The organism is Paraburkholderia lebeckiae, assembly GCF_014201005.1.
GTDB lineage: Bacteria > Pseudomonadota > Gammaproteobacteria > Burkholderiales > Burkholderiaceae > Paraburkholderia > Paraburkholderia tuberum.
In genome coordinates, this window is the sequence record NZ_JACHDK010000019.1 from 1 (window position 1) to 57,277 (window position 57,277).

Annotated in this window: 54 protein-coding genes and 1 pseudogene (1 of these 55 cut by a window edge); 26 read left to right on the forward strand and 29 right to left on the reverse strand. The window is 63.5% G+C overall.

The genetic code is table 11. From position 1 onward, the window contains the following. From HDG39_RS26765 to HDG39_RS26775, 3 genes are all read left to right on the forward strand, one after another. A partial coding sequence (locus HDG39_RS26765; RefSeq protein WP_503125006.1) for a citrate synthase family protein occupies positions 1–1,014 on the forward strand: 1,014 nt, incomplete at its 5' end. Positions 1,015–1,153: 139 nt separating this feature from the next. After that, positions 1,154–2,452: an MFS transporter gene (locus HDG39_RS26770; RefSeq protein ID WP_184010095.1), complete on the forward strand. Its 1,299-nt coding sequence runs from the start codon at positions 1,154–1,156 to the stop codon at positions 2,450–2,452. Positions 2,453–2,497: 45 nt separating this feature from the next. Further along, positions 2,498–3,280, forward strand: a complete 783-nt coding sequence (locus HDG39_RS26775; protein WP_184010097.1) for a substrate-binding domain-containing protein — start codon at positions 2,498–2,500, stop codon at positions 3,278–3,280. Between the two features lie 15 nt (positions 3,281–3,295). Here the strand turns inward: HDG39_RS26775 and dctA are convergent, their stop codons facing one another. Together dctA and HDG39_RS26785 are read right to left on the reverse strand one after the other, a co-directional pair. Continuing rightward, positions 3,296–4,597 carry a C4-dicarboxylate transporter DctA gene (gene dctA, locus HDG39_RS26780; protein ID WP_184010099.1) on the reverse strand — a complete coding sequence of 434 codons (1,302 nt, stop codon included), beginning with the start codon at positions 4,595–4,597 and terminating at the stop codon, positions 3,296–3,298. Next, positions 4,594–5,523: a LysR family transcriptional regulator gene (locus HDG39_RS26785; protein WP_184010101.1), complete on the reverse strand. Its 930-nt coding sequence runs from the start codon at positions 5,521–5,523 to the stop codon at positions 4,594–4,596. Before HDG39_RS26785 ends, dctA begins: the two co-directional genes overlap by 4 nt. Positions 5,524–6,188: 665 nt before the next feature. On the opposite strand from HDG39_RS26785, the gene HDG39_RS26790 reads away from it, so the two are divergent. From HDG39_RS26790 to HDG39_RS26800, 3 genes are all read left to right on the forward strand, one after another. Beyond that, a complete protein-coding gene (locus HDG39_RS26790; protein WP_184010104.1) occupies positions 6,189–6,410 on the forward strand; it encodes a hypothetical protein in 222 nt (73 codons plus the stop codon). Between the two features lie 48 nt (positions 6,411–6,458). Further along, positions 6,459–7,616, forward strand: coding sequence for an iron-containing alcohol dehydrogenase (locus HDG39_RS26795; protein ID WP_184010106.1), 1,158 nt, complete (start codon positions 6,459–6,461; stop codon positions 7,614–7,616). A 154-nt stretch (positions 7,617–7,770) separates the two neighbouring features. Further along, complete coding sequence (locus HDG39_RS26800; protein WP_184010281.1) at positions 7,771–9,282, forward strand: CoA-acylating methylmalonate-semialdehyde dehydrogenase; 1,512 nt, start codon at positions 7,771–7,773, stop codon at positions 9,280–9,282. A gap of 113 nt (positions 9,283–9,395) precedes the next feature. Here HDG39_RS26800 and acuI read toward each other — a convergent pair whose 3' ends face one another. From acuI to HDG39_RS26840, 9 genes and pseudogenes are all read right to left on the reverse strand, one after another. Continuing rightward, positions 9,396–10,403, reverse strand: a complete 1,008-nt coding sequence (gene acuI / locus HDG39_RS26805; protein WP_184010284.1) for an acrylyl-CoA reductase (NADPH) — start codon at positions 10,401–10,403, stop codon at positions 9,396–9,398. A 144-nt stretch (positions 10,404–10,547) separates the two neighbouring features. Next, positions 10,548–11,387, reverse strand: a complete 840-nt coding sequence (locus tag HDG39_RS26810; protein WP_018419953.1) for an ABC transporter permease — start codon at positions 11,385–11,387, stop codon at positions 10,548–10,550. Between the two features lie 4 nt (positions 11,388–11,391). Then, on the reverse strand, positions 11,392–12,654 hold the full coding sequence (locus HDG39_RS26815; protein ID WP_184010108.1) for an ABC transporter permease: 1,263 nt from the start codon (positions 12,652–12,654) through the stop codon (positions 11,392–11,394). Between the two features lie 52 nt (positions 12,655–12,706). Then, positions 12,707–13,744 (reverse strand): polyamine ABC transporter substrate-binding protein, encoded by a 1,038-nt coding sequence (locus HDG39_RS26820; protein WP_184010110.1) that lies wholly within the window; start codon positions 13,742–13,744, stop codon positions 12,707–12,709. Positions 13,745–13,783: 39 nt separating this feature from the next. Beyond that, a complete protein-coding gene (locus HDG39_RS26825) occupies positions 13,784–14,875 on the reverse strand; it encodes an ABC transporter ATP-binding protein (RefSeq protein WP_184010112.1) in 1,092 nt (363 codons plus the stop codon). A 376-nt stretch (positions 14,876–15,251) separates the two neighbouring features. Then, positions 15,252–17,750: a CoA transferase gene (locus HDG39_RS26830; RefSeq protein ID WP_184010114.1), complete on the reverse strand. Its 2,499-nt coding sequence runs from the start codon at positions 17,748–17,750 to the stop codon at positions 15,252–15,254. A gap of 287 nt (positions 17,751–18,037) precedes the next feature. Next, a complete protein-coding gene (gene gcvA / locus HDG39_RS26835) occupies positions 18,038–18,946 on the reverse strand; it encodes a transcriptional regulator GcvA (protein ID WP_184010116.1) in 909 nt (302 codons plus the stop codon). 199 nt (positions 18,947–19,145) lie between these two features. Next, a pseudogene (locus HDG39_RS35255) lies at positions 19,146–19,559 on the reverse strand (site-specific integrase); the annotation flags it as partial. A 385-nt stretch (positions 19,560–19,944) separates the two neighbouring features. Next, the gene (locus HDG39_RS26840) at positions 19,945–20,124 is read right to left on the reverse strand and encodes a hypothetical protein (RefSeq protein ID WP_184010118.1); all 180 of its coding nucleotides are present in this window, start codon (positions 20,122–20,124) and stop codon (positions 19,945–19,947) included. 84 nt (positions 20,125–20,208) lie between these two features. Here HDG39_RS26840 and HDG39_RS26845 point away from each other — a divergent pair, with 84 nt between their 5' ends. The 5 genes from HDG39_RS26845 (at position 20,209) to HDG39_RS26865 (ending at position 23,081) form a co-directional block, all read left to right on the forward strand. Next, on the forward strand, positions 20,209–20,481 hold the full coding sequence (locus HDG39_RS26845) for a hypothetical protein (RefSeq protein WP_184010120.1): 273 nt from the start codon (positions 20,209–20,211) through the stop codon (positions 20,479–20,481). A 194-nt stretch (positions 20,482–20,675) separates the two neighbouring features. After that, entirely contained in the window at positions 20,676–21,614 is a 939-nt protein-coding gene (locus tag HDG39_RS26850; protein WP_260328275.1) for a hypothetical protein, read from the forward strand. 68 nt (positions 21,615–21,682) lie between these two features. Beyond that, the gene (locus tag HDG39_RS26855) at positions 21,683–22,114 is read left to right on the forward strand and encodes a DUF4279 domain-containing protein (protein WP_184010288.1); all 432 of its coding nucleotides are present in this window, start codon (positions 21,683–21,685) and stop codon (positions 22,112–22,114) included. A 19-nt stretch (positions 22,115–22,133) separates the two neighbouring features. Continuing rightward, complete coding sequence (locus tag HDG39_RS26860; protein ID WP_184010122.1) at positions 22,134–22,700, forward strand: PH domain-containing protein; 567 nt, start codon at positions 22,134–22,136, stop codon at positions 22,698–22,700. Positions 22,701–22,856: 156 nt separating this feature from the next. Continuing rightward, positions 22,857–23,081 carry a hypothetical protein gene (locus tag HDG39_RS26865; RefSeq protein WP_260328276.1) on the forward strand — a complete coding sequence of 75 codons (225 nt, stop codon included), beginning with the start codon at positions 22,857–22,859 and terminating at the stop codon, positions 23,079–23,081. A gap of 338 nt (positions 23,082–23,419) precedes the next feature. On the opposite strand, the gene rng is transcribed toward HDG39_RS26865, so the two are convergent. The 9 genes from rng to upp all read right to left on the reverse strand — a co-directional run bounded on the left by rng (position 23,420) and on the right by upp (position 32,060). Then, positions 23,420–24,889, reverse strand: a complete 1,470-nt coding sequence (gene rng, locus HDG39_RS26870) for a ribonuclease G (protein ID WP_018419966.1) — start codon at positions 24,887–24,889, stop codon at positions 23,420–23,422. A gap of 9 nt (positions 24,890–24,898) precedes the next feature. Then, positions 24,899–25,528 carry a Maf family protein gene (locus HDG39_RS26875; RefSeq protein ID WP_184010124.1) on the reverse strand — a complete coding sequence of 210 codons (630 nt, stop codon included), beginning with the start codon at positions 25,526–25,528 and terminating at the stop codon, positions 24,899–24,901. Positions 25,529–25,781: 253 nt separating this feature from the next. Next, entirely contained in the window at positions 25,782–26,252 is a 471-nt protein-coding gene (gene rlmH, locus HDG39_RS26880; protein WP_184010126.1) for a 23S rRNA (pseudouridine(1915)-N(3))-methyltransferase RlmH, read from the reverse strand. 36 nt (positions 26,253–26,288) lie between these two features. Then, the gene (gene rsfS, locus HDG39_RS26885) at positions 26,289–26,738 is read right to left on the reverse strand and encodes a ribosome silencing factor (RefSeq protein WP_018419969.1); all 450 of its coding nucleotides are present in this window, start codon (positions 26,736–26,738) and stop codon (positions 26,289–26,291) included. 4 nt (positions 26,739–26,742) lie between these two features. Next, positions 26,743–27,462: a nicotinate-nucleotide adenylyltransferase gene (locus tag HDG39_RS26890; protein ID WP_221305873.1), complete on the reverse strand. Its 720-nt coding sequence runs from the start codon at positions 27,460–27,462 to the stop codon at positions 26,743–26,745. A 43-nt stretch (positions 27,463–27,505) separates the two neighbouring features. Next, the gene (gene hemF, locus HDG39_RS26895) at positions 27,506–28,429 is read right to left on the reverse strand and encodes an oxygen-dependent coproporphyrinogen oxidase (protein ID WP_184010128.1); all 924 of its coding nucleotides are present in this window, start codon (positions 28,427–28,429) and stop codon (positions 27,506–27,508) included. 292 nt (positions 28,430–28,721) lie between these two features. Then, complete coding sequence (gene purD / locus HDG39_RS26900) at positions 28,722–30,005, reverse strand: phosphoribosylamine--glycine ligase (RefSeq protein ID WP_184010130.1); 1,284 nt, start codon at positions 30,003–30,005, stop codon at positions 28,722–28,724. Between the two features lie 104 nt (positions 30,006–30,109). Continuing rightward, a complete protein-coding gene (locus tag HDG39_RS26905) occupies positions 30,110–30,838 on the reverse strand; it encodes a YebC/PmpR family DNA-binding transcriptional regulator (RefSeq protein ID WP_184010132.1) in 729 nt (242 codons plus the stop codon). A gap of 571 nt (positions 30,839–31,409) precedes the next feature. After that, on the reverse strand, positions 31,410–32,060 hold the full coding sequence (gene upp / locus HDG39_RS26910; protein WP_184010134.1) for a uracil phosphoribosyltransferase: 651 nt from the start codon (positions 32,058–32,060) through the stop codon (positions 31,410–31,412). A 214-nt stretch (positions 32,061–32,274) separates the two neighbouring features. Between upp and HDG39_RS26915 the strand changes: the two genes are divergently transcribed. The 15 genes from HDG39_RS26915 (at position 32,275) to HDG39_RS26985 (ending at position 48,225) form a co-directional block, all read left to right on the forward strand. Next, complete coding sequence (locus HDG39_RS26915; RefSeq protein WP_184010136.1) at positions 32,275–33,054, forward strand: SDR family oxidoreductase; 780 nt, start codon at positions 32,275–32,277, stop codon at positions 33,052–33,054. 86 nt (positions 33,055–33,140) lie between these two features. Next, positions 33,141–33,530: a methylglyoxal synthase gene (locus HDG39_RS26920; RefSeq protein WP_013088898.1), complete on the forward strand. Its 390-nt coding sequence runs from the start codon at positions 33,141–33,143 to the stop codon at positions 33,528–33,530. Positions 33,531–33,576: 46 nt separating this feature from the next. Then, positions 33,577–34,551: a quinone oxidoreductase family protein gene (locus HDG39_RS26925; RefSeq protein ID WP_184010138.1), complete on the forward strand. Its 975-nt coding sequence runs from the start codon at positions 33,577–33,579 to the stop codon at positions 34,549–34,551. Between the two features lie 180 nt (positions 34,552–34,731). Further along, positions 34,732–34,842 (forward strand): hypothetical protein, encoded by a 111-nt coding sequence (locus HDG39_RS26930; protein ID WP_018431541.1) that lies wholly within the window; start codon positions 34,732–34,734, stop codon positions 34,840–34,842. Further along, positions 34,842–34,934 carry a K(+)-transporting ATPase subunit F gene (kdpF, locus tag HDG39_RS26935; protein WP_013088901.1) on the forward strand — a complete coding sequence of 31 codons (93 nt, stop codon included), beginning with the start codon at positions 34,842–34,844 and terminating at the stop codon, positions 34,932–34,934. Before HDG39_RS26930 ends, kdpF begins: the two co-directional genes overlap by 1 nt. Beyond that, positions 34,931–36,736 carry a potassium-transporting ATPase subunit KdpA gene (kdpA, locus tag HDG39_RS26940; protein ID WP_184010140.1) on the forward strand — a complete coding sequence of 602 codons (1,806 nt, stop codon included), beginning with the start codon at positions 34,931–34,933 and terminating at the stop codon, positions 36,734–36,736. Before kdpF ends, kdpA begins: the two co-directional genes overlap by 4 nt. Before the next feature lie 79 nt (positions 36,737–36,815). Further along, positions 36,816–38,927 (forward strand): potassium-transporting ATPase subunit KdpB, encoded by a 2,112-nt coding sequence (gene kdpB, locus HDG39_RS26945; RefSeq protein ID WP_184010142.1) that lies wholly within the window; start codon positions 36,816–36,818, stop codon positions 38,925–38,927. Positions 38,928–38,966: 39 nt separating this feature from the next. Continuing rightward, positions 38,967–39,545 (forward strand): potassium-transporting ATPase subunit KdpC, encoded by a 579-nt coding sequence (gene kdpC / locus HDG39_RS26950; protein WP_090803729.1) that lies wholly within the window; start codon positions 38,967–38,969, stop codon positions 39,543–39,545. A gap of 151 nt (positions 39,546–39,696) precedes the next feature. Continuing rightward, positions 39,697–42,588: a DUF4118 domain-containing protein gene (locus HDG39_RS26955; RefSeq protein WP_184010144.1), complete on the forward strand. Its 2,892-nt coding sequence runs from the start codon at positions 39,697–39,699 to the stop codon at positions 42,586–42,588. Beyond that, on the forward strand, positions 42,581–43,279 hold the full coding sequence (gene kdpE, locus HDG39_RS26960; protein ID WP_184010146.1) for a two-component system response regulator KdpE: 699 nt from the start codon (positions 42,581–42,583) through the stop codon (positions 43,277–43,279). The genes HDG39_RS26955 and kdpE overlap by 8 nt, the downstream gene beginning before the upstream one ends. 102 nt (positions 43,280–43,381) lie before the next feature. Continuing rightward, positions 43,382–43,702, forward strand: coding sequence for a quaternary ammonium compound efflux SMR transporter SugE (sugE, locus tag HDG39_RS26965; RefSeq protein WP_184010148.1), 321 nt, complete (start codon positions 43,382–43,384; stop codon positions 43,700–43,702). 232 nt (positions 43,703–43,934) lie between these two features. After that, positions 43,935–44,546: a DUF4126 domain-containing protein gene (locus tag HDG39_RS26970; protein WP_090805650.1), complete on the forward strand. Its 612-nt coding sequence runs from the start codon at positions 43,935–43,937 to the stop codon at positions 44,544–44,546. Between the two features lie 101 nt (positions 44,547–44,647). After that, a complete protein-coding gene (locus tag HDG39_RS26975; protein ID WP_184010297.1) occupies positions 44,648–47,137 on the forward strand; it encodes an ABC transporter permease in 2,490 nt (829 codons plus the stop codon). Between the two features lie 37 nt (positions 47,138–47,174). After that, positions 47,175–47,588, forward strand: a complete 414-nt coding sequence (locus tag HDG39_RS26980; RefSeq protein WP_018419986.1) for a group II truncated hemoglobin — start codon at positions 47,175–47,177, stop codon at positions 47,586–47,588. After that, on the forward strand, positions 47,581–48,225 hold the full coding sequence (locus HDG39_RS26985; RefSeq protein WP_184010150.1) for a DUF924 family protein: 645 nt from the start codon (positions 47,581–47,583) through the stop codon (positions 48,223–48,225). The genes HDG39_RS26980 and HDG39_RS26985 overlap by 8 nt, the downstream gene beginning before the upstream one ends. Positions 48,226–48,279: 54 nt before the next feature. Here the strand turns inward: HDG39_RS26985 and HDG39_RS26990 are convergent, their stop codons facing one another. The 9 genes from HDG39_RS26990 to HDG39_RS27030 all read right to left on the reverse strand — a co-directional run. Continuing rightward, the gene (locus HDG39_RS26990) at positions 48,280–50,331 is read right to left on the reverse strand and encodes an ArnT family glycosyltransferase (protein ID WP_184010152.1); all 2,052 of its coding nucleotides are present in this window, start codon (positions 50,329–50,331) and stop codon (positions 48,280–48,282) included. Between the two features lie 282 nt (positions 50,332–50,613). Continuing rightward, a complete protein-coding gene (locus tag HDG39_RS26995) occupies positions 50,614–51,360 on the reverse strand; it encodes an SDR family oxidoreductase (protein ID WP_184010154.1) in 747 nt (248 codons plus the stop codon). A 65-nt stretch (positions 51,361–51,425) separates the two neighbouring features. Then, positions 51,426–52,013 (reverse strand): LOG family protein, encoded by a 588-nt coding sequence (locus tag HDG39_RS27000; protein WP_184010156.1) that lies wholly within the window; start codon positions 52,011–52,013, stop codon positions 51,426–51,428. A 2-nt stretch (positions 52,014–52,015) separates the two neighbouring features. Next, positions 52,016–52,741, reverse strand: a complete 726-nt coding sequence (locus tag HDG39_RS27005; protein ID WP_018419991.1) for a TetR/AcrR family transcriptional regulator — start codon at positions 52,739–52,741, stop codon at positions 52,016–52,018. A gap of 280 nt (positions 52,742–53,021) precedes the next feature. Then, positions 53,022–53,705 (reverse strand): diacylglycerol kinase, encoded by a 684-nt coding sequence (locus HDG39_RS27010; RefSeq protein WP_184010158.1) that lies wholly within the window; start codon positions 53,703–53,705, stop codon positions 53,022–53,024. A gap of 20 nt (positions 53,706–53,725) precedes the next feature. Then, on the reverse strand, positions 53,726–54,757 hold the full coding sequence (locus tag HDG39_RS27015; RefSeq protein ID WP_184010300.1) for a glycosyltransferase family 4 protein: 1,032 nt from the start codon (positions 54,755–54,757) through the stop codon (positions 53,726–53,728). 48 nt (positions 54,758–54,805) lie between these two features. After that, positions 54,806–55,747 carry a UDP-2,3-diacylglucosamine diphosphatase gene (locus HDG39_RS27020; RefSeq protein WP_184010160.1) on the reverse strand — a complete coding sequence of 314 codons (942 nt, stop codon included), beginning with the start codon at positions 55,745–55,747 and terminating at the stop codon, positions 54,806–54,808. A 769-nt stretch (positions 55,748–56,516) separates the two neighbouring features. After that, positions 56,517–57,041: an RDD family protein gene (locus HDG39_RS27025; protein ID WP_184010162.1), complete on the reverse strand. Its 525-nt coding sequence runs from the start codon at positions 57,039–57,041 to the stop codon at positions 56,517–56,519. A gap of 21 nt (positions 57,042–57,062) precedes the next feature. Further along, positions 57,063–57,277: the final stretch of a DUF3106 domain-containing protein gene (locus HDG39_RS27030; RefSeq protein WP_184010164.1), read on the reverse strand. 553 nt of this gene lie beyond the right edge of the window; the window shows 215 of its 768 coding nt (coding positions 554–768); the start codon falls outside the window, past its right edge — the gene reads right to left on this strand; it ends in the stop codon at positions 57,063–57,065.

Here is a 57,277-nt window from a genome sequence, read left to right on the forward strand (position 1 = left end):
CCCGCTCACCCGACCGGCGACGCGGTGCTGGCCGCGATCACGACGACGCTGGCGTGGGGCCCGCTCATGCGCAAGCGCATCTCGCGCGTGACCGCGGAAAGCCTGCCCTGGTGGAGCATGCTGTTCGCGACGCTGATCGGTGCATCGGCTGATGCGTCGCGACATCGCCCGGACAGTTTCTGCGGCTTCTCCACCGACGAATTGCTGAACGAGCGCAGTCTCACAGAAATCGGCTTCGCCGCGCTGCTCAACCTGAAGCCGGGTCCGGACGACCTGTTCGCCTTCAAAACGCTCGTCGGCCTGCTGCTCACCAACGGTCCGGGTGCGATCTCGGCGCAGGGGGCGAAGGGCGCGGTATCGGCCGACGGTCCGGAAAGTCCCGAGCGCGTGCAGCTCAACAAGGCGCTGGTCGGCTTTCTCACCCATACCGGCTATACGCACGGCGGCAATGGCTATGAAGGCATCGCGTTCCTGATCGAAGCGTTCAGGGACAGCGGTCTTGCCGATCCGTCCGACCCCGCGCACGGCGTGGACCTGCGCTCGCTGGCCGAGCGCTCGGTCGAGCGCTATGCGCAGTACAAGGCGCGGCAGAAGCATGCCGGCAGCCTCGATATCGCGAAGCTGCCGGGCGTGAACCATCCCGTCTTCAAGGACAGGCCGGTCAACTACGATCCGCGCGAAGTGTTCATCGCGGAACTGTGCGGGAAGCGTGGGGAATACAACGTGTTCCATGCTTTCTATCGCGAACTGGTGCAGGCGTTGTTCGAGGCCGGCGTCTCCCGCAACGTCTATTGCGTAAACGTCGATGCCGTGATCGCGGCGCTGCTGCTGAAGATGCTGTGGCAGCCGCTGCGACGCGGTGAATTCAGCGAGTCCGATCTGGAGACTGCCGCGTTCACGATCTTCCTTTATCCGCGCATGCTCGGCTGCGCGGCGGAAATCGACGATCACCTGAACCGGGGGCGCAACATGGACACCCGCACGCCCGCGTCCCAGTGCCGCTTCGTAGCTTGAGCGCTTCGCCGACACTGATAACCAACGGACATCAATCGTTTCGAAAATAGCACTTATCGTTTCGTGTGGTCCGGGCGAACATTCGACAAACAACAAATCGCCCGAACACCGCAAGTTCAAAATTTCTGGAGACACCTCGATGCATCCCTCCTCACCCCCGCTGGCCCCCGTGCAATCGAAGGCATTCGCCGTGCTACGCGTGACGGCAGGCAACTTCCTGGAGCAGTTCGACTTCTTCCTGTTCGGCTTCTATGCCACGCAGATTGCCGCGGTCTTTTTCCCGGCGGGGAGCGAGTTCGCTTCACTGATGATGACGTTCGCAGTGTTCGGCGCGGGCTTCCTGATGCGGCCGCTCGGCGCGATCATCCTCGGCGCGTATATCGACGATGTCGGTCGCCGCAAGGGCCTGATTGTCACGCTGTCGATCATGGCGAGCGGCACCATCCTGATCGCGTTCGTGCCCGGCTATGCGACGATCGGGCTATTCGCCCCGGCCCTGGTTCTCATTGGCCGTCTGCTGCAGGGCTTCTCCGCGGGTGCGGAACTGGGCGGCGTATCGGTTTATCTCGCCGAGATGGCGACGCCGGGCCGCAAGGGTTTCTTCACGAGCTGGCAGTCGGCGAGCCAGCAAGTGGCGATCGTCATCGCTGCCGCGCTCGGCTTCGCGCTCAATCAGTGGCTCGACACGGCGGCGATCGCTGCGTGGGGATGGCGCGTGCCGTTCTTCGTCGGCTGCATGATCGTGCCGTTCATCTTCATCTTGCGGCGCAATCTCGAGGAAACGCAGGAATTCAAACAGCGTCAGCATCGCCCGAGCATGAAAGAAGTCTTTACGACGCTCGTGCAGAACTGGAATGTCGTGATCGCGGGCGTGCTGCTGGTCGCAATGACCACCACGAGCTTCTATCTGATCACGGTGTATGCGCCGACGTTTGGCAAGACGGTCCTGCATCTGAGCACCGCCGATAGCCTGCTCGTCACGCTGTGCGTGGGGATCTCCAACTTCATCTGGCTGCCGATCGGTGGCGCCCTATCGGACCGGATCGGACGCCGTCCGCTCCTTCTCGGAATGACGATCCTGGCAATTGCGACCGCCTACCCCGCGCTATCGCTGCTGGCTCACGCGCCGAGCTTCGTCAACATGCTGCTTGTGCTGCTCTGGCTCTCGTTCATGTACGGGATGTACAACGGCGCGATGATCGTCGCGCTCACCGAAGTGATGCCGGTCGAAGTGCGTGTCGCCGGATTCTCGCTAGCCTACAGCCTCGCGACGGCGGTCTTTGGCGGTTTCACACCCGTTATCTCGACCGCGCTCATTCACATGACGGGCGATAAGGCCGCGCCGGGCTACTGGATGAGCTTCGCCGCGGTGTGCGGGCTCGGCGCCACACTCGCACTGTATCGGCGCCATCGCATTCCGCTGCATGCGGCTTCCTGAAGCATCGCTTCGCTCCTCGAACTTCAGCCTGACGTTCTTTCAACCATGAAATCCATCCTTCTGAAACTCTGCACCGCGGCGCTCCTCGGCAGCGGCGCCGCTGCGGCGAATGTGCAGGCCGCCGATCTGCACGTGATGAGCTCTGGCGGCTTCACCGCCGCCTACAAGCTGCTCGGCCCCAAGTTCGCGGCGTCCACAGGCAACACGCTCGATACCGCGCTCGGACCGTCGATGGGCAAGTCGCCGGAGGCCATTCCGAACCGGCTTCAGCGCGGCGAGCCTGCCGACGTGGTGATCATGGTCGGCTATGCACTCGACGACCTCATCAAGCAGGGCAAGGTGATCCCCGATTCGCGCGTCGAGCTCGCGGATTCGCGCATCGGGATGGTCGTGCGCGATGGCGCGCCGAAGCCCGACATCGGGTCTGAGGCGGCGCTCAAGGAAACCTTGCTGCATGCACGGTCGATCGCTTACTCGGATAGCGCGAGCGGCGTCTATATCGAGCGCGAGTTGTTCAAGCGGCTCGGCATCGAGGAACAGGTGAAGGCCAAGGCGAAGATGATCCCGAAGATCCCGGTGGCGTCGGTGGTTGCAACCGGCGACTACGAAGTGGGATTTCAGCAGGTGAGCGAGTTGCTCCCGGTGAAGGGCGCGGCTTACGTCGGCAAGATTCCGGAGTCGATACAGTCCGTCACGCGCTTTGCGGCCGGCATCCCGGTCGGCGCGCAGCATCCGAAGGAGGCGAAAGCGCTGCTCGACTATCTCGCGTCGCCCGCCGTGCAGCCGGAGGTGACATCGACCGGGCTCGATTCCATCGCCACGCATTGAGACGACGGCAACGATTCAGCCCGGCAGGTCGGCGGGCTGATCGAAAGCTTCTTCGGGCTCATGCGCCAGGCTCAATGCATCCTTCAGACGCGTTCGGTCGCAGGCGCGCTCCCACATCGATACGAAGATCACCGCGCAGGCGTTGCTGATCACACTCGTCAGGGCACGCGCCTCGGACATGAAGCGATCGATGCCGACCAGTAGCGCGACGCCTGCAACCGGCAGATCGGGAATGACGGTGAGCGTCGCGACGAGCGCAACCAGTCCGCTGCCCGACACGCCCGCCGCGCCCTTCGACGTGATCAGCATGACCACGAGCATCGTCGCGATCCGGCCGCCCGAGAGGTGTACATCGCACGCTTGCGCGATGAACATCGAGGCGAGCGTCAGGTAGATCGCCGTGCCGTCGAGATTGAAGGAATAGCCGGCGGGCAGCACGAGACCCACGATGCCCTTGTCGCAGCCAAGCGCTTCGAGCTTGACGATGAGGCGCGGCAGCACCGGTTCGGTCGACGACGTCGCGAGCACGATGACGAGTTCCTCGCGAATGTAGCGCAGCAAACGCCAGAGGGAGAAGCGATGCAGGCGTGCGAGGGGACCGAGCACGCAGACGACGAACAGCAGGCACGCCGCATAGAACGACAACATCAGCATGCCGAGCGAGCCAATCGAACGGATGCCGAAACGGCCCACCGTGAACGCCATCGCGCCGAACGCCCCGACGGGGGCAAGCCGCATGATCAGCGCGAGGATGCGGAACAGCACGTGTGCGACGCTATCGATGAATTCCTGCACTCGCCGTCCGGCGCTTCCGCTGGCGTTCAATGCGAAGCCGAACAGAAGGGCAAGCAGCAGGACCGGCAGCACCTCGCCTTTCTCGAAGGCGCCGACGAGCGTCTCCGGAATCAGATGCAGTGCGAACTCGACGAGCCCGTGCGACTGCGTGCGCGTCGAATACTGCGCCAGGATGGCCGTGTCCAGATGATGCGCGTCGATGTGCAGTCCCGCACCCGGATGCAGCGCGAACGCGGTCGCGAGGCCCAGAACGAGCGCAACGATGGTGAGAGCGTAGAACAACGCGAGCGCTTTCACGATGGTCCGGCCGATCTTCGAGCCGCTCGCAAGCGACGTGATGCCGATGACGATCGTGCAGAAGACGATTGGCCCGATCATCATGCGAACCAGCGCAACGAACGCGTCGCTGAGCGGTTTCAGCGACGCGCCGACCTGTGGCCAGAAGTGGCCGACGGTCATGCCGAGCCCCATTCCAAGCAGGACCTGGACGTAAAGCAGCCGGAATGGCCTTGGCAGTGTCATTTCGGGGTCTTCTTCGCCGCGCGGGCCATGCCGCTGCGCTTCATGTCGAGAATCGTCTGATAGAACTGCTGCGCGGCCGGCGCGAGAGGACGCCCCCGGCGTCTGACAATACCCACTCGCCTCGTCACGACCGGATCGACGAGCGCCACGCTGGTCAAAATCGGATGGTCGCGCATGGGCATTGCCATCGAAGGCACCGCTGCCACACCGAGTCCCGCTTCGATCAGGCCGAGCATGGTGGTGACATGGCGAGTCTCGCAGACGCTCGGCACTGCCGGCGCCACGTTGGTCAACGCCTGATCGAGCAGCAGGCGGTTGCCAGAAGTCTTGTCCACGGATACATATTCGTGTTCATAGAGCTCGTTCCAGGTCACCTGCTTTTTCCGGGCAAGGGGATGATCGCGACGGCACGCGGCGACGAACCGTTCCTGCAGCAGGATCTTGAACTCGACCTCGGTTTCCTGGCTGCCCATGAAGCTGACGCCGAAATCGGCTTCACCGCTGATGACCGAGCCGAGCACTTCGTTGGCGCTCGAGTCCAGCAGCTTGACCCGGATACGCGGATAGCGGCTGTGATAGGCAGCAACGACGCTCGGCAGGAAATAGTAGGCGACCGACGGCACGCATGCGATGGTCACATGACCGAGGCGGCTGCTGGAGACGTCGCGGATGCCGAGCAATGCGACATCGAGATCGTCGAGAAGTTGTTCCGCGCTTGGGGCGAACACGCGACCTATGGTGGTGAGCGTCACGCTGCGAGTGGTCCGCTCGAAGAGCCGCACACCGAGCGCTGCCTCGAGCTTCTCGATGCGCCGGCTCAGCGCTGGCTGCGAAATATTGACCGCCTCCGCTGCTTTGCGGAAGCTACCCAATTCCACGACGGCTCGAAACGCCTGCAAATCGTTCAGGTCGAAGTTGACACCCACGGGCCATCCTCCGCATTTTCGATGCGGCTATTTTGCATGATGCGGGTGAAAGCGCCCATTGAGGACAACACCCGGCGATTAGCCCGCGAGGGGGTTACCGAAGGCGGGATCGGGAGGCCGACCCGATACGATAAGCGATAGTCAGGCACAGCGTTGCAGCGACACGAAGCCCGCACCGAAGGATGGCAAGAACAGCAGTCGTGACCTCGACTTGCAATACGCCTTGCGGGAGTTCGATTCCCGATGTGGAGAATAAACCGGTCGGCTATTTTTGCTGCAGTACACCCCTCAAAGCCAAGCCTGGCAGCGGTTTTCGGAGGATTTCAGATTTCGGGGGATGGGCAAAAATAGCCTTCCACCTCGCCCCGACGGCCAAAGCCATAAGTAAAGCGGACCCATTATCGTCTTTTTTATTGCTTTACCCGCTCCTCGTTCTACCCGACAGTAACCTCAGCGCGCCGCCACGGCAGCTTGCAGCCGAAACGCGATTGATCAGTGCTGACGGCTACCTATGACAATGATGACCTGCATTGCAGAAAATCTGCGGGTCCGGGAGACGAGTCGATGAGTCATATGGACAGAAGCTTAATCAACTACCGGCTTACGAAGTCAGGGGCCATTCACTTCGGCCAACACACGGCCGGCCCGGCCATGGGCATATCACCTTGCTGCTACCTCTATTAATGACGCAGGATTTATTGCGTCATCGCGATGCACGCCTGCAGGGACCTCTCGAACAGGTGATGCCTAACCGGGAATTAAGGAACACCGAAATCCATATCGCTCCGGCAAGTTTCACCATTCCCAATATCAAAGGTATCGATGTTTTATTATCTAAATTATCAAAAAGACAAGGCATCGAGACGAAGACTTCAATTAATGATTAGATCCCGGATAGCTTTTTATATTTAACCGACATTAATACTGGATTCGATATGTCTAACCAAGTGATTTTGCCGCGCATCCTTCAGGTCGGCGCCAACGCCAGCGAGACAGTTTCCACGGTTCTGGCGACTCTCGGCTGCAGTCGCCCCTTGATCATCACCGACAAGATGATGGTGCAGCTGGGCTATGCCGGGCGCATTCAGGAGGATCTCGCCGCCAATGGCAGGACAGCCGAAATTTTCGCTGATACGGTCCCCGAGCCCACGGTTGACTCGATTCGAGCTGGCGTGGAGAAGGCTCGCGCAGGAGACTACGACAGCATCATTGCACTGGGCGGCGGCAGTCCGATCGACAGCGCCAAGGCGATTGGCATTCTTGCCAAGCATGGTGGAGAAATGCGCGACTATAAATTTCCGCGCATTGTTACCGAGGTTGGGTTGCCCATTATCGCGGTGCCCACCACTGCGGGAACCGGCTCGGAAGTGACCCGTTTCACGATCATCACTGACGAGCAGAACGACGAAAAAATGCTCTGTGTGGGCATCGGCTTCATGCCCGTGGCAGCCTTGGTCGACTACGACCTGACCCTCAGCCTGCCGCCGCGCGTCACCGCCGATACGGGTATTGATGCGCTGACCCACGCGATCGAGGCCTACGTTAGCCAGAAAGCCAACCTGTACAGCGACAGTCAGGCCTTGGCGGCCATGCGCTTGATTGGTCCCAATCTGCGTAAAGCCTATCGATCCGGCCAGGATACAGCCGCCCGCGAAGCCCTGATGCTCGGTTCGACGCTCGCGGGTGTGGCGTTCTCCGCTGCATCCGTGGCGCTGGTACACGGCATGAGTCGACCGATCGGCGCTTTTTTCCACGTTCCCCATGGCCTGTCCAACGCCATGCTGCTGCCCAGTGTGACCGCGTTCTCGATCCCGGCGGCGGAAGAACGCTACGCTGATTGCGCTCGTGCCATGGGGGTGGCCGACAGGCAGGACAGTACGCAGACCGCCAATGCCAGGTTGCTCGCTGAATTGCGGTCGATCAACGCTGACCTTCAGGTGCCGATGCCCGAACAATTTGGTATCGACCGCGAGCGCTTCTTCAGCTTAATGCCGACCATGGCACAGCAGGCTCTGGCCTCTGGCTCGCCTGGCAATAACCCACGCGTGCCCTCGGTCGCGGAAATGGTCGAGCTCTACCGCGGTCTCTGGTAAGCGAATTCCCCCTCAAAAAAACCGCATCTGATCTGTCGAAGTGACGGTCATTCAGATGCAACAACAACTCTTGCCATCGGAAGGCAAGACCCTATTCCCATCGCCCGTTTTTGTGGCACTTAGAACCTGTTCCAATCCCAGCAAGGAGTATGAAATGCAGCCCTTCAACGACGACGCAGACGTGGTTCACTTCATCAACGGTCGCCACGTGCCTGGCTCAGGCACTCGAAAGCAGCCGATATTCAACCCCGCGACCGGTTCTCCTGCACGCATGGTGCACCTCGGCGACGCGTCCGACGTAAGTGCCGCAGTAGCGTCGGGGAAACAGGCATTCCAGGGATGGAGCAATACGCCACCCATCCGTCGCGCGCGCGTCATGCGCCGCTTTCTCGAACTGATGAACCAGCACAAGGACGAGCTGGCAGCGATCATGACGGCCGAGCATGGAAAAGTGTTCAGCGATGCGCAAGGCGAAGTAGCACGGGGCATTGACGTGATCGAGTTTGCCTGCGGCATCCCGCAATTGCTGAAGGGCGACCATACGGAACAGGTGTCGACCGACATCGACAACTGGACGACCCGGCAACCCCTCGGCGTTGTCGCGGGAATCACGCCTTTTAACTTTCCGTGCATGGTTCCTTGCTGGATGTTTCCGATCGCGATCGCCGCAGGCAATGCGTTCATTCTGAAGCCCAGCGAGCGTGATCCGTCAGCTTCGCTCTACATGGCCCGCCTGCTGCAGGAAGCCGGGTTGCCTGACGGCGTGTTCAACGTCGTGCAGGGGGACAAGGTAGTCGTGGATGCTCTGCTCGAGCATCCTGACGTAAAAGCGATCAGTTTCGTCGGTTCGACGCCGATCGCCAACTACATCTACGAGACGGGGGCAAAGCACGGAAAACGGATCCAGGCGCTTGGCGGAGCGAAGAATCACATGGTTGTGATGCCCGACGCTGACATTGATCAAGCCGTCGACGCTTTGGTCGGCGCAGGCTATGGCTCCGCGGGGGAACGGTGCATGGCGATCTCAGTCGCAGTCCTCGTAGGCGACGTTGCGGACAAGCTGATTCCGCGGCTCGCTGATCGAGCACGCTCCGTAATAGTAAAGAACGGCATGGAGGCCGACGCCGAGATGGGGCCGATCGTCACACGTCAGGCACTGGAACGCATTGAAAACTACATCGCGATTGGCGTCGAAGAAGGCGCGTCGCTGGTTGTCGATGGACGTGGCCTCAAGGTTCCGGGGCACGAGGAAGGCTTTTTTACCGGTGCCACGTTGTTCGACCACGTCACACCCGAGATGCGAATCTATCAAGAGGAAATCTTCGGACCGGTGCTGTCCTGCGTCCGTGCGAAGGACTTTACAGAGGCCGTCGACCTGGTCAACGCGCACGAATTCGGCAATGGCGTCGCCTGTTACACGCGCGACGGTCACATCGCGCGCGAGTTCGGCCGGAGAATTGAGGTTGGAATGGTTGGCATCAACGTACCGATCCCGGTACCGATGGCGTGGCACGGATTTGGCGGCTGGAAGCGTAGCTTGTTCGGTGACACGCACGCGTATGGCGAGGAAGGCGTCCGGTTCTATACGCGTCAGAAGTCAATCATGCAACGCTGGCCGGAGAGTATCGAGCAAGGTGCCGAATTCGCGATGCCGACGGCGAGGTAGTCTTTCCACTGCAAAACCCGCTACAGCTCCCGTGCTGCCACATCCCGGCACGGGAGAGCACACCACCGGTCCTGAAGTCGCAGGCCTTCAAATCCGAACGGAAGCGCCCGACCTCATGCGCTGCGGCAAATGTCGACAACCGTGCGACCGCTCAGCTTTCCATCCATCATTTGCACGGCTGCCTCCGGCACGTCGTGCAACGCTATTCGGTGCGTGAGTTCGGCGAGCTTTGCTCGATCCAGATTCGCAGCGAGCCGGTTCCACGCAATCTGACGATGAGCGATCGGACACATAACCGAGTCGATGCCCAGCAGTTTTATACCGCGCAGAATGAACGGTGCAACGTTCGCCGGGAACTCCATGCCTTGCGCGAGACCACATGCCGTCACGACGCCGCCATATTTCGTCTGTGCGCATGCGTTGGCAAGCGTATGCGAGCCGACAGAATCTACAACCGCCGCCCAGCGCTCTTTCTGCAACGGCTTGCCGGCTGCCGACAGCGAGTCCCGATCGACCACATCGGCGGCGCCGATACGCTTCAGAAAATGCGCCTGCTCGGGCTTGCCCGTCGACGCCACGACCGTAAATCCCCAACTGCTCAATAGCGAGATTGCCACGCTGCCCACACCGCCGCTCGCGCCGGTCACGAGGACTTCACCGTCGGCCGGCTTGACACCGGCCTGTTCCAGCGCAAGGCAGGATAGCATCGCCGTGTAACCGGCCGTCCCGATTGCCATGCTTTCGGCCGTTGATAGTCCCTGCGGTACCGCAATCAGCCAGTCGGCCTTCAGGCGGGCTTTCTCTGCGAGGCACCCCCAGTGTGTTTCGCCGAGGCCCCATCCGTTGACGAGGACGATATCGCCCGCTTTCCAGCGAGAATCTGTCGATGTCACCACCTCACCGGCGCCATCGATACCCGCGACCATTGGCCAGGCGCGTACGACCGGACCGCGGTTCGTGACCGCTAGCGCGTCCTTGTAGTTAAGCGTCGAGTGCGCGATACGAATGAGCACTTCGCCGGCTGCGAGGGGATGCTCGTCGAGCGTTCGGTCATCGAGGCTGGTAACCCCGGCCGAAAAACCGCTGTCATTCTGCTGCAGATAAAGGGCTGAAAAAGCCATGCTTGTCCTCTCTGACGGTAAACGCAGGCGGTCAGGCATGGCGAAGCGATACATCCAGACAACATAAACCATTCAGGATGTACCACTACGCCATGCCCGACGGCTTCCACGGGCATAAGGCGACAGGTGTCGCGGCAAGCAATGTCACGTCGCTATCTGTCGCGCCGCGCTTCTGGACCTCAGCCACTCCATCGTCACCAGAAGCAGGCTGGAAAATACAATCAGAATTGTCGCAAGGGCAGCAATCGTCGGAGTAATGTTTTCCCGGAGGCCAATGAACATCTGCAACGGCAATGTACCTTGTGTCGGACCCGCGATGAACATCGTGATGACGACATCATCGAGCGACGTGGCGAATGCAAACAGGGCTCCAGAAATAACGCCCGGCGCAATGATGGGCAGGGTGACGGAGAAGAACGTCTTGACGGGCGACGCACCGAGGCTCAGGCTCGCGCGCACGTAATTCTGGTTGAACCCGGCAAGGGTGGCGTTGACAGTGACCACCACGAATGGAGCAGCGATAGCGGTATGACCCAAAATCAGACCAAGGTACGACCCGGCTAACCCCCACTTCGCAAAGAACAGATACATCCCGACGGCAGTGACGATCACCGGCACGATCATCGGCGAGATCAAAATGCCGATCAGCGCGCCCTTGCCTTTGAACGTCGCCTTGTTGAGGCCTAACGCGGCCAACGTCCCGAGGACAGTAGCCAGGATCGTGGCAAGCGGGGTTACGATGAAGCTGTTTTTTCCGGCACGAAGCCAGTCAATGGACGTGAACAGATTGTGGTACCACTTGAACGAGAACTTGTGTATCGGATAGACAAGGAATGTATTGTCCGTGAAAGAAAGCGGGATGATCACCAGTATCGGCAAGACCAGAAAAAGCAGGATCATGACATTGGTCGATCGCAAAAAGTAGTGCCACGCGATCTCGGGAGCCGACGTATAAGGTGCAAAACGCGATACGGTCGTTTTCATGGTCCTAACCTACCTTCAGTTCGTTGCCGACGATCTTTCGATAAACACCGAAGAGTATCAACGTCACGAGAAGCAGAACCGCTCCCAGTGCGCACGCCATCCCCCAGTTCAAGGCCACGTTCGTGAAATAGGCGATGTAGTAGCTCACCATCTGGTCGCCGGCTCCGCCCAGCAATGCCGGAGTAATGTAGTAGCCCAAAGCCGTGATGAATACCAGCAGTCCGCCGGCGCCGACTCCTGGCAGCGTTTGCGGAAAGTAGACCTTCCAGAACGCGCCGAACGGGTGACTACCCAGCGAGATCGCTGCCTTCGTATAGCTGGCTGGCACTGATTTCATGACGCTGTACAGCGGCAGAATCATGAACGGCAGTAGGATATGAGTCATCGAGATCAGCACCCCCGTCCGGTTGAACAGCAGTGTCAATGGAGACGATATCAGGTCCAGCGACAGCAACGCCTTGTTGACGAGGCCCGATCCTTGAAGGATGACAATCCAGGCGGAGATCCGCACGAGGATCGAAGTCCAGAAGGGAAGGAGCACCAGGATCATCAGCAGATTTGCCTTACCCGCCGGCAGACTGGAGATCCAGTATGCCAGGGGGTAGCCGAGGAGCAGCGCGGCGAACGTTACCAGGCCGCTAATCACGAACGTTCGCTGGAATACCTCCCGATATGCCGAGGCGCCTGGATCAACCGGAACGATGTCACCGGCAGAATCGCGACGGTAGTCCATCGTCGCGAGGAGATACTGACTTGTGTATCGGGATGAATCTTTAGCGATTACCTGCCAGTAACCGGGATCTTCCCAACGCCTGTCGATTTCGATCAGTTTTTGTCGAACCTCGTGCGCAGGCAGCGCTGAATCATCGTCGCCGAATGGAAGTGCGCTCGAAGTCTTGTAAAACAACGAACGGAAACCCGGCTTCTGCCCGTTCAGTCGACCGGCAGCGGTACCCGAACTGTTGTTCCCGCCGTTGCGCTCGATATCGAGCATCAGCCCGCGAAAAGCGTCATCCGGAACTGCCGATTTTCGATCCCAGTTTCGCAGAGCCGCCGTCGTGTGTGGCAACGCGTCAACGACTTCCGGACTCTGAATCGACCGCGAAATCATGGATGCAACGGGCATCACGAATACCAGAAAAATGAAAATAGCAAGAGGAGCGACCAGCGCCAGCGCCGCCATTTGCTTACGTAAATTCACGTTCCTAAGCGATCGCTTGAGCTCACGCAAATGCCAATCCTGCTGCTGAGTAGTTACCGCGCTCATGTCTCTCTCCTTCGCGTACCCCTGCGTTCGAGCGATGGGTACGCGATTCGCGTTATTTCGCTGCCCACGCGGTGAAACGCTGTTCTAGCGCGTCGCCGTGGTCGGTCCAGAAGTCTACGTCGTTGGGGATAGCGGTTTTGCCGTTCTTCGGCGAGTTAGGCAGGTTTGCAAGAGTGGTTGCATCAAGCAACTTTAAGGCGCCCTTGTTGGTTGGTCCGTACGGGATGTGCTGGGCGAACGTAGCTTGAGCCTGAGGTTCGAGCACGTAGGCAAGGTACTTCTCGGCTGCATCCTTATTTTTTGAGCCCTTCGGAATCACGAAAAAATCCAGCTCATAGACGCTTTGGTCCCACGAGATACCCAGGTTCTTGTTCCCTGCCCGCATTGCGGCGTCGATGCGGCCGTTATACGCGGTGGACATCGAGACGTCACCGGCGACCAGGAACTGCGGCGGCTGTGCGCCAGCCTCCCACCACTGAATGTGTGGCTTGAGTTCGTCCATCTTCTTGAACGCCCGATTGACGCCAGCCTCCGTGCCCAGCACGGTGTACACGTCTTTCGCCGGAACGCCATCTGCCATCAGTGCGAATTCGAGGTTATAACGCGCCTCTTTCTTCATGCCACGCTTGCCAGGAAATTTCTTGACGTCCCAGAAATCCTTCCAGCCCTGTGGCGTGCCCTTCGTCAGCGTCGGGTTGTATGCCAGCACGGTCGACCACACGAATGTGCCGGCAGCGCAGGGAGTCACCGATCCAGGCACCAGATCACCCTTTTTCGCGATCTTCGACCAGTCGAGCTTCTCGAAGAGTCCGTCCTGACAGCCGCGTCCGATGTCTGCCGACTCGACTTCAACGACATCCCACGTGACATCTTTGGCGTCGACCATCGCTTTGACTTTGGCCATTTCGCCCGTGTACTCAATCGCATTCGTCGGAATACCGCTCGCTTTCGAGAACGGTTCAACCCAAGCAGCCTTCTCGGCGTTCCCCACGGCGCCACCGTAATTGACCGTCGTAAGGCTGTCGGCCAGTGCGAAAGCGGAACAACACATCATGGCAGCCACGCCGACCGTATTTCTAAAGAACCTCATTTCGTTCTCCTTGGCACAAGGTGATTTCGCTACGCGTGGTCAATTGAAAACTCTTAGATGATCTTCATGAAACGACAACGCGATTCGATTTCCCGGTTGGACATGGGCCGCCCCGTCCTGCCCGAGCGGAACCTTCACGAAACACTCTGTTTCTCCGGGGCAGCGGCAGCGTAGCCGGACGTGATCGCCGAAGTAGATCATCCCAAGCGTTTCGCTGTTGATGACATTGCGCTGCTGTTCGGATTGCCGTCCAATCGAGAGCCGCTCGGGACGGATCACTCCTGTGGCGTGGCTACCGACATTGAGCCCGGCAACATTCAGCGCACGGACGGTCGTACCGTCTGCAATGCGCAACTCGCAATAATTACCATCCCGGCTTACGACGGTGCCTTCCACCCGGTTACTGTCACCAATGAAGTTGGCTACAAACAGATTCCTCGGCGATTCGTAGAGCGAGTCGACCTGGTCGAGCTGTTGGATCACCCCCTGATCAAAGACCGCTACTCGATCAGACATCGTGAGCGCCTCACCTTGATCGTGTGTGACGTACACAAAGGTCAGGCCAAGAGATTCGTGCAATGCCTTGAGCTCTATCTGCATGTGCTCGCGCAGCTGTTTGTCCAGCGCGCCAAGCGGTTCGTCCATCAGCACAAGCTTGGGGTTGAACACCAACGCACGCGCAAGCGCCACTCGCTGTTGCTGACCGCCTGAGAGCTGACCTGGCATTCGCTTGCCCAGCTTTTCCATGTGGACCATCTCGAGCGCCCGCTTGACGCGCGCGGCCCGCTCGTCTGGCGGCATCTTGCGAACCTTGAGGGGATACTCGAGGTTCTGTCCGACGGTCAGGTGTGGAAAGAGTGCATAGTTCTGAAATACCATTCCAATGTCGCGTTTATGCGGCGGAATACGATTAAGTAACTGACCGTCCAGCCAGATTTCTCCATCGGTTGGGTATTCAAACCCGGCGAGCATCATGAGACAGGTGGTCTTTCCCGAGCCAGACGGACCAAGCAAAGTGAGAAACTCCCCCTTCTGGATGTCGAGATTCAGGTCTTTGACGACGAGTGTTTCGCCGTCGTATGTCTTCCGAACATTGCGGAAGCTCACAAATGTATCGCCCTGGTCTTGCATGATCGTTACCCTCAATGTCTTTCGGTGCGGAAGGCACCTGGCAGCGCAGGCGGTAGTGCTGTGTCTGCGGATCGGCTGCGGCGACAGGGAGGCGCACAGGGTACCTCCTTCCCCGTGCCTCGCCATGGGCGTTTTCGCGCCATGTGCTGCGTAGCTCGATTGAGGTTCTCGATAACGATTTCTGCGCCTCGCCGGGTGTTTTCGGTACCCGGGAGCTTGCGGTGTCGTACGTGCATCTTCGTCTCCAATCTTATAAATATTCGAACACCCCTTCGCTACAGCCTTTTTTCTTCTAGGTGCTTGCTGCTGTCGGCCGCGCCCATACATCAGCGGAGCGGTCGCGATTTGTTCCGGCTTGCCCGCAACGGCGACGTGTTCAGTTGGGCAAGTACTCCTCGCTCCAGCTCTCGCCGACCGCTCCTCGCGCAATCAACGTCGCAATCTGGGTATCGCTGTAGCCCATCTTGCGCAGAACCCCTCGGGTCGAGGCACCAAACTTTTCTGCTGGCGCCAGTGCGCGGATCGGAGCAACGTGAGGGCGAATCGCAAAAGGATCGAGTTGGATGACGCATCGTCCACTCGGATGCTCGGCATACACACTGAATGAATAGCTGCCGTTATCGATGCCCGGACGATTGTCTGCAGGGCGGCTGTAGCGTTGGCGCAAGTTGTCGATATTGTCCGGAATGGCTGCCGCCACATTGGCCGCTTGCAACCGCGTCTGCCAGGTTTCGGCGGAGGCCGTGGCGAGCGCGGAGCTGAGAAACGCTGCGGGATCCGCCGCGTCGCGGATGCCCGTCAGCCCCTCCACGGCGTTTAGCTTGTCCAGTTCCTTTTCGCTGGCGTCCACATACAACCAGTCATCCGCGGCCCGAAAGAAGCGTGACAGGTTGCCAAAGCCCTGGGCGCTACGGCCGGAAGGTTCATCGAACGGGGCCCGCCGTGGGTAGTCGTAGCAGAAGGGAATCTGCACCAGGTTGCCGAGCGATGCCAGGGAGGTCCGGGCACGGCTGATCTGGCCGGTTCTGGCTTTGCGATATAACGCGGCGGCAACGCCGAGCGCCGCAGCGAACCCGCAATTCACGTCAATGGTTCCGACGTGAGCGTGTTCCTCTGGCGTTGCCATGCCGCCGCCGAAGCGCAGCATGATGCCGGTGCTGGCCTGGACCAAGTCGTCGTAACCGAGATAATCGCTCCGCGGGCCGCGACGCGGTCCCCCAAAGCAATCCAGTTGACAGAAGATCACGCCAGGGTTGACGGCCTGGAGACTGGCTTCGTCAAGACCCAAAGGTGCCAGTTGACGATCCGGTGCATTCATCACGATCACGTCAACCGAACGAACCAATTGATTAAACACCTCGCGTCCGTCAGGGTGGTTCAGGTCGACCAGGACGCTTTGCTTGCCGCGGCCCGAAGACATGCCAAAGACCACTGTGTTCCAGGGATCATAGTTGGGTGTTACGGGGTCGAGCTTGATGACATCGGCGCCGAACCGGCCGAGGTAGGAGGTCGAATGCGGACCCGCGATGACATTGGTCAGATCGAGGACACGCACACCGTCAAGCCAGCCGCCAACATGCTGTTCAGATGGGGGCGGCAGTGCCGTGGGCGCGCACTCATCCAGGATGGCCAGGGCTTCTTTGAGACTCACCGTGCGGCGTGAGTCGGGCGAGAGCATCAAGTCGGCACTGTCTTCCAGCCAGGCGATCGCGCCGGGCTGTTTCATGTTGCCGTACTGGTGGTCGTCGACATCGACCACCAGACCCGCGGCGTTGGCGTGCGCGTCATGCAACCATTCTTGAGTCGATCGGTGGGGCGCACCGGGAAACCGGCCTTCGCCGAAAATTTTTTCCCACTCGGTCGCTGTCTTGGTCAGGAACACCTCCTTCATGCGTGCCGAAATGCGCCGGGCCCAATGGTCAGGCAACGGGTAGACACCGAGTGAGGCATCCCCCTCCCACTGAGAGATAGGAAGGTATGGGTCGCTCACTGTCGGCAGCCCGGCAGATAGCATTTCCTCGTACAAGCCCATCGCCTGAAGGCAACGCCTGGCGTGCGAGCGGTGTGACGGGCATACCGCATAGAACTTGCGACCGTCCGCGCACTCGTACGTGCGGTAAAAGGGGTCGAGATATTCTTGCAGTTCTTCGTAGCTGAGGTTCATCGGAAGATTTTCCGACCGCCGCCGCTCAATCTCCTTTTCGCGCAAGGTCTTGTAGCGTTCGGGATAACCGTCGATCTTGATCGAGTTGTAAGACAGCCCCTCCATCACCGCCGCGGCCAGAGGCACTTCGATTTGATCACCCACTCCCGTGCGCTCCCGCGCTTGCAGAGCGAGTGCCACCGCGGAGACAGCCAGCATGGTGCCGTAGGACGAGGCTAGCGGCAGCGGCGAAAAGCTCGGGTTTATCCCCATCAGTACGCGGTTCTGACCCATATCGGTGAATACCCCGGAGGCCGACGCAATAATCGGCTCGAGGGCGCGCCAGTGACGACGCAACTGGTCGTTGCTGGCGAAGCCAGGGATGGACAGCGTGATGAGCTCAGGCCTTTGACGACGCAGCTCGGCGAAGTCCAGGCCCAACCGGGTCATGACGCCCGGCCGGAAGTTCTCGATCACGATATCGGCACGCGCGATGAATGCCATGGCCGCCTCGCGCCCCTGCGCGGACTTCAGGTCAAGCTGCAAGCAATACTTGTTGCGGTTCAGTACGGCATTGGCCGGGCTGTCCCAAAGCGGCCCAGCAGGGGGATCGATGTGAATGACGGTGGCGCCGAGATCCGCCAGGATCATCGCCACGGCCGGGCCGGCGATGTACTGGCCAAAGTCGATGACTTTCACGCCGCTAAAAGGCAGTTGATTGTGCTTTCCCATGGCTCACCGACTCATCTCCAGGACCTGCAGATCTTCCGAAACGCAGGTCATCATTGTGGTGGGTCGCCGCCCGCACCAATCAACCGCATTTCGAATGCGAGGCGAGTGGCCTTGGCGACGAACTGGGGATCACTGTCGGATACAACGGGGAGCCGGTAAAGCAATAAAAAAAACGAGGATGGGGCTATTTTATTTATGGCTGAGGCCGGCGGAGTGAACGCGCAGGAAAATGGCCAGTCGATCACTGGCAGCCCGGCGAAATGGACGTGCGATGTCAACCTGGTTGATCAGTTCCGCGCACGCCCTTCTTGGGCCTTCGCACTCAACCAGGCCACGAACGCGGCGGCATCAGGGTTGACGATGCTGTGCGGAGAATAGACCAGGTAGAAAGCTTCACTGGTCGTTAGCCGGGATTTGAAAGGCGCTATCAGTTGCCCAGTGTCCAGCATCGACTGGACCAGCGACGAGCGCGCCAAGGCCACGCCTTGACCAAGCTCGGCCATTCTCAAAGCAGAGATCAAGGTATCGAACTGCATTCCCTTCGAAGAGTCGACCTGTCCCGCGCCTGCTTTCTTCAACCAGTATCCCCAGCCCTCCTCGTAGCCCAGGACGTGGAGTAGTTCGTGGTGACGGAGATCCTTCGGAGTAGCCAGTGGCGCCTGTTCGGAGGGCAAGAATGGGGCGCAGACCGGCAGCAACGTATCCCAGGTCAGCCGCTCGGCCTTGAGTCCCGTCCATTCTCCATGTCCATAGCGGATTTCCATATCGGCTTCGACGTCGGTCACGCTCGAATCGCCCCCCCATATGTTGCTGGTGATACGCAGATTGACCTCGGGGTGGCGTTCACGAAAGTCGGGTAAGCGCATTGCCAGCCAATGGGTAAAAAACACCAGGCTGACCCGAACGGTAAGGACTCTGCCGTGACCTTGCCCGAAGATCTCTTCAGTTGCGGCCGCCAGTCGCTCTACGGCCTCGTGGACAACCGGCAAATAGGCTAGCCCGGCCTCAGTGAGCTCGAGTCCTCTTGGCAAGCGCTTAAAGAGGACTGCCCCCAACTGCGACTCGAGTCCCTTCACCTGTTGGCTTACCGCCGCCTGGGTCAGGCTCAACTCTGTCGCCGCATGGGTGAAACTGAGATGCCGGGCAGAGGATTCAAATGCGCGCAACCAGTTAAGCGGAGGTAATCGTTTTCTCATTCTGCAGACCGTTTGACTAAAGCTGTCCGACTTCGTGGATTAGTTGCCGTTGTGGCAACTCAAGATCCACTAGACCCGCGGACGCGGCGGCGTTCCCTGGCGTCGACGAGTGCCTGCTCACTCCATCCAATGGGGCAATCGAACGTATGTTAGCGCGGAATTTCGAACACTCTGAAATGACAAGCCTGGTGGGGCGGTTTCAAGAGCGAAGTGCAACACGGCCACGGGAGTGTTGCACTTCCCAATGCGAGACGCTCGCATGGGCATGATCGATTCCAGCGACATTGCAACGCTCAATCTGGGTCTCCTGCGTTGCCCATTGCTCCAAGGCGAGGCGTCGCTCGCCATAGTAAGTGTATCGGTCGTATATTCCTTCGACGCCGGGGAGCTTGTGATTCAGACACATCTCAGAAACGTCGCGGCTGATCCTTAGCTTCCGCATCTGAGACTTCATGGTCGAACGAAGATCATGCGGTGTAAATCGGCGTATCGAAGGTTTGTGGTTGTCGATCCAGTAATCGATGGCTTCCCGGACAGCGTCTTTGCTGAGGTGTGCGTCGCCGCCATGCCGCGCCGCCCGGCTGGCCGCCCTGGTTGGCAGAATGTAGCGGGATCGGGTATTGAGCACACCAAGCCACCACGCGCCGTTTGTCACCAGTCACTGGCTATGTGGATGCCCGCTCGGTCAAAAGCCGCTTAGGGACGAGGAGGGCGCGGCAAGTATGTAGCGGGCCGTCGCACCCTTGCGCGGCCCGCCACGCCTGTATCCCACGGCAGGCCTCACTGTCGGATCTTGCGCCGACACGCGGGGATAGTATGGCGCGCCACAATGCGCTGAGTTTCATCCAGTTTCACCGGCTTAGTACGGCCGCCGATGACTTGGCGAGCGTGCTTAAAGATGTAGTGCGTTCCGGCGAGGTGATCGCCGTCATCGAGCGCCCCGCGCAGAGCTGGCACCGGACGTAGCTGACGCGAAGAAGCCGGGAACGGTTGATCAGCTATGGGCCGAGCTCGATGGTCGGATAAAGGACCAGCCTGACGCGCTGCAGGACAAGCTGCGGGCAGTATTCTCCGACCGAGTGCTGGCCCTTTACCAGCGCGAGGTGGTGCGCGAACAGGCGGCTTACATCGCCGAGGCAGTGGCCGGACGCGAACAGGCCGCCAAAGACGCGCGGCATTCGCTGGCCTAGCACGACGAGGCCCGCCCGTCAGCGTTGCGGCGTCTCGTCAGTGACAAGTGGGAACAGGAGCGCAGAGCGCTCGTGATCGAGGCAGATCGGGCGGATGCTGCGCTCAGGGCGATTCGCAAGCGGGCCGAGGCGTACGGCACGGGCGACACCGCCTGGGTAACGGGTCTGCCGTTCCCGAACGCGGTCGCCCAGGAGCGCGTGCAGGTCCGACAACCCGAACTGGCGAAGGCAGCAGTCAAGGCTCAACGACAGGTCAACGAACAGGCCAGTGCCGCGCGGTCTCGTCAGTTCGAACAGCAGCGTCAGCGGGACCGGGGCCGGGATCACAACGAGCCCGAACGCTAGGGCTGAATGGGCTTCTGCATAGCGCTCATGTACTGCTTGATTTCTGACGTTCCAAAGGCGATCAGGTTAAGCATCGCAACGCCGAGGCGCCTCGCAAACGCACTCGTCCAGCCTGAGTTTCAGCACATATCCCGAAAACATAGCCTTCCGATGATCTGCTAGGTTTACGCCGTCACACGGATAGAGACCATCGTATGCGCTGGAACTCGCTAGAAATTCCGCTGGAGTGCAGCTGGCAGTGCACGCTGCATGCCGCCAGCCAGTGTCACAGCATGGAGCTAGAACGGCGCAGCAGCCTGTTTTGGGATCGAGATAGCAGCCGCTCGCGAGGCTGGTCGTCGTTCATGAGGGACGACAGGCGGGACGAAGAAGAAGACGCGCGCAGGCAGCTTGAACAGGACCGGAAAGATTTCGACCGGTATTTCCGGTCACGCTGGGATCTGCGAACGATCACGGGCGGTCAGGCTCTACGCGAAATCCAGACCTATGTCAGGGATGCGCTGGGTCTCCCGCACTGGAACCTGCCGACCGACAACGCGAGTATCGAGCGCGTTCTCAGGCAGGCGGTGAAAGATGGGCGGCTTGTCCCGGTGGTCCACCGTGACCGGCGTTCCGCGCTGGGGCGTGTGTACAGCCCCACCCCTGCACCGCTGCGCTGGCCGTCATCAGGGGGTGGAGGTGACTCCTACTGGAGCCGCTCTCCCAATCTGTTCCCGCCCGGCATCACCTCATTCAACGGCGAGCCGGTCCTGTCAGGCCCGTACGATCCGACCACGTGGGAATCGCGACTGGTCGCCGCGCGCGCTGCGATGGGCGGCAGTAGCAGCGGCGGCGCCCTGCTTGGGGTAGTCGAGGCCGTGGCCGGTGCACTTGTCGGCGGCAACGCGGACATGGGCGAAGGTGACGGTGTGGCCGAGCGGTTCGCTAAATCGGCAGAGGGTACATCGACGCCGCTCGGTGACGCGCAGCCGTTCGAATACACACCGGACGCGGTAAGCGGTGACGTTGAAGAGCTGGCGGCCTCTACGAATAGTCCGAAGTTTTGCCGCGAAGATGCTTGGTTACGACCAGAACACTTTCAGCAAAATGCTGCACCTCCTCAAGCCAGAGAACGGACTGCGCCCATCGGATAACGTGATCTTCCACGTCGACGGAAGCGTCGAATTCAACGGACAACTGCTCGATGACAACATCCACAACTATGCACCCTGATTCCTCAAGTACCTGGCCGCTTGCTCATGCGACGTTCTACATCAATGGGGACGCCGTATCGCCGGACTTTTGGACCGACTATTTCGGCGTGACGCCGAGTCGGAGCAGAACGAAGGGAGAGCCGTACCTTTATCCATCTGGCAAGCTCAGCGACCATCCGGCGAAACGTGGCTCCTGGGCAGTTGAAAGCGAGCGCGCTGTGCAAAGCAATCAGTTGGAACCGCATCTCCGGTACCTGATAAAGACGCTCGCCTTGCCACGTCACGGTCTTCGCGATCTCGTTTGCCGGGACGGGGTAGCTATGTCGATCTGGTGCTACTGGATGAACGAGACCGGGGACCGAATGCCCGATGTGCCGGACGACATCCGCGCGATGATGGAAGCGATGGGCGGCACCATCGAGATTGACGAGTACCGGTAAACAGGAGAAGGCCCCCACGATGTTTGATTTTAAGAATGCCAGCAAGCAGGATCTCAAAGCGGAGTACAACCGCATCGCCCGCGAAATCGGTGACGACCGGTTCTTCACGAAAAAGGAGCTGAATCACCTCCCTGAAATTCTCATGGATGGTGAGCAGGTTTTAGCTTTTGCTTCAGGGCTTATGGACGGCAACACCTGGCTGATTGCGTTGACTGACCATCGCGTGATCTTCCTTGATAAGGGACTTCTGTTCGGACTAAAGCAGATCTCTATCAACCTGGACAAGATAAACGCGGTATCTGGCAGCACGGGGCTTGTGTTCGGGACTATCCGCATCGAGGACGCGGCCAGTGAGCGCGTAATCAAGAATGTCCCGAAGAAGTCGGTAGCCGGCTTCACCAACAAAGTACGCGACGCCTTGAACGCATACCGAAGCCCCGCCCCTGTCGCTGCGCCGTCAGAGACCAATGCAGTGCAGACAGATGATATTGTTTCGAAGCTGGAACGGCTGGCCGGCCTACGGGAGCGCGGTGTTCTGACCGAGGCAGAGTTTGTTGAGCAGAAGACTCGGATGCTTGCCCGGTGAGCTTGTACGAATGGCGACGAACCTGGCTATCGGCTTCGCGCTGCTCACCGGTAGTCCTGCATACCGCCGCAATGAAGGCCGCGCAATTGATAACGTGCAAACAGTCTCGTCGTGCGACCTATGATGTAAGCGACACCCTTACGTCAAAGGCAAGCTATGACGAGTCGGGATGTGCTAGGGGCTGGGCTGCGCGAGGCCATGCGGCGAGCTGCGTACAGCCTTGCCGACAGCGACAAGTATGCCGACTGTCAGGCGGTTGAAAAAGCGCTTCGCGCCCGTTATGGCGTGCTTGATTCCCGCCAGCTGCTCGCCAATCCGATCGTGCGCGCCACAATTGATCAACGCTGCGACGCCGCGCGGCCGAAACATCACGCAGCATGACGAGCAACGAACGCAGACCTAACCGGCAGCCCATGGCCGCATGCCGCGCCTATGTCCTTGCCGCCACCCTTTTATCGTTGATCGCTATTGGCTCGATTCTGGCCGAGGCGTGGGCATCGCTGGGCGAGTGTCGATAGGGCGTCATCTATACGGAAGGGCTCGCCTGAGTGATCCGCGCGGGCCTTTCTTTTCTGATTTCGAATTCTGATGGTCACGGGAACGGCCCGTTGATCCTCGTTCATCGCCAGCGCACCCAAAATGGGTAGCTGGATGGGTAGCTAGCGCGAAAAATAGGCCATTTTTTAGCCACTATCCTTGCTGGATAAGGATTTTGGCAACTACATCAAAACTATGTCGTACTGCTCCTGACTCAAATTCGACTCCACCTGCAACGACACCGGCTTGCCGATGAAATCGATCAGCATCGCCAGATGCTGCGACTCTTCCTCGAGAAACAGATCGATCACCTGCTGCGAAGCGACCACGCGAAACTCGCGCGGATTGAACTGCCGCGACTCGCGCAAAATCTCCCGCAACACGTCATAGCACACCGTACGCGCAGTCTTCACTTGCCCCTTGCCCTGGCAAATCGGGCAAGGCTCGCACAGCACATGCGCGAGCGACTCACGCGTACGCTTGCGCGTCATCTCGACAAGCCCGAGTTGCGAGAAGCCATTGACGGTCACCCGCGTGCGATCGCGCGACAACGCCTTCTTCAATTCGCCTAGCACCTGGTCGCGATGCTCGACGTTTTCCATATCGATGAAATCGATGATGATCACGCCGCCAAGATTTCTTAGCCGCAATTGCCGCGCGATGGTATGCGCGGCTTCGAGGTTGGTCTTGAAGATCGTGTCGTCGAAGTTGCGCGCGCCGACGTAACCGCCGGTGTTCACGTCGATCGTCGTCATCGCCTCGGTCTGGTCGATCACGAGGTAGCCGCCCGACTTCAGATCCACGCGACGCGATAGCGCGCGCTGAATCTCGGCCTCGATGTTGTACAGGTCGAACAGCGGCCGCTCGCCGGTGTAGTGGTGCAGCTTCGACGATACCGCCGGTGTGAACTCGGCCGCGAAATCGGCGAGCATCTGATGCGTCTCGCGCGAATCGACCTGGATGCGCGACGTCTCATCGTTGACGAAATCGCGCAGCACGCGCTGCGCGAGATTCAGATCCTGGTAGAGCAGGCTGGTGGGCGGCATGCGCTGGGCCTGCGACAGAATCGTCGCCCACGTCTTGCGCAGATACGCGACGTCGGCTGCGAGCTCTTCGCTGGTCGCATCCTCGGCGATCGTGCGCACAATGTAGCCGCCTTTCTCGTCGGCGGGCAGCACGGCGGTCAGACGCGCACGCACGGCCTCGCGCTCGGCTTCGCTCTCGATTTTCTGCGAGATGCCGATGTGCGGCTCCTGCGGCAGATACACGAGCGTGCGCCCGGCGATGCTCACTTGCGTGGACAGCCGCGCGCCCTTGGTGCCGATCGGGTCCTTGACGACCTGCACCATCAGCGTCTGACCTTCGAAGACGATCTTTTCGATCGGCTGATGCGGTGTTTGATGTTGCGCTTCGCCGGCGATGCGCGGATGCCAGATGTCGGCGACATGAAGAAACGCGGCGCGTTCGAGGCCGATGTCGATGAACGCCGATTGCATGCCGGGCAGCACGCGCACGACCTTGCCGAGATAGACATTGCCGACGCGGCCGCGCGACAGCGTTCGTTCGACATGAAGTTCCTGGACGGCGCCCTGTTGAACGAGCGCGACGCGCGTTTCCTGCGGCGTGACATTGATCAGGATTTCTTCATTCATGGTGTTGTTCTAGAAGTCGATGCGCGCTGCACGCAGGAGGGCAGCGGTTTCAAAAAGCGGCAAACCCATGATACCCGAATAGGACCCGTCTATATGCTCGATAAACTCCGCCGCGCGTCCCTGCACGCCATACGCCCCCGCCTTGCCGAGCGGCTCACCGCTCGCCGCATAGCGACGCAACGCGTCTGCGTGCACTGCAGCAAAACGCACCTTCGAGACCGACAACGCCGCGGGCAGCAGCGCGCCGTTGGCATCGATCACGGCGAGCGCGGTCAGCACTTCGTGCGTGCGGCCCGCGAGACGTGTGAGCATCGCGACCGCATCGTCGGCATCGATGGGCTTGCCGAGAATCGCGTCGTCGATCGTGACGGTGGTGTCGGCGACGAGGATCGGCCGCACCTCGTGACCGCCGTCGAGGAGCCGCGCGCGGGCCGCCTGCGCCTTCGCGATGCACACGCGCTGCACGTAGTCGCGCGCGTGTTCGCCGGGCCGTTCCGCTTCGAGCGCTTCGGCGTCTTCATCGGGGCGCGGCAGCAGCAATTCGAAACGCACGCCGAGCTGTTGCAGCAGCTCCTGGCGGCGCGGACTTTGCGAGGCGAGGTAGACGAACGGATGCAGCGAAGCGGAAGGCGTGGGCATGAACGGGTCTCGATGGAGCGGGAAACGGATGGCGTGGGGTGGTGAACGCGGGTGGGCGTGGAAGAGCGAGCGGGGCGAGGTTGAGCCGGTGATCCGATCGATGCGCTGCATCCAATAGCGGCATCGACGCACAGCGCGTCGGGCGCATCATCGCATGAAGCGGCCGCAATACGCTTAAGCGTATGGAGCAGAGCGCGCGACGCGTCAGCAGCAACGAATCGTTGCCAGGTGTCGCCGCGCGAGGCTTCAGCACCTACGCGCGATGATACGGATGATTTTGCGTGATGCTCCACGCCCGATAAAGCTGTTCGGCCAGCAGCACGCGCACCATCGCGTGCGGCAGCGTGAGGCTCGACACGCGCAGCATCATATCGGCGCGTGCCTTCAGCTCGGGATCGAGCCCGTCCGCGCCGCCGATCAGAAAGGCCACGTCGCGGCCGTCTTGCTGCCAGGCCGGCAACGCGCCCGCGAGCTGCATCGTGGTCCAGTCCTTGCCGCGTTCGTCGAGCGCGACGATGCGTGCGTTCTTTGGCAACGCGGCTTCGATCTTCTGCCGTTCGGCGGCCATCACGCTTTCGGCCGAACGGCCCGACGAGCGCTGCTCCGGTTTGATCTCGCGCAGCTCGATGCGCAACTCGGGCGGCATGCGTTTCGCGTATTCGTCGAAGCCGGTCGCGATCCAGTCCGGCATCTTGTGGCCGACGGCGAGGATATGCAGTTTCATCGCGAGGACAGTAGCGCTGTGCCCGACACGGCCCGCTTACTTGCGGCGCGCCGTGGTTTTGCGCGCGGGCTTCGCGGCCGGCGCTTCCTCGTCTTCCTCGTCGTCGGGCTCGCTTGCGCGCGCGCCGCCGAACGGATTCGGCGTCGACAGCTTGATGCGCACCGGCTTGTCGCCCCAGATTTCCTCGAGGTTGTAGTACTGGCGCAGGGCCGGCTGCAGGATGTGCACGATCGCGTCGCCGCAATCGACCAGCACCCATTCGCCGATATCCTCGCCCTCGGTGCTGATGATCTCGCCGCCGGCTTCCTTCACGCCTTCGCGCACGCTCGACGCGAGCGCCTTGGTTTGCCGGTTCGACGTGCCGCTCGCGACGATCACGCGATCGAACAGCGAGGTCAGGTGGCTGGTGTTGAACACTTTGATGTCTTGCGCCTTGACGTCTTCGAGAGCGTCGACGATTACGCGTTGCAGTTTGCGAATATCCATGGAGTTACCGGTGGTACAGATGATGTTGAAGAATATAGTCCCACACCGCGGCGGGGACATGACTTGCGGCCTGATCCTGTGCGCTGCCCGCACCCGCGTGGGCGAGCCGCTGCTTGACCTGCTCGCGCAGATGCGCGCGAATGTCGGTGGCCGAAACGTTGAACGCGAGCGTCGTGTCGATCAGCAGATGGCCGCAGGGTGTGGCCTGCAGCACGTCGGCGCGCGCACGGCGCGCGGCGATTTCCTTGGCGACCGCGGGGGCGACCGACGCGAGGTCGAAGCCGGGCCGCGTGGCCGCGCCGATATGCGCGAGCTCGAACAGGCGCCGCCAGTCGCGCCACGTGTCGAGATGCACCAGTTGATCCGCGCCGATCAGCAGCGTGATCGATGCGTCGTCGCCTTCGCGCTCGCGCCAGCATTGCAGCGTCTCGACCGTGTAGGTCGCGCCATCGTGCTCGATTTCGTCGGTCGCGACGCGTACCGTCACGCCGGGGATCGCGAGCGACGCGGCCGCCGCGCGCGTCATCGCCAGCCGATGTTCGGCGGGCGACACGTCGGCTTTCTGCCACGGCTGGCCGGCCGGCAGCAGCACCAGTTCGGTCAGCCGCAGCACGTCGGCGAACCGCCGCGCAAGCGCGAGGTGGCCGTCGTGGATCGGATCGAATGTGCCGCCCAGCAGACCGATCCGGCGAGGCAGGGCGACAGGGTGAGCGTTCGGCTTCAGGTGAGGATCCTTTGTCGTGACCGTAAGCGAGACAGGTGGCGCGTCACACCCACTCGCGCGGCACGAGGAAATCGCTGTACAAACGCGCTTCCGGCGTGCCCGGCTCGGGGTGCCAGTCGTAGCGCCAGTTCACCACGGGCGGCATCGACATCAGGATCGATTCGGTGCGTCCGCCGCTCTGCAGCCCAAACAGTGTGCCACGGTCGAAGACCAGATTGAACTCGACGTAGCGGCCGCGCCGGTAGGCCTGGAACGCGCGCTCGGCTTCGCCATACGGCGTATTGCGGCGCCGCTCGATGATCGGCAGGTACGCGTTGAGAAAGCCCTCGCCGACGCTCTTGAGCATCGCGAACGATTGCTCGAAGCCCGGCGCCGAGAAATCGTCGAAGAAAATCCCGCCAATGCCGCGCGGTTCGTTGCGGTGCTTCAGGAAGAAGTACTCGTCGCACCAGCGCTTGAAGCGCGGGTACAGGTCCGCGCCGTACGGCGCGAGCGCGTCGCGGCACACCTGATGGAAATGCCGCGCGTCCTCTTCGTAGCCGTAGTAGGGCGTCAGGTCCATGCCGCCGCCGAACCAGAACACCGGTTCTTCGCCTTCCCTCGTCGCGACGAGCAGGCGCACGTTCATGTGCACGGTCGGGCAGTGCGGATTGTGCGGATGCAGCACGAGCGACACGCCCATCGCCTCGAAGGCGCGCCCGGCCAGTTGCGGCCGCGCGGCGCTCGCCGAGCCCGGCAGTGCGTCGCCCGCGACGTCCGAGAAGCCGATGCCCGCGCGCTCGAAGAACTGGCCGCCTTCGAGAATCCGCGTGACGCCGCCGCCGCGCAGCTTCTCGCCGGGCGCGCGCTGCCACGCGTCGGTGGCGAACGCGGTGCCGTCGAAGGCGCCGAGCGTGCCCGCGATATGCGATTGCAGGCCTTGCAGCCAGCTGCGCACGGCTTGTGCGTCGTAGCTCGAATTGCTCATGAATGCAGGTGCTGGGGCGGCACGCTCGTCGTGCCGCGGGTTCTTCGAAAGAAAGCGATGGCCGCGTTCGCGCTGGGTGTCTGCGCACTCGGACCGCTGGTTCGGATTGCCTGGTTGCCGGAGGCGAACATGGGAGGCGGTTTGCCGCTTCGGTCGATTCGCGGGCTCCGTGCCCGTCTGCCGCGACGAGCGGGAAAGATTGAGTGTAGCGCGCGTCGTGTAACGTGCCCGCACTGCGGCGCCTGTGGCACCGGCAGTGCGCCGCCCGCACGGCGTCCAGCGCTAGCGAAGCTTACTTGCCGTCGTGCTTGCGGTTGAGCGCGCGATAGCCGATGTCGCGGCGGTACTGCATGCCGTCGAACGCGATCTGGTTGATCGTGTGGTACGCGGCCGCCTGCGCGGTGCGCACCGAATCCGCGAGACCGACGACGCACAGCACGCGCCCGCCCGAGGTGGTCAGCTTGCCGTCCGTCAGCACGGTGCCGGCGTGGAACGTGACCGAATCCGCGGTTTCGGCGGGAATGCCGTTGATGCGGTCGCCCTTCCTCGGCGTGTCCGGGTAGTTGTGCGCGGCGAGCACGACACCGAGCGCGGTGCGGCGGTCCCATTCGAGCTCGACGGTGTCGAGCGTGCCGGCGATCGCGTGTTCCACCACCTTCGAATAGTCGCCTTTCAGACGCGCCATGATCGGCTGCGTTTCGGGGTCGCCCATCCGGCAGTTGAATTCGAGCGTCTTCGGGTTGCCTTGCGCGTCGATCATCAGGCCCGCGTACAGGAAGCCGGTGTAGCGGATACCTTCCTTCTCCATGCCGCGCACGGTCGGCAGGATGATTTCGCGCATCACGCGCGCATGCAGTTGCGGCGTGACGATCGGCGCGGGCGAGTAGGCGCCCATGCCGCCCGTGTTCGGGCCCTGGTCGCCGTCGAGCAGACGCTTGTGATCCTGGCTCGACGCGAGCGCGAGCACGTGCTTGCCGTCCACCATCACGATGAAGCTCGCTTCCTCGCCGGCGAGGAACTCCTCGATCACGACGCGCGCGCCGGCGTCGCCGAGCTTGTTGTCCGACAGCATCATGTCGACCGCGGCGTGCGCTTCCTCCAGCGTTTGCGCGACCACCACGCCCTTGCCGGCGGCGAGGCCGTCGGCCTTGATCACGATCGGCGCGCCCTTGGCGTCCAGATACGCGTGCGCGGCGGCGACGTCGGCGAAGGTTTCGTACTCGGCCGTCGGGATGCCGTGGCGCTTCATGAACGCTTTGGCGAAATCTTTCGAGCTTTCGAGCTGGGCGGCCTCCCTGGTCGGCCCGAAGATCTTCAGACCGCGCGAGCGGAACAGGTTGACGATGCCTGCCGCGAGCGGCGCTTCCGGCCCGACCAGCGTGAACGCGATCTGTTCTTTTTCGACGAAATCCGCGAGCGCGGCCGGCTCTGTGATGTCGATGTTGAGCAGACGCTCATCCTGAGCGGTGCCGCCGTTGCCCGGCGCGACGTAGACGAGCTGGACCCGCGGCGATTGCGCGAGCTTCCATGCCAGCGCATGTTCGCGACCGCCGGAACCGACGACGAGTAACTTCATGTGAATCCCCGAGACTTGAAAACCATAAACGGCCGAGCGGTGTGCTCAGCCGTGCAATAAACCATCAACAGCAAGGGCAAACGATGTCAGAGCCCGGCGCGCCATCACTCGCCGGCGATCGACGCGTTTGTATAGACTTCCTGCACGTCGTCCAGATTTTCCAGCGCGTCGAGCAGCTTCTGCATTTTCACGGCATCGTCGCCGGTGAATTCGACGTCGGTCTGCGGCTTCATCGTGACTTCGGCCAGTTCGGCCTTGAAGCCCGCCGTTTCGAGTGCAGCCTTCACTTTCGAAAAATCGTTCGGCGGGCACAGCACCTCGATACTGCCGTCCTCGTTCGTCACGACATCGTCGGCGCCCGCTTCGAGCGCGGCTTCCATCAGCGCGTCTTCGGCGGTGCCGGGAGCGAACAGGAACTGGCCGACGTGATCGAACATGAACGACACCGAGCCGTCGGTGCCCATGTTGCCGCCGTTCTTCGAGAACGCGTGACGCACTTCCGCGACCGTGCGGGTGCGGTTGTCGGTCATCGTGTCGACGATCACCGCCGCGCCGCCGATGCCGTAGCCTTCGTAGCGGATTTCCTCGTAGTTCGCGCCGTCCGCGCCGCCGACACCGCGCTGGATCGCGCGGTTGATGTTGTCCTTCGGCATGTTGGCGTCGTACGCCTTGTCGACCGCGAGCCGCAGACGCGGGTTCGAGTCGATTTCGCCGCCGCCCAGACGGGCCGCAACCTGGATTTCCTTGATGAGCCGCGTCCAGACCTTGCCGCGTTTGGCATCGGCAGCTGCTTTCTTATGCTTGATGTTGGCCCATTTCGAATGACCCGCCATACTTTTCTCCGTCGCGCGCGCCAGCGGGGCACACGCATAGTGCAATTGTCGTTGCGATGTCGGGCGCCTCGCGTGTTGCGCCTCGATGTCAATCCGTCAGGTGAAAGGCTGCCGGCCGCTCGTGCTTGTTGCTCCTGTTGGCCGATCTCAGCCTGGCCGTTCCCGTGCGTCGTTCCGCGCTTGCCCGCCGGTAGGCGTTCGTGCCGGTTCGTGCATGATCGGCCGGCCAGGCGGGGCCGCAGGGCGGCGGCGCGATGGAGCGGGGCAGCTTGCGCGGCCAGGCGCCGCATGACCCGGTGCGAAGGCGCGGGGCGCCAGTCGAAATTGCAGGCGGCGGTGCGAGTGATCGTGCGGGTCGAGCCGCTCCGTCGAGCGGATGCGAATTTTATCATGCCGCGAGGGTGCGGCAGAGGGGGCCGCGCCGCGAAACCGGCCGCAAATGCAATGAAATCGACGCGAAAATGACTGGAGGCGGCGCGGATGTGTCGCCGGGAGGGCCGGATGCGGGCGAAAGCGGGGCCGGTTCGGGAGCGGCGGCATCGCCAGGCCACCCCCGCTGGCCCCCGGCGCGTCAGTTCTTCGTACCGAACAACCGGTCGCCCGCGTCGCCCAGGCCCGGCACGATGTACGCATGCTCGTTCAGATGCGAATCGAGCGACGCGATGAACAGCTTGACGTCCGGGTGCGCGTCGTGGAACACCTGCACGCCCTCGGGCGCGGCGACGAGCGCGAGGAACATGATGTTCTCGGCGGCCACGTTGCGGCGCTTGAGCACATCGACCGCGTGCACGGCCGAGTAGCCGGTCGCGACCATCGGATCGCAGAGGATGAACACGCGGTCTTCGAGATCCGGCAGCCGCACCAGATATTCGACCGGCCGATGATCCTCCGCGCGATACACGCCGATATGGCCGACGCGCGCCGACGGCACCAGCTCGAGCAGGCCGTCCGACATGCCGACCCCCGCGCGCAGCACCGGCACGATCGCGAGCTTCTTGCCGGCGATCACCGGCGCGTCGATCTCGACGAGCGGCGTGGTGATGCGGCGCGTCGTCATCGGCAGGTTGCGGGTGATTTCGTAGCCCATCAGCAGCGTGATTTCGCGCAGCAGTTCGCGGAACGTGCGCGTCGACGTGTCCCGGTCGCGCATGTGCGACAGCTTGTGCTGGATCAGCGGGTGATCGAGGATGAAGAGATTGGGGAAACGGCTGTCCTGGGTCATGGCGGGCTCGCGCGCGGCGGCAAGGTGGATCGGTTCGGCGCGCTCGTCCGTTGGCTCCGTGCGCGCCGGAAGGTCGGACGAACGGTGGAAAAGCGCGCTACCGCGCAAGTTTACCGAAAGAGTACCGCCCGGCGATACCTGAGATTGCAGCGACGCGGCACAGTCCGGCACCGATTCTTCTAGAATCTGGGGAAACTTCCAAGAGGGCATCCACATGGACATGGGAATCGCAGGACGTAGCGCGCTGGTTTGCGCGGCGAGCAAAGGTCTGGGACGCGGCTGCGCGGAAGCGCTCGCCGCCGAGGGCGTCAACCTGACGATCGTCGCGCGCACCGCCGAACCGCTCGAAGCGACCGCCGAGGCGATCCGCAAGCAGAGCGGCGTCGAGGTGAAGACCGTCGCATGCGACATCACCACGCCTGAAGGGCGCGCGGCCGCGCTCGCGGCCTGCCCGCAGCCGGACATTCTCGTCAACAACGCGGGCGGGCCGCCGCCGGGCGATTTCCGCAACTTCACGCACGAGGACTGGATCCGCGCGCTCGAAGCCAACATGCTCACGCCGATCGAGCTGATCCGTCAGACCATCGACACGATGAGCGCGCGCGGCTTCGGGCGCATCGTCAACATCACGAGCTCGGCGGTGAAGGCGCCAATCGACGTGCTCGGCCTGTCGAACGGCGCGCGCTCCGGCCTGACCGGTTTCGTCGCGGGGCTCGCGCGCAAGGTCGCGCCGACCGGCGTGACGATCAACAACCTGCTGCCGGGCCTGTTCGACACCGACCGTATCGCGGTCACGTTCGAGGCGCAGGCGAAGACGCACAACATTTCGATCGACGAAGCGCGCAAGCAGCGTATGAAGACGATCCCCGCCGGCCGTTTCGGCAATCGCGAAGAATTCGGCCGCGCCTGCGCGTTCCTGTGCAGCACGCACGCGGGTTACATCACCGGGCAGAACTGGTTGATCGACGGCGGCGCCTATCCTGGTACGTACTGAGCAGGCGCGTACCGAGCCGCCGGGCGCGAACGACACCCGTCACATCACAACAACGATAGTCACAACGGTTTGAGGAGTCTTACGTCATGAGCACCCGCATCGCGCTGATCGCGCACGATCACAAGAAGGACGACATCGTCAAACTGGCCGGCGAATACGTCGACACGCTCGCGCGCTGCGAGATCGTCGCAACCGGCACGACCGGCGGACGCATCAGCGACGCGCACGGCCTCACGGTCGAGCGCATGCTGTCGGGCCCGCACGGCGGCGACCTGCAGATCGGCGCGCAACTCGCCGAAGGGCGCGTCGACATGGTGATTTTCCTGCGCGACCCGATGACGCCGCAGCCGCACGAGCCGGACATCAACGCGCTAGTGCGCGCATGCGACGTGCACAACATTCCGTGCGCGACGAACATTTCGACCGCCCGCATGGTGCTCGACGTGCTGACGCTGCGCCTGTCCGGCGAGGCGTGAGCGCGCGCGTCGCCGCATCCACATCCATACAGATGAAGGAGACATGATGAGCAAGGCGATCCGATTCGACAAAACCGGCGGCCCCGAAGTCATGAAATGGGTCGACGTCGAGGTGGGCGAGCCCGGCGCGGGCGAGATCCGCATTCGCCAGACGGCGGTCGGCCTCAATTACATCGACGTGTATTTCCGCACCGGTCTGTATCCGCTGCCGCTGCCGGGCGGGCTCGGCATGGAAGCGGCCGGCGAGGTCAGTGCGGTGGGCTCGGGCGTGACCGGTCTGAAGGTCGGCGATCGTGTGGCGTATGTCGCGCGGCCGCCCGGCGCGTATGCGCAGGAGCGCGTGCTGCAGGCCGCGCAGGTCGTCAAGCTGCCCGATGCGATCAGCGACGAGCAGGCCGCGTCGGTGATGCTGCAAGGCTTGACTGCGCAATATCTGCTGCGCCGCACGTATCGCGTAAAGGCCGGTGACACGATCCTCATTCAGGCCGCAGCGGGCGGCGTCGGCCTGCTCGTGTGCCAGTGGGCGAAGGCGCTCGGCGCGACGGTGATCGGCACGGTCGGTTCCGACGAGAAAGCCGAGATCGCGAAAGCGCACGGCTGCGATCACGCGATCGTCTATACGCGCGAGAACTTCACGAAGCGCGTACGCGAGATCACCAACGGCGCGGGCGTGCCGGTCGTCTACGATTCGATCGGCAAGGACACCTTCGAGAAGTCGCTCGACTGTCTCGCGCCGCTCGGCCTGTTCGTGAGCTTCGGCAACGCGTCGGGTCCGCTGCCGCCGATCGACTCGTCGGAATTCGCGGGACGCGGCTCGCTGTTCTTTACACGACCGACGCTCTTCACCTATATGGCGAAACGCAGCGACTACGAGGCGATGTCGGCCGAGCTGTTCGACGTGCTGAGCTCGGGGAAGGTCAAGACGAGCATCAATCAGCGCTATGCGCTGCCGGACGTCGGGCAGGCACATGCGGACCTCGAAGGGCGCCGCACGACGGGGTCGACGATCCTGCTGCCGTAAAGAAGTGGCAGCGCGGCCTCGGGCTGCGCTACACGTCATCCATCAGGGCCGTTTCATCGCGAGATGAAACGGCCTTGTCCGTTTACGCGTTTTTTACGCGCACCCCGCGATCTTTGACCAGCCCTTTAGGCCGATCGGCATACCGTTCTATCCATCCAAAGTCCGTGAATGGAGAACGAGATGGATGTGCTGTATGTCGGGGGCCTGGCGCTGTTTGCCGTGCTGACCTTTGGGCTGATTGGCGGCTGCGAGAAGCTGATGCAGTTGCGCCGCGGACAAGGAGCGCGCTGATGACCTGGATGCTGTGGCTGGCTGGCGCGTCCACCGCGCTGCTGTTCGTATATCTCGTGTATGCGCTGCTGCGCGCGGAGGACATTGAATGAACACGAACGATGTCCTGCAGGCGAGTCTTTTTATCGTCGTGCTACTGGCCGCGGCGGTGCCGATGGCGAGCTATCTCGGCGCCGTGATGGACGGCAGTTCGCGCGTGGTGCGCTTCGGCGCGCCGCTCGAACGGCTGCTTTACCGCATCGCGGGCGTCGATCCAGCGGCGGAAATGGGCTGGAGGCACTACGCGGTCGCCACGCTCGCGTTCAACGTGCTCGGTGCGGCGTTCCTGTACGTGCTGCTGCGCGTGCAAGGGTGGCTGCCCGGCAATCCGCAGCAGTTCGGCGCGATGTCGGTCGACAGCGCGTTCAACACCGCGGTCAGCTTCGTGACCAACACCAACTGGCAGGACTACACGCCCGAGCAGACCGTCGGCTATCTGACGCAGATGCTCGGCCTGACCGTGCAGAACTTCCTGTCGGCGGCGACCGGCATCGTCGTCGTGTTCGCGTTGATGCGCGGCTTCGCGCGTCATACCGCGCAGACGATCGGCAACTTCTGGGTCGACATCACGCGCGTGACGATGTACGTCCTGCTGCCGATGGCGGCGATCATCGCCGCACTGCTGATGAGTCAGGGCGTGATCCAGAACTTCAAGGCATATCAGGAGGTGCCGACGCTGCAGACCACCACCTACGCCGCGCCGAAGCTCGACGCGCAAGGCAATCCGGTGAAGGACGCGAAGGGCGATCCGGTGACGCTCGACACGCCCGTGAAGACGCAGACCATCGCGATGGGCCCGGTCGCGTCGCAGGAAGCGATCAAGATGCTCGGCACCAACGGCGGCGGCTTCTTCAACGGCAACTCCGCGCATCCGTACGAAAACCCGACGCCGTTCTCGAACTTCGTGCAGATCTTGTCGATCCTGATCATCCCGGCGGCGCTCGCGCTCGTGTTCGGCCGCGTGATCGGCGACCGGCGGCAGGGCGTCGCGGTGCTCGCGGCGATGACGATCGCGTTCGGCGTTTGCGTGTTCGGCGAGATCAGCGCCGAGCAGAGCGGCAATCCCGCGTTCACGGCGCTCAACGTCGATCAGTCGGCGAACGCGCTGCAGGCGGGCGGCAATGCGGAGGGCAAGGAAACGCGCTTCGGCATCGCACAGTCGGGCATCTTCACGGTCGCGACGACGGCGGCTTCGTGCGGCGCGGTCGCCAACACGCACGATTCGTTGACGCCGCTCGGCGGCCTGTATCCGATGCTGCTGATCCAGCTCGGCGAAGTGATCTTCGGCGGTGTCGGTTCCGGCATGTACGGGATGCTCGTGTTCGCGCTGCTCGCGGTGTTCGTCGCGGGACTGATGATCGGGCGTACTCCTGAATATGTCGGCAAGAAGATCGAGGCCTACGAGATGAAGATGGTGTCGATCGTCGTGCTGCTCACGCCGCTGCTCGTGCTGGTGGGCACCTCGATCGCGGTGCTCAGCGAGGCGGGCAAGGCCGGCATCGCAAACCCCGGCGCACACGGCTTCTCCGAGATCCTCTATGCGTTCAGCTCGGCGGCGAACAACAACGGTAGCGCGTTCGCGGGTCTCACGGTGAACACGCCGTTCTACAACTGGCTCACCGCGATTGCGATGTGGTTCGGCCGCTTCGGCACGATCGTGCCGGTGCTCGCGATCGCCGGTTCGCTCGCCGCGAAGAAGCGCATCGCCGTCACCGCCGGCACGCTGCCGACGCACGGAGCGCTGTTCGTCGTGCTGCTGCTCGGCACGGTGCTGCTGGTCGGTGCGCTGACCTACGTCCCGGCACTCGCGCTCGGTCCCGGCGTCGAGCATCTGATGATGATCGGCGTGCAGTGACCCACGGCAGCGAGCCAACGACCGAACAGGCGCTTGCACGCCGCAAGCCTGCAAGCGCCCACGGACATTCGAGGATTCAATGACTGAACATAACGCTACCCGGTCCATGTTCGACCCGGCGCTGCTGCGCCCGGCGATCGTGGACTCCTTTAAAAAGCTGACGCCGCGCACGCAGTTTCGCAACCCGGTGATGTTCTGCGTGTACGTCGGCAGCATTCTGACGACCATTCTGTGGATCGCCGCGCTCGGCGGTCAGGCCGAGGCGCCCGAAGGCTTCATCCTCGCGGTCACGCTGTGGCTGTGGTTCACGGTGCTGTTCGCGAATTTCGCGGAGGCGCTCGCCGAAGGCCGCTCGAAAGCGCAGGCCGCGTCGCTGCGCAGTGCGAAGAAAGACGTGATGGCGAAGAAGCTCAACGAGCCGCATCCGAAGTCGCCGATCCGCATCACGACCGCGACCGATCTGCGCCGTGGCGACGTCGTGCTGGTCGAGACCGGCGACGTGATCCCGGCCGACGGCGAAGTGATCGAGGGCGTCGCTTCGGTCGACGAATCGGCGATCACCGGTGAATCGGCGCCGGTGATCCGCGAGTCGGGCGGCGACTTTTCGTCGGTGACGGGCGGCACGCGGGTGCTGTCGGACTGGATCGTCGTGCGCGTCACGGCCAACCCGGGCGAGGCGTTCCTCGACCGCATGATCGCGATGGTCGAAGGCGCGAAGCGTCAGAAGACGCCGAACGAAATCGCGCTCACCATCCTGCTCGTCGCGCTGACCATCGTGATGCTGCTCGCCACCGCGACGCTGCTGCCGTTCTCGATGTTCTCCGTCGAAGCCGCGAAAGCGGGCCACGTGGTGACGATCACCGCGCTCGCCGCGCTGCTCGTGTGTCTGATCCCGACGACGATCGGCGGCCTGTTGTCGGCGATCGGCGTGGCCGGGATGAGCCGCATGATGCAGGCGAACGTGATCGCGACCTCGGGCCGTGCCGTCGAAGCGGCCGGCGACGTCGACGTGCTGCTGCTCGACAAGACCGGCACGATCACGCTCGGCAACCGCCAGGCGTCGCAGTTTCTGCCGGCGCCAGGTCTGACCGAAGAAGCGCTTGCCGATGCGGCGCAGTTGTCGTCGCTCGCCGACGAAACGCCGGAAGGCCGCAGCATCGTCGTGCTCGCGAAGCAGCGCTTCAATATCCGTCAGCGCGATATGGCCTCGCTGCATGCGGTGTTTCTCGCGTTCACGGCGCAGACCCGCATGAGCGGCGTCGATCTGTCTCCGCAAGGGACTCCGTACGGGACTCATGGCCGTGAAATCCGCAAGGGCGCGGCCGATGCGGTCAAGCACTATGTCGAAGCGAACGGCGGCCGCTTCCCGAACGAAGTCAGCAACGCGGTCGCCGATGTCGCGCGACGCGGCAGCACACCGCTGGTGGTCGCCGAGAAAGGCGAGCAGGGCGCGCGCGTGCTCGGCGTGATTGAGTTGAAGGACGTCGTGAAGGGCGGTATCAAGGAGCGCTTCGCCGAGCTGCGCAAGATGGGCATCAAGACCGTGATGGTGACGGGCGACAACCGCCTGACCGCCGCCGCGATCGCGGCCGAAGCGGGCGTCGACGACTTCCTTGCCGAGGCGACACCCGAAACGAAGCTCGCGACGATTCGCGCGCATCAGGCCGAAGGGCGTCTGGTCGCGATGACCGGCGACGGCACCAACGACGCGCCCGCGCTCGCGCAGGCCGACGTCGCGGTCGCGATGAACACCGGCACGCAGGCGGCGAAAGAGGCCGGCAATATGGTCGACCTCGATTCGAATCCGACCAAGCTGATCGAGATCGTCGAAATCGGCAAGCAGATGTTGATGACGCGCGGGTCGTTGACCACGTTCTCGATCGCCAACGACGTCGCCAAGTACTTCGCGATCATTCCGGCCGCGTTCGCGTCGACGTATCCGGCGTTGAACGCGCTGAACGTGATGCATCTGGCGACGCCGACCTCGGCAATCATGTCGGCGGTGATCTTCAACGCGCTGATCATCGTGCTGCTGATTCCGCTGGCGCTGAAGGGCGTGCGCTATCGCGCGCTAGGCGCTGCGATCCTGCTGCGCCGCAATCTGCTGATCTATGGCCTTGGCGGGATCATCGTGCCGTTCATCGGCATCAAGCTGATCGATATGGTGCTCGCCGCGTTCGGCTGGGTTTGAGCGCAGTGACCATGTGATGAAAAGGGAAAGAGACCCATCATGAAAAATCTGTTCCGTCCGCTGATCGTGATCTTCGCGGTGCTGACCGCGATCACTGGACTCGCATATCCCGCCGTGATGACCGCGTTCGGCCAGGCGGCTTTCCACGAACAGGCCAACGGTAGCCTCATCGAGCAGAACGGCAAGGTGGTCGGCTCACAGCTGATCGGCCAGCAGTTCGACGCGCCCCAATACTTCTGGGGCCGGCTGTCGGCGACGAGCCCGATGCCGTACAACCCGCAAAGCTCGGGCGGCTCGAACCTCGGGCCGAACAACCCCGCGCTGCTCGATGAGATCAAGGGCCGTCTCGCGGCGCTGAAGGCGGCGGGCACCGACATGTCGAAGCCGGTGCCGGTCGATCTGGTCACGTCGTCGGGCAGCGGGCTCGATCCGGAGATCAGTCCGGCCGCGGCCGCGTATCAGCTCGAGCGGGTCGCGCAGGCCCGTCACCTCGCGCCGAACGACGTGCAGGCACTCGTCGAGCGCTACACGACGGGGCGCCAGTTCGGCGTGCTCGGCGAGCCGCGCGTGAATGTGCTGAAGCTCAATCTCGCGCTCGATGAAATGAAGCGCGGCTGAGACTGAACGCATCGACGACGCACCAGCCGCGATTGTGGTTCATCGATGAAACAGCGGCGTCCGCGTGGCGCCGCGCCGCCATTTGCGGGCCGGCGCGGGCCGTGCCACCATGCAGACACCGCCACCCGGACGACTACGACAACCACTGAGCATGAACCGCCCCGATCCTGACGAACTGCTCGACAAGCTGCAGCGCGACGAAGAAAAACGCCAGCGCGGCCGGCTGAAGATTTTCTTCGGCGCGTCGGCCGGCGTCGGCAAGACCTATGCAATGCTGCAGGCCGCGAGCCGCCGCCAGGAAGAGGGTGTCGACGTGCTGGTCGGCATCGCCGAAACGCACGGGCGCAGCGAAACCGCCGCGTTGCTCGCGGGGCTCGACGTGCTGCCGCTCGCGCAGATCGAGTATCGCGGCCGCAAGCTCGGCGAGTTCGATCTCGACGCCGCGCTCGCGCGCAAGCCGCAACTGATCCTCGTCGACGAACTCGCGCATTCGAACGTGCAGGGAGCGCGTCATCTGAAGCGCTGGCAGGACGTCTACGAACTGCTCGACGCGGGCATCGACGTCTATACGACCGTCAACGTGCAGCACCTGGAGAGCCTGAACGACGTGGTCGGCCAGATCACTGGCATCCGGGTGTGGGAGACCGTGCCCGATCGCGTGTTCGATCATGCCGACGAAGTCACGCTCGTCGATCTGCCGGCCGAGGAACTGCTCGACCGCATGCGCGACGGCAAGGTCTACATGGCGCAGCAGGCCGAGCGCGCGGTGCGCAACTTCTTTCGCAAGGGCAACCTGATCGCGCTGCGCGAGCTCGCGCTGCGCCGCACCGCCGATCGCGTCGACGCGCAGATGCGCGAGTACCGCGCCGATCGTTCGATCCAGCGTATCTGGCAGGCGCGCGAGCGGCTGCTGGTGTGTGTTGGTCCCGGTCCGGAGGCGCCGGCGCTGGTGCGCTCGGCGGCGCGCCTCGCCGCGAGCCTGAAGGCCGACTGGCTCGCGGTCTATGTCGAAACGCCCGCGTTGCAGCGCCTGCCCGACGCGCGCCGCGAACGCACGCTGAACGCGCTGAAGCTCGCCGCCGAACTCGGCGCCGAAACCGCGACGCTCGCCGCCACCGATGCGCTCGACGCGTTGATCGGTTATGCGCAGGCGCGCAACGTATCGAAGCTGGTGGCGGGCGCATCGTCGCGCACGGGCGCGAGCCGCTGGCTGCGCCGGCCGGTTGGCGAGCGCATCGCCGAGAAGAGCGGCGATCTCGATCTCACGCTGATTCGTGTGTCGTCGGAGCGCGACGGCGGCGAGCAGCGGCGTCTGTTGAACACGACCGCGAACGCGTGGCGCGAGGCGTTGAGCGCGGCGCGCGAGCGCCGTTCGCCGCCGCGCGCGTACGCGTTCGCGCTTGCGATCGGCGCGGCGATCACGTTGCTGTCGAGCCAGTTGATCGACCGCATCGATCTGACCAACCTCGTGATGCTGTATCTGCTCGGCGTGATCTTCACCGCGGTGAAGCTCGGGCGCGGGCCCGGTGTCGTACTGTCGTTCGCGAGCGTCGCCGCGTTCGATTTCTTCTTCGTGCCGCCGCGCATGTCGTTGTCGGTCTCCGATACGCAGTACCTGCTGACGTTCTTCGGCATGCTGCTGACGTCGCTCGTGATCAGCCACCTGACTTCGAGCCTGCGCCGCGAGGCGCGTGTCGCGCGACGCCGCGAACAGCGCACCGGCGCGATGTACGAGATGGCGCGCGAGATGGCCGCGGCGCTGACCACCGAGCAGATCGTCGGGATCGGCAGCCGGCACGTGAGCGAGGTGTTCGGCGCGCGCGTCGCGATTCTGCTGCCCGACAGCGTCGATAAGGTCAAACAGAAGATCGAGGACCCCGACGCGGCGATCACGCTCGAAGGCGACGCGCTCGATCTCGACGTCGGCCAGTGGGTCTACGATCAGCAGAAGCCGGCCGGCCACGGCACCGATACGCTACCGGCCGCCGCGGCGCTGTATCTGCCGCTGAAGGCGCCGATGCGCACGCGCGGCGTGCTCGCGGCGGTCGTGCGTGACGAGCGCGAGCTGACCGTGCCCGAACAGCGCCGCATGCTCGATGCGTTCGCCGCGCAGATCGCGCTCGCGCTCGAACGCGTGCACTACGTCGATATCGCGCGCGATGCGCTCGTCAACATGGAGTCGGAGCGATTGCGCAATTCGCTGCTGTCGGCGATTTCGCACGATCTACGCACGCCGCTGACGACGATCGTCGGGTTTTCGTCGATGCTCGCGCAAGGGCGGCAGGCGGGACAGGGGCGGACAGAAGGCGAGGCGAATGCTTCTTTGCGGACCGACGCGCAATCCGCCGCGCGGCGCGACGACGAACTCGTCGACGCAATCCACGAAGAAGCGCTGCGCATGACCGGCATCGTCACGAATCTGCTCGACATGGCGCGTTTGCAGGCCGGCAGCCTGCAACTGAACCAGCAATGGACGCTGCTCGAGGAGACCGTCGGCGCCGCGCTGCGAGCGTGCAAGCGTGTGCTCGCGGATCATCCGGTGCAGGTTACGCTGCCCGCCGATCTGCCGCTGCTGCATCTCGACGCGGTGTTGATGGAGCGCTTGTTCTCGAACCTGTTCGAGAACGCGGCCAAATATACGGCGTCCGGCACGCCGCTCGCGATCGGCGCGCAGCAGATCGACGCCGACGGCACGCCGTTCGTGCGCATCACGATCGACGACAACGGCCCCGGCCTGCCCGCCGGCATGGAAGCGCGCGTGTTCGAGAAGTTCACGCGCGGCGAGAAGGAGTCGGCGAAACCAGGCATCGGCCTTGGGCTCGCGATCTGCCGCGCGATCGTCGAGGCGCACGGCGGTACAATCGGCGCGCTCAACCGGATGGCCACGGATGGCCACGTCGAAGGCGCGCGCTTCTGGTTCACGCTGCCGGTCAAGACGCCGCCCGACGCACCCGAGACGTTTGATACGCTCGAAGACGAAGGCGCAGCCACCGACACCGCCGCCGCCGACCTCAACCCGCTCACCCGACCCACCCATGAGTGACCTGAGCATCACCGTCGTTCTGATCGAAGACGAGAAGCAGATTCGCCGCTTCGTGCGCACGGCGCTCGAAGGCGAGGGCATCGCCGTGCACGACGCCGAGACCGGCAAGCAGGGGCTCGTCGAAGCAGCGACGCGCAAGCCCGATCTGGTGATCGTCGATCTGGGCCTGCCCGACACCGACGGCCTCGACGTGATCCGCGAGTTGCGCGGCTGGAGCGAGCTGCCGGTGATCGTGCTGTCGGCGCGTACCCAGGAAAGCGAAAAGGTCGCCGCGCTCGACGCCGGCGCCGACGATTACCTGACCAAGCCGTTCGGCGTGTCCGAGTTGCTTGCGCGGATCCGCGCGCATCTGCGGCGGCGCAATCACGGCGGCGCGAACGAATCACCGCAGGTGCGTTTCGGTGCGGTCACCGTCGACCTCGCGCTGCGCCAGGTTACGCGCGACGGCGCCGCGGTCCATCTGACGCCGATCGAATACCGGCTGCTCGCGACGCTCGTGCGCCATGCGGGCCGCGTGCTCACGCACCGGCAGTTGCTGCGCGACGTGTGGGGGCCGTCGCACGTCGAGAGTCACCACTATCTGCGCATCTACATGGCGCATCTGCGCGGCAAGCTGGAGCGCGATCCGGCGCAGCCGGAGCATATCGTCACGGAGACGGGCGTCGGGTACCGGCTGGTGGGCGCGGTGTGAATTCGTCCGCGATGCCGCTTCGTTATAATCTCCCGACGTAAGGACGACCTTGCGCCTGCATCAATCATCGGGGACGGCCCCATTTTTCATGGAGCTGTGTCGATGTCCTGGTTTCTTCTCCTGATTGCCGGTCTGCTCGAAGTCGCGTGGGCGGCCGGTCTCAAAACTTCCGAAGGTTTCACCCGCTTCTGGCCGTCCATCTTCACGGTCGTGACCGCGCTCGGCAGCTTCGTGCTGCTCGCGCTCGCGATGCGCCAGTTGCCGCTCGGCACAGCCTATGCTGTTTGGACCGGGATCGGCGCGGTCGGCGCGTTCATCTTCGGCGTCGTGATGATGGGCGAGGCGTTGACGGTCGCGCGCGTCGCCAGTGCGTTGCTGATCGTGATCGGCCTCGTCGGCCTGAAGCTGTCGTCGGGGCACTGACCGGGCGGCCGGCTCCGCTCGGGGCGCGGCCGCCATTGCCTGCAAGCCACAGCGAACGCTTCGCGGCTCTGCGTTCTGCGAATTATCGTAGCTATAATGAGACAGAAACGACCTTGAAATTGCCCGCGGCCTGGCTGGCGCGGCCGGCCTGGCGAGCCTGACGGCTTCGGCGCGGAACGCCCGCTCGTTCCCGCCGCGGCGCCTGGCACGCACTGAGCGCGTGGAGGCGGCCATGCTTGAATCACTTTCACTTGCAGCGGGCCTTTCATGGGGCAGCGGTCTGCGCCTCTATCTGACGGTCCTCCTGGCCGGCGTGTTCGAACGTCTTGGCCTGATTCACTTGCCGAACACGTTGTCCGCACTGTCATCGCCATGGGTGATCGGCGCGGCGGCCGTGCTGACGCTGGCCGAATTCCTCGCCGACAAGATCCCCGCGTTCGATTCGCTGTGGGATGCGATCCACACCTTCATCCGCATTCCGGCCGGCGCCGTGCTGGCCGCCGGCGCGCTCGGCCACGCCGATCCGACGCTGCTGAGCGTTGCCGCGCTCGCGGGCGGCACGCTCGCCGGCACCGCGCATCTCGCGAAGGCGGGCACGCGCGCGCTGATCAACCTGTCGCCGGAGCCGGTGTCGAACGTCGTCACGTCGACCGCCGAGGACGGCCTCGTGGTCGGCGGCGTACTGCTTGCGCTGTTCGTGCCGCTCGTGTTTCTGGTCTTGATGGTAGGCTTCCTGCTGCTCGCGGCGTGGGCATTGCCGCGATTGTGGCGTGGCGTGCAGGGCGGTTTTCGCGGCATGGCCACGCACATGGTGTCGCGATTTGCGAGGAGTAGGCACGATTGAGCGAAGCACTACCAGGATCCAAGGCGGGTTCAAGGACGCGCGTCGACACGAGACCGGCGCGGCGGCTTGGCGGCATCGATCTGTTGCGCCAGGCCATGCGGATGACGGCGCGCGACTGGCGCGCGGGCGAACTGACGATGTTGCTGCTCGCGCTCGTGCTGGCGGTCGCGGCGTTGTCGAGCGTCGGGTTTCTGGGCGATCGGCTGCATCAGGGGCTCGAGCGCGATGCGCGGCGCATGATCGCCGCCGACTTCATCGTGCGCGCCGATCATCCGGTCGATCCGCAATTCGCCGCCGAGGCGCACGCCTTGGGCCTGCGCACCGCCACCACGGCGATCTTTCCCAGCATGATCAATTCGACCGGCGCGCAGCCGGCGTCGCGGCTCGCCGCCGTCAAGGCGGTGTCGCCCGGCTATCCGTTGCGCGGCGCGCTGCGCATCGCGGCGGCGCCGGGTGCGGCCGATCATCCGGCGACGTCGATTCCGGCGCCGGGCACCGTGTGGGTCGACCAGCAGTTGCTCGACGCGCTGAAGCTGAAGATCGGCGATGCGGTGAAGGTCGGCAATCGCAACTTCACGGTCGGCGCGCTGATCACGCGCGAGCTCGATCGCGGCTTTTCGTTCGTCAACTTTTCGCCGCGCCTGATGCTGAACGCCGCTGACGTACCGTCGACGGGCCTGATCACCTATGGCAGCCGCGTCACGTACCGGCTGCTGGTCGCCGGTTCAGACGACGCGGTCGCGCGCTTCGCGCAGTTTGCGCATGAGCGCGTCGACGGCGGCAAGATGCGCGGCGTCGCGCTCGAGTCGCTGCAGGACGGCCAGCCGCAGGTGCGTCAGACGCTCGATCGCGCGGGCCATTTCCTGACGCTCGTGGCGCTGTTGACCGCGCTGCTCGCGGCCGTCGCGATCGCGATGGCCGCGCACCGCTATATGCGCCGGCATCTCGACGGCTGCGCGGCGATGCGCTGTCTCGGCGTGAGCCAGGCCGCGCTGCGCGCGCTGTTCACGCTCGAATTCGTCGGGCTGGGCGTGCTCGGCGGCGTGCTCGGCGTGGCGCTCGGTTATCTCGGGCATCTCGCGCTGCTGACGTGGCTCGGCGGCCTGATCGACGTGGTGCTGCCGCAGCCGACGCTGTGGCCCGCGCTCGAAGGCATCGCGGCCGGCCTCGTGCTGCTGCTCGGCTTCGCGCTGCCGCCGCTGTTGCCGCTCACGCGCGTGCCGCCGGTGCGCGTGCTGCGGCGTGAATGGGGCGAGGAGGGACGCACTGCGTGGGCCGCCTACGCGTTCGGCATCGTGCTGTTCGCGGGGCTGCTGATACTGGCCGCGGGGGAATTGAAGCTCGGGGGCATCGTCGCGGGTGGATTCGCGGGCGGGCTGCTGGTGTTCGCCGGCATCGCGCGGCTCGCGTTGTGGGGCGCGGCGCGCGTGGTGCGCAGCGAGCGCGTCAATGCGGGCATCGGCTGGCGCTATGCGCTGGCGTCGCTCGAGCGGCGCAGCAGTACCAGCGCGCTGCAGATCACCGCGCTCGGCATCGGCCTGATGTGCCTGCTGCTGATCGCGATGACGCGCAACGACCTCGTGCAGGGCTGGCGCAAATCGACCCCGCCCGATGCGCCCAACGAGTTCATCATCGACATCCAGCCCGATCAGCGCGATGCGGTCACGCAGTATCTGGACGCGCACGGCATCGCCGGCGCGGCGCTGTCGCCAATGGTGCGCGGGCGGCTCGTCGCGATCAACGGTAAGGCGGTCGATCCGGATTCGTTCAAGGGCGAGGATGCGCGGCGACTGGTCGACCGCGAGTTCAACCTGTCCTATACGACGCAACTGCCCGACGACAACCGGATCGCCGCGGGAACCTGGTTCGGCGATACGACGAAGCCGCAGATCTCGATCGAGCAGGGTCTCGCGAAGCTGATCAACGTGAAGCCCGGCGATGTGCTGCGCTTCGACGTGACGGGGCTGACTGTCGAGGCGCCGGTGACGAGCGTGCGCAAGCTCGACTGGGGTTCTTTCAAGGTCAACTTCTTCGTGCTGATGCCGCCGGTTTCGTTGCAGGATTTTCCGGCGACGTTCATCACGAGCTTCCATCTGCCGGTGGACAAACAGTCGACGATCGACGGCCTGATCGCCGCGTATCCCAATCTGACCGCGATCGATACCGGCCCGATCCTCGCGCAGGTGCAGCGCGTGTTGCAGCAGGTGATCGGCGCGGTGCAATTCCTGTTCGCCTTCACGCTCGCGGCCGGCGTGCTGGTGCTATACGCGGCGCTCGCCGGCACGCGCGACGAGCGTATGCGAGAATCCGCGCTGCTGCGTGCGCTGGGCGCATCGCATCGTCAGGTGCGGGCGGTGCAGGTGGCCGAATTCGTCGCGGTCGGCGCGCTTGCCGGCCTGATGGCGGCGCTCGGCGCGCAGATCGTCGGCTCGATGCTGGCCACGCACGTGTTCGAGTTTTATCTGGACTTCGATCCGTGGCTGCTGCCGGTGGGCATTGCGGCCGGCGTCGCGTGCGCCGGTGTCGGCGGGTGGCTGAGTTTGCGGCATGTGTTGGCGCGGCCAGCGCTGCAGTCGCTGCGCGATGCGTGAGTTTTCCCTGGTGATGTCTTTTTGCTGTTGAGCAGGTATGAGCGATTTGAACGACGAAGTGTCCTCGGACAAGCCGACGGCCTTCGAACTGGTGGGCGGCGAGACGCGGGTGCGCGAACTGGTCGACCGGTTTTACGACCTGATGGATCTCGAGGCGGATTTCGCCGGGATTCGCGCGTTGCATCCGGCGTCGCTCGAGGGTTCGCGCGACAAGCTATTCTGGTTTTTGTGCGGCTGGCTCGGTGGTCCCGATCATTACATCGGCCGCTTTGGCCATCCCCGTCTGCGCGCGCGGCATCTGCCGTTCGCGATCGCGTCGAGCGAGCGTGACCAGTGGTTGAGGTGCATGGCATGGGCGATGGAGGATGTCGGCCTGCCGGAACCGCTGCGCGAGCGCCTGCTCGGCTCGTTCTTCGAAACCGCCGACTGGATGCGCAACCGCAATGGCTGACACGCCGCCGCACGCCACCTCGGCACCGTACTCGGTCGAAGCCGACTATGCGGCGCTCGCGCCGCGGGCGCGCGAGGTTCTCGACTGCTGGTTCGGTGCGCCGGGCACGCCGGAGCGCGGCACGGAGCGCAAGTTCTGGTTCAAGCGCGATGACGCCGTCGATACGATGCTGCGCGAACGTTTCGGTAACCTGATCGATGCGGCGAACGCGGGTGAGCTCGACGCATGGCAGAGCACGCCGTTGGGTGCGTTGGCGCTCGTCATCGTGCTGGACCAGTTTTCCCGCAACTGCCATCGCAATACGCCGCGCGCCTTCGCGACCGACGCCAAGGCGCTGGAAACCGCGCAACGGATCATCGCGAGCGGCGCCGATCGGCTGTTGCCGGACGTGCAGCATCGCGCGTTCGCGTATCTGCCGTTCGAGCACGATGAAACGCTCGCGAGCCAGCAGGAGTCGCTGCGTCTCTTCAAACAGCTTGCCGCGGAGCCGGGCGGTGACGGCTACTATCAGTACGCGCTGCGCCACGCGAAAGTGATCGAACGATTCGGCCGCTTTCCACATCGCAACGGGTTGCTCGGACGTGAATCGAGCGACGAGGAGATCGCGTTCCTGCGCGCGCCCGGTTCGTCGTTCTGAATCGACGCGGACGCGCGCGCGAGACACTCGGCCGGCGCGACGCGTTGCGCGGCTCTACTCGTCGCCGTGCGGCTTGCCCGCCATCGGCGTGCGCACGAAGACGCGCAACAGCTCATCCGAATCGCCCGGTCGCGCACCGGACCAGAACAGCCGCCATTCGCCGGCCGGCGGCCGCGCGTTGTCGCGGCGGGTTTCCTCGATCAGCCAGGTGCAGGCGGTCGTGCGCGGATCCTCGCTCGGCTGATGCACGATGCCCGTGTAGTAGAAGAGCATCGGCGCTTCGGATTCGCCGAGTCCGGAGCTTGCCATGCAGTCGCCGTCGTTCCATTCGATATCCATCTTCGCGCCGAGGTCCCGGAACACCGAGCGGTAGCTTTTCGCGTAGTCGAGCCACGGCAGCAACAGCGTGCTGACGAGCCCCCAGACGAGCATCGCGCCCGCGCACCAGCTGAGCGCGCCGCGCCATTTGCCCGCGTACTTGAACGACGGCAGCAGCCACAGCCAGCCGATCGTCAGCAGCAGCGCGCCGACGATCAGCGCGGGCGAAATCGGCAGCACCCAGTCGAGCGGCAGCCAGCGGCCGAGCAGATGCAGCGACGCATGCGTGCTGGCGGGGGTCGTCATGGTCGACCAGACGATCCACACGAGCGCGGCCGCGCTGCCGAACAGCACTCGGCTAGTCATATCCCAGCCGGTATGCAGGCGCGCCGGCAAACGTTCGACGCCCTGCATCGCGACCAGCGCGAGCGGCGCGATGAACGGCAGGATGTACAGCTCGCGAACCGTCGCCGAGCTTTGCAGCACCGCGAAACCGATACCCGCGAACAGCACCGGCAACGCGACGCGCGGATCGCGCCAGCGCCGCCATGCGCCACCGGCGAGCGCGGCCAGCGCGAGCGGTGCGACCGGAAAGCCGACGCTCAGCAGGGCGCGCAGCACGAACAGGTGGCTCTCGTTTTCGGAGCCGAGCTCGGCGACCGAAAAACCGAAGAAACGCCCGAAGTTGTTATCCCACAGCCACACCTTGAAGAGTGCCTCTGAGCGCAGGTAGAAGCAGATCGGCCAGATCAGCGCGAAGGGCGCGCAGACGAGCGCGGCGAAGCCGAGCGCGCCGGCGAAGCCGCGGCTGCGGCATGCGGGATAGAGCAGCAGCGCCGCGCAGGTGGTGGCGCCGAACACGAGCGGTACGAACAGCCCCTTGGCGAGCAGCGACACGCCGACGCCCGCGCCGAACATCGTCGCGCCGCTGATGATCGCGCGACGCCGCTCGCGGGCATCGAGCGTTTTGGTCCGCCGGGCGGCTTGCGCGTGCATCGGCCAATACGACGCGGCGCGCGGGTCGTCACGCAGATGCACGAGTACGAGTTCGAACAGTCCGCAAAAACCGAGCGCGGCGCCGGCCATCAGCCCGACGTCGGTCATCATGTCGTGCACGTGCTTGACGACGACGAGCGTGCCGCCGAACAGCGCGAGCGTGCCGATCACGCGCAGGTCGAACCAGCTCGACGCAGCGACCGCGCGACGCGCGATCCGTGCGGTGTAATACACCGTCAGGCCCGCGAAAAGCGCACTCGCGAGCCGTGCCGCATCGTGCAGCGGCAGATAGCGGCCGAACATCCACGCGAGGCCCGTGGCGACCCAATCGTAGATCGGCGGCTTTTCGACGAAGGGCTGGCCGGCATTGGTCGGCACGACGAGGTCGCCGGTATCGAGCATGTGCTGGACGATGCCGAATGTGTAGGTTTCGTCCTGCTTCCACGGTTCGTGGCCGAGAATGCCGGGGGCGAGCCACGCGCACAGGATCGCCAGCGCGACCAGCCACAGCAGCGGGCGGATCGCCGCGAGCGCGCGCCAACGCTGCAGGCCGCGCGTTGCACGGTCGGCAGAAACGGCGGAGCCCGATGGATGGGCGGTGTCGGCGCTGTATACCGCTGCGGCCGAAGCCGCGGGGTCCCCGGCCGCCGGGTGGGTCTGTGCGCCGGCAAACGGGTGCGCGGTGCTGGCGGAAAGCGAAGCCTCGTGCGCGCCCCCTGCTGGAGCGGCCGAGGTCGGGGTCGTCGCGTCGGCACTGTGCGCGCGCCAGCGCGTGGACTGCTTGTCTTGCATGGAAGTCTCTGGTCAGCGTACGCGGCGGCGTTGGCTTCGTACTTATGTTTTCCTTACGTCGCCTGCGGATGCATACGATCCGGTCGATTGTAACGCCGCATTATTACTGAAGACTACAGACGAACGGACGCGCGCGCATTCGATGCGCGGCTGTGCCGGTTTCATGAGAAATCGACGGGGGTTCGCGGAGAAAGAGGAGAGGTGGAGCGGGCTGGAAAGGCGCGGCCGTAGTGGACCGCGCCAAGTGTTTAAGGCTTGCGCCCCGTTGAGTGCGGCGTTCGCTCAGCGGCCGCCGGCGACGTCGAACAGTGCGCCCGTCACGTACGACGACGCGTCGCTGAGTAGCCACACGATGGCCTCGGCGACTTCGTCGGCGCGGCCGGGGCGCCCGAGCGGCGTGGTCGCGCCCAGTTGCGCGGCGCGCTCGGGCTTGCCGCCGCTCGCATGGATCTCGGTGTCGATCAGGCCCGGACGCACCGCGTTCACGCGCACGCCCTGCGGGCCGAGTTCTTTCGCGAGGCCGAGCGTCATCGTGTCGATTGCGCCTTTCGACCCCGCATAGTCGACGTATTCGTTCGGCGAACCGAGCCGCGCCGCCGCCGACGAAACATTGACAATCGCGCCGCCCGCGCCGCCGCGCTGGGTCGACATGCGCCGTGCCGCTTCCCGTGCGCACAGATAGGCGCCGAGCACGTTGACGTCGAACACGCGTTTCAGACGCGCGAAGTCCATATCGGCAAGCTGGCTCGACGGCGCGACGATACCCGCGTTGTTGACGAGCGCATCGACGCGGCCGAAGGATTGCTGCAGCGTATCGAACATGCCGCTCACGTCGGCTTCGTTCGCGACATCGCCGGCAATCGGCACCGCGCGGCCGCCCGCGTGTTCGACCTCTGCGACTGTCTGCTGCGCGGCGGCGAGGTCACGCACGTAGTTCACGCCGATGCACCAGCCGCGCGCGCCAAGCAGACGCGCGGTGGCGCGGCCAATGCCGCGACTGCCGCCGGTGATCAGAACAGCTTTCGTCATCGCAACCTCGTCGTTGGGGTGGAGTGTGCGCGGCGAGCTTCGCTCGGGTTCGGTGGACCCAGGATTCAGATCGCGTCGCTTTGGACCGCCGCCCATTTGTCGCGCGCGGGCGGCGCGTAGCGTTGCAGCTTGCCGATCAACGCGAGCGGATCGGCGTCGATCTGCAGCATGTCGAGATAGGTCTTGCGCATGAAGCCTTCGTCGACCGTGTGCTGAAGCAGGTCGATCAGCGGCGCGTAGAAGCCGTCGGTGTTCAGGAGTGCAACCGCTTTGCCGTGGTAGCCGAGCTGCGCCCACGTGAAGACCTCGAACAGCTCCTCGAGCGTGCCCGCGCCGCCGGGCATCGCGACGAACGCATCGGACAGCTCGGCCATCATCTTCTTGCGATGATGCATGTCGGGCACCACGTGCAGTTCGGTCAGGCCGTTATGCCCCACTTCCTTGCTGACGAGCAGCTCGGGAATCACGCCGATAGCGCGGCCGCCTTCGGCCATCACGGTATCGGCGATCACGCCCATCAGCCCCACCTTGCCGCCGCCATAGACCAGCGCGAGATCGGCCTCGACCAGCGCACGGCCGAACGCGCGCGCCGCCTGCGCATACAACGGTTTGGCTCCCATCGAGGAGCCGCAATAGACACACACCGACTTCATGCTCAACTGTCCTTCGATTCGTTGCGAGGCGCGGCGCCTTCACGCGGCGGCAGGTAGTCGTAGAACTCGCGCTTGGGCAGCGTGCCCGAAACGAGGTCGTCGAACAACTGCCGCGAACGGCCGCGCAGGTAGGGCGCCATCAGCGAGACGATCTGCACGCTGACCTGATGCAGCTCTTCGCGGATCGCTTCCTGCTCGTTGTATTTGCGCGGATTCATCACGAACTGATATGACAGCCAGTACGTGCCGATCACGCCGACGTTGGTGGCGATCACCTGCATTTCCTGCGGCGTCGCGACCATTTCGCCGTCGGCGACGAGCTGTTCGCAGAACTGGCTCGCGAAGCGCACCTTATGGCTGATGATCTGCTTGAAGTGCGTCTCGAGCGTGCGGTTGCGCGCGAGCAGGTCGTTCAGGTCGCGGTACAGGAAGCGGTAGCGCCACGTGAAATCGACCATGTACTGCAGATACGACCACATCTCGTCGATGGTCGCGCGATGGTCGTCGGGGAAACGCAGACGCTTCTCGATCTCCTGCTCGAACTGGCTGAAGATGCTGTTGATGATGTCGTCTTTGTTGCGGAAGTGGTAGTACAGGTTGCCTGGGCTGATTTCCATTTCCTCGGCGATCGTCGTCGTCGTGACGTTCGGCTCGCCGATTTCGTTGAACAGCTTCAACGACAGTTCGAGAATCCGTTCGCGCGTGCGGCGGGGAGGTTTGGCTTCCATGTCGTCCGGCCCTGGTTATGCCGGGCTGGGCGCGTGGCGGCGTGCCGCTGCTGCGTGTTCCACCCGGATGGGGTTGGTATTTTGAGCTCTCCCGAACCCGCCGACACACGGCGGGCCCCCCGAAAGGGCAGGATGAGGCGAGGCGCGGATACGTTTGCGCGAGCGCTTTCCTGTGAGACCGTCAAACGATTATAAACCGAGCGTTCTAATACCCAACCGCCTGCGCGGATTTTCATCCTGTGGGGCGTGGCGAAGCGTGCGCTTCAACCCGCATCGAACCTCAAAACCAAGCGCGAACCCAGCCGACGACCAGCGGCCCGACGATTACTCCCCACGTCATCACACACATGCCGAGCGCGACCATCACGGCCGCACTGCCGAGATCCTTCGCACGGCGCGACAACTCATGACGTTCGAGCGAGATCCGGTCGATTGCCGCTTCGACGCTCGAATTGAGCAGCTCGACGATCAGCACCAGCAGCACCGAGCCGAGCAGCAACACGCGCGACACGGGATCGACGGGCACCACGAGGCCGCACGGAATCAGGATCGCGGCCAATGTGAGTTCCTGACGAAATGCGCTTTCCTCGCGAATCGCAACGCGAAAACCGGCCAGCGAGTTTTTCATCGCGTGCCATGCCCGCGTGAGGCCGCGGTTGCCTTTGTAGGGGTTGAAGGGCAGCGGGGCGAGCGGGTCGTCGGGGCTGAGCGGTTCGTTGGGGGCGTCGTGGCTCGAGTCGCGAGTCGTGTCGTGGGTGGCGTCAGGTTGCACGCCACCCGCGACGCTGGCGCCGCCGGTCGTGGTCCTCCCGCCGTTCACCCGTTGCACGGAATCCGCATGCCCGGTCACACCCGGCTCGCGTACGTCGTCGAACGGTTCGATGCTGGTGGTGTCGCGGGTGGACTCGACGGCGCGCAGTGCGCCGTTCGACGCGCCTTCGGCGCTGGATCGACTGCTTCGCATGGATGGCTCCGCGCGCCGCATCACGCAGCGGCGCTTTCCTCACGATACACCGTGCCGCGCAGCGGCTTCAGATGCGCGGCGAATTGTGCGGACGCCGCTGCCCACGAGAAGCGCTCGGCCCATGCGCGCGCATGCGACCGATCGATCTTCAGTGCCTCCAGACACGCTTCGCGCAAATCCTCGTGCATTGCACCAGCGCCGCCGTCGCCGAGCACGTCGATCGGGCCGGTGACCGGATATGCGGCCACCGGCGTGCCGCATGCGAGCGCTTCGAGCAGCACGAGTCCGAACGTGTCGGTGCGGCTCGGAAACACGAAGACGTCGGCGGCCGCGTAGACCTTCGCGAGTTCGGCCTGCGACAGCACGCCCAGATAGTTGACCTGCGGATAGCGCGACTTCAGCTCGGCGAGCGCCGGACCTTCGCCCGCGACCCACTTCGAGCCGGGCAGATCGAGCTGCAGGAATGCCTCGACGTTCTTCTCGACCGCCACGCGTCCCACGTACAGGAAGATCGGCCGTGCGGTGTTGAGCACCTTCGAGTCCATCGGACGGAAGATTTCGAGATCGACGCCGCGCGTCCACAGCACGACGTTCGTGAAGCCGAACTTCTCGAGGTCCTGCTTGACGACGGGGGTCGGCGCCATTACCGCGAGCGACGGCTTGTGGAACCAGTGCAGAAACCTGTAGGTCGCCGCGAGCGGGATGCGAAAGCGCGCCTGCACGTACTCGGGAAAGCGCGTGTGATACGCCGTCGTGAACGGCAGCTTGTGTTCGAGCGCATACGCGCGCGCGGCCATGCCCAGCGGACCCTCGGTCGCGATGTGCAACGCGTCGGGAGCGAAACGGTCGATGCGCTCGCGCAGCCGGCGGCGCGGCAGCAACGACAGGCGTATCTCCGGGTAAGTCGGGCACGGGATGGTGCGGAATTCGAGCGGCGTCAGCAGATCGACCTGATGGCCGAGCGCGGTGAGTTCGCGCTGGGTGTTCTTCAGCGTGCGTACGACACCGTTGACCTGCGGCTCCCATGCGTCGGTGACGATCATGATCTTCATCGCGTTGTTCATCGCTGCGGGCCCTGTGGAAGTGGAGAGTGGAAGTGCTCAGGCAGTGGCGCGGGCTTTTTGCGTGCCCGCCTGGGGCGCGCGCAGCGCAGTCCAGAAGATCACCTTGAGCTCGCCTTCATAAGTCTCGACGAGCGCCGACAGACTCTCGACCCAATCGCCATCGTTGCAATAGAGCACGCCATCGATCTCGCGCATCTCGGCCTTGTGGATGTGCCCGCAGACGACGCCGTCGCAGCCGCGGCGACGCGCTTCGTCTGTCATTACGCGTTCGAACGACGAGATGAAGTTGACCGCGTTCTTGACCTGATGCTTCAGGTATTGCGACAGCGACCAGTACGGAAATCCGAGCTTGCTGCGAATGCGGTTGAACCAGCGGTTCAGCACGAGGATCATCGTGTACAGCGTGTCGCCGAGATAGGCGAGCCATTTCGCGTGCTGGATCACGCCGTCGAACAGATCGCCGTGCACGATCCACAGCCGCTTGCCGGCGAGCGTCGTATGGAACGCTTCGCCGCGTACGTGGATGTCGCCGAACGCGAGGTCGCAGAACTGGCGCGCGGCTTCGTCGTGATTGCCGGGCACGTAGATGACCTGAGTGCCTTTGCGCGCTTTGCGCAGCACTTTCTGCACGACGTCGTTGTGCGCCTGTGGCCAGTACCAGCCTTTCTTCAACTGCCAGCCGTCGATGATGTCGCCGACGAGGTACAGGTACTCCGATTCGTTGTGGCGCAGGAAGTCGAGCAGATATCCCGCTTGGCAGCCGCTCGAGCCGAGATGGATATCCGAGAGCCAGATCGTGCGATAGCGATGCGGATCGTCGTGGCCGTCATCGGGATGATCGGCGCGGGCATCGAGTGATGGCGTCGCGGGCAGCGGCAGGCCGTGTTGAGTGGAACCCGGAGCGGGCCGGAACGCGACGGGGTCGACGCTCGGTCCGGTTTGACGAAACAGGGAAGTCGCGGACGGATTTGGGTCCATGGCTCACGCGTCGAGTGGCGGTGCCCGTATTGGGCCGGGTGCGCGTGACTTCGGCGTGACAGTCATGAGAAGTTCTTATTACGGAGGGGCCTTGGCGGGGCCTGTTTTTTCGTTGTTCTGGCTTTGTTGGCCTTTCCTTGTTGTCTTGTCGGTCTATTAGCGTTGCCCCTATGCGGGGCGGCACCTACTTTCTTTGCTGCTGCAAAGAAAGTAGGCAAAGAAGACAGCTAAAACCGCCAGATCTTAAGCGGGTCCCCTGGCTTGGAAGGGGTAGTGGTGCATCTGGAATCCGGGCCGCAGCGCATTCCGCGTTCGTGACAAAGCCGTCATCCCTCCCACTCCGCACTACGTGCGTCGCGGACGGGTCTGCCTGGGAAACCAATGGTTTGGCCCGCGCGGGGGGGGGGCCTCGGCTGCGCTTCGGCGATGCGCCGAAACAACCAGTGGTTTTTGAACGGAGTTTCGGCGCGCGTAGCGCCGCCGGAAGAATGACGGCCTTGTCACTGGAGCGGAATGTGCGGGGGCCCGGATTCCAGATGCACCACTACCCCTTCCAAGCCAGGGGACCCGCTTAAGAGTTGGCGGTTTGAGCTGTCTTCTTTGCCTACTTTCTTTGCAGCAGCAAAGAAAGTAGGTGCCGCCCCGCACAGGGGCAACGCTAATAGACCGACAACAAAGCAAGGAAAGGCCAACACCGCAAAGAAAAAAGACAAAAAAAGGCCTCACCCGCCCAAGGGGAACAACGCATTCTGCTAATCGCCCACGCGCGCTAGCGCCCAACCGCTACCACCCGCGTCCCCGCGAGCCGATCATGCAAAAACTGCCGCTGCGGATCAAAACGCCCACTCGCGGCCCACACCACGAACCAGACGCCCGCAATAACAAGCGTCTGCGGCACCCGCAACCCAAGAAGTGGATGCAACGCCAGCGGCGGCAAAAACCACAACCAGGCGAACACATACCGCGCAATCGCCCGCCCAACCGAAACCGGCGCGCCATCAGCGCCAACAACCCGTAATCGCCAGGTTTTCATCGGCAGCGTCTGGCCGCCGTGCGTCCAGAACCAGACGAAGTACACGCCAACCACGAGGCCGATCCAGCCGGCGAGCAGGTTGTGATGCGCGAGCCCGTTACGCTGCTGCGTCAGCGTGCTGAACAGATAGCCGGCGAGAAACACGACGCCGAACAGAATGACCGTTTCGTAGAGCAGTGCCGCGAGCCGTCGCCGGACGGTGGGCGCCGTGCCGGCGGGTGCGGCGGCAGGCAGGGTGGGGGTGTCGAGCGGCTGGGACACGTAATGGGTTCGGGATCGGAATCAGGAGCCGTGGAAGATTGCCGGCGCTTCGGCAGGTGACACGGGCACCGGCGTCGCCGGTACGAAGCTGCCCGCTGCCGGAATCGCAGGCTGAGCCGGCAGCGAGGCCGCGGCCGGCGCGGAGGCAGCCGGCGCGGCGCTCGCCGCCGCGGCAGCGCTGGAGCCGTGCTCGCGCGCATTCACGAACCGGTCGATGCCCTTGATCTCGTTGCGAG

Excerpts from the sequence above, each read along its gene's own strand:
- HDG39_RS26860 (WP_184010122.1), top strand. The coding sequence starts at position 22,134 with ATGTTTGATTTTAAGAATGCCAGCAAGCAGGATCTCAAAGCGGAGTAC.
- HDG39_RS26810 (WP_018419953.1), bottom strand. The coding sequence starts at position 11,387 with ATGAAAACGACCGTATCGCGTTTTGCACCTTATACGTCGGCTCCCGAG.
- HDG39_RS27005 (WP_018419991.1), bottom strand. The coding sequence starts at position 52,741 with ATGGAAGCCAAACCTCCCCGCCGCACGCGCGAACGGATTCTCGAACTG.
- HDG39_RS26850 (WP_260328275.1), top strand. The coding sequence starts at position 20,676 with ATGCGCTGGAACTCGCTAGAAATTCCGCTGGAGTGCAGCTGGCAGTGC.
- rlmH (WP_184010126.1), bottom strand. The coding sequence starts at position 26,252 with ATGAAACTGCATATCCTCGCCGTCGGCCACAAGATGCCGGACTGGATC.
- gcvA (WP_184010116.1), bottom strand. The coding sequence starts at position 18,946 with ATGAGAAAACGATTACCTCCGCTTAACTGGTTGCGCGCATTTGAATCC.
- HDG39_RS26915 (WP_184010136.1), top strand. The coding sequence starts at position 32,275 with ATGGACATGGGAATCGCAGGACGTAGCGCGCTGGTTTGCGCGGCGAGC.
- HDG39_RS26770 (WP_184010095.1), top strand. The coding sequence starts at position 1,154 with ATGCATCCCTCCTCACCCCCGCTGGCCCCCGTGCAATCGAAGGCATTC.
- HDG39_RS26825 (WP_184010112.1), bottom strand. The coding sequence starts at position 14,875 with ATGCAAGACCAGGGCGATACATTTGTGAGCTTCCGCAATGTTCGGAAG.
- rsfS (WP_018419969.1), bottom strand. The coding sequence starts at position 26,738 with ATGGATATTCGCAAACTGCAACGCGTAATCGTCGACGCTCTCGAAGAC.
- rng (WP_018419966.1), bottom strand. The coding sequence starts at position 24,889 with ATGAATGAAGAAATCCTGATCAATGTCACGCCGCAGGAAACGCGCGTC.
- HDG39_RS26990 (WP_184010152.1), bottom strand. The coding sequence starts at position 50,331 with ATGCAAGACAAGCAGTCCACGCGCTGGCGCGCGCACAGTGCCGACGCG.
- HDG39_RS26930 (WP_018431541.1), top strand. The coding sequence starts at position 34,732 with ATGGATGTGCTGTATGTCGGGGGCCTGGCGCTGTTTGCCGTGCTGACC.
- hemF (WP_184010128.1), bottom strand. The coding sequence starts at position 28,429 with ATGAGCAATTCGAGCTACGACGCACAAGCCGTGCGCAGCTGGCTGCAA.
- HDG39_RS26995 (WP_184010154.1), bottom strand. The coding sequence starts at position 51,360 with ATGACGAAAGCTGTTCTGATCACCGGCGGCAGTCGCGGCATTGGCCGC.
- HDG39_RS26840 (WP_184010118.1), bottom strand. The coding sequence starts at position 20,124 with ATGCCGCGCGTCTTTGGCGGCCTGTTCGCGTCCGGCCACTGCCTCGGC.
- HDG39_RS27000 (WP_184010156.1), bottom strand. The coding sequence starts at position 52,013 with ATGAAGTCGGTGTGTGTCTATTGCGGCTCCTCGATGGGAGCCAAACCG.
- HDG39_RS27020 (WP_184010160.1), bottom strand. The coding sequence starts at position 55,747 with ATGGACCCAAATCCGTCCGCGACTTCCCTGTTTCGTCAAACCGGACCG.
- kdpF (WP_013088901.1), top strand. The coding sequence starts at position 34,842 with ATGACCTGGATGCTGTGGCTGGCTGGCGCGTCCACCGCGCTGCTGTTC.
- HDG39_RS26865 (WP_260328276.1), top strand. The coding sequence starts at position 22,857 with ATGACGAGTCGGGATGTGCTAGGGGCTGGGCTGCGCGAGGCCATGCGG.
- HDG39_RS26905 (WP_184010132.1), bottom strand. The coding sequence starts at position 30,838 with ATGGCGGGTCATTCGAAATGGGCCAACATCAAGCATAAGAAAGCAGCT.
- HDG39_RS26970 (WP_090805650.1), top strand. The coding sequence starts at position 43,935 with ATGCTTGAATCACTTTCACTTGCAGCGGGCCTTTCATGGGGCAGCGGT.
- sugE (WP_184010148.1), top strand. The coding sequence starts at position 43,382 with ATGTCCTGGTTTCTTCTCCTGATTGCCGGTCTGCTCGAAGTCGCGTGG.
- HDG39_RS26875 (WP_184010124.1), bottom strand. The coding sequence starts at position 25,528 with ATGCCCACGCCTTCCGCTTCGCTGCATCCGTTCGTCTACCTCGCCTCG.
- kdpE (WP_184010146.1), top strand. The coding sequence starts at position 42,581 with ATGAGTGACCTGAGCATCACCGTCGTTCTGATCGAAGACGAGAAGCAG.
- kdpC (WP_090803729.1), top strand. The coding sequence starts at position 38,967 with ATGAAAAATCTGTTCCGTCCGCTGATCGTGATCTTCGCGGTGCTGACC.
- HDG39_RS26925 (WP_184010138.1), top strand. The coding sequence starts at position 33,577 with ATGAGCAAGGCGATCCGATTCGACAAAACCGGCGGCCCCGAAGTCATG.
- HDG39_RS26815 (WP_184010108.1), bottom strand. The coding sequence starts at position 12,654 with ATGAGCGCGGTAACTACTCAGCAGCAGGATTGGCATTTGCGTGAGCTC.
- kdpB (WP_184010142.1), top strand. The coding sequence starts at position 36,816 with ATGACTGAACATAACGCTACCCGGTCCATGTTCGACCCGGCGCTGCTG.
- purD (WP_184010130.1), bottom strand. The coding sequence starts at position 30,005 with ATGAAGTTACTCGTCGTCGGTTCCGGCGGTCGCGAACATGCGCTGGCA.
- HDG39_RS26980 (WP_018419986.1), top strand. The coding sequence starts at position 47,175 with ATGAGCGATTTGAACGACGAAGTGTCCTCGGACAAGCCGACGGCCTTC.
- HDG39_RS26820 (WP_184010110.1), bottom strand. The coding sequence starts at position 13,744 with ATGAGGTTCTTTAGAAATACGGTCGGCGTGGCTGCCATGATGTGTTGT.
- HDG39_RS27010 (WP_184010158.1), bottom strand. The coding sequence starts at position 53,705 with ATGCGAAGCAGTCGATCCAGCGCCGAAGGCGCGTCGAACGGCGCACTG.
- HDG39_RS26775 (WP_184010097.1), top strand. The coding sequence starts at position 2,498 with ATGAAATCCATCCTTCTGAAACTCTGCACCGCGGCGCTCCTCGGCAGC.
- HDG39_RS26795 (WP_184010106.1), top strand. The coding sequence starts at position 6,459 with ATGTCTAACCAAGTGATTTTGCCGCGCATCCTTCAGGTCGGCGCCAAC.
- HDG39_RS27015 (WP_184010300.1), bottom strand. The coding sequence starts at position 54,757 with ATGAAGATCATGATCGTCACCGACGCATGGGAGCCGCAGGTCAACGGT.
- HDG39_RS26985 (WP_184010150.1), top strand. The coding sequence starts at position 47,581 with ATGGCTGACACGCCGCCGCACGCCACCTCGGCACCGTACTCGGTCGAA.
- HDG39_RS26975 (WP_184010297.1), top strand. The coding sequence starts at position 44,648 with ATGACGGCGCGCGACTGGCGCGCGGGCGAACTGACGATGTTGCTGCTC.
- HDG39_RS26855 (WP_184010288.1), top strand. The coding sequence starts at position 21,683 with ATGCACCCTGATTCCTCAAGTACCTGGCCGCTTGCTCATGCGACGTTC.
- kdpA (WP_184010140.1), top strand. The coding sequence starts at position 34,931 with ATGAACACGAACGATGTCCTGCAGGCGAGTCTTTTTATCGTCGTGCTA.
- HDG39_RS26955 (WP_184010144.1), top strand. The coding sequence starts at position 39,697 with ATGAACCGCCCCGATCCTGACGAACTGCTCGACAAGCTGCAGCGCGAC.
- acuI (WP_184010284.1), bottom strand. The coding sequence starts at position 10,403 with ATGGCTTTTTCAGCCCTTTATCTGCAGCAGAATGACAGCGGTTTTTCG.
- HDG39_RS26920 (WP_013088898.1), top strand. The coding sequence starts at position 33,141 with ATGAGCACCCGCATCGCGCTGATCGCGCACGATCACAAGAAGGACGAC.
- upp (WP_184010134.1), bottom strand. The coding sequence starts at position 32,060 with ATGACCCAGGACAGCCGTTTCCCCAATCTCTTCATCCTCGATCACCCG.
- HDG39_RS26800 (WP_184010281.1), top strand. The coding sequence starts at position 7,771 with ATGCAGCCCTTCAACGACGACGCAGACGTGGTTCACTTCATCAACGGT.
- HDG39_RS26830 (WP_184010114.1), bottom strand. The coding sequence starts at position 17,750 with ATGGGAAAGCACAATCAACTGCCTTTTAGCGGCGTGAAAGTCATCGAC.
- dctA (WP_184010099.1), bottom strand. The coding sequence starts at position 4,597 with ATGACACTGCCAAGGCCATTCCGGCTGCTTTACGTCCAGGTCCTGCTT.